Source organism: Colwellia sp. E2M01 (genome assembly GCF_018860585.1).
In the GTDB taxonomy this organism is placed as follows: Bacteria; Pseudomonadota; Gammaproteobacteria; order Enterobacterales; family Alteromonadaceae; genus Colwellia.
Window position 1 is genome coordinate 1 of the sequence record NZ_JAHKPR010000023.1, and the last position, 57,671, is coordinate 57,671.

A 57,671-nucleotide genomic window follows, 5' to 3' on the forward strand; every position below is an offset into this window, starting at 1 on the left:
TTAGGTATATAACTTCAAAGTAATAAATTTTAGTCAAAAAAAAGCGCTCAACTATTAGCTAGAGAGCGCATAACAAACAACATATTAAACATAAAACATTCAGGGAATAACTTTACTATTAAGTAAGAGTGCTGTTTTAGTGTTTAGTTCATTTTATTTTAAATTTTTATTTTATGTTTACTACCTATTACATTTACCTAGGCCTTGGCTATTTGATGTATGTTATCTTGTAGTCGCATAAATAGTCGTGATTAAAGATTGCCATTAAGGAAGGGGTTCTGGCATTATAAAAAACAAATATAATAATCGTCATGTTTATGCTTTCACGTAAAATTCTCTTAATATCATTAGCAAGTGTCTTTTTGCTTGCAAGTTGTGCGACCCCCCCACCTAAAAATCCTGAAAACTTATGTGAAATATTCCGTGAACACCCAAGCTGGTATTTTGATGCGAAAGATGCGCGTGAGCGATGGGGTGTTCCTATTCATGTGCCAATGAGTATGATGTATCAAGAAAGTTCATTTCGTCATAATGCTGCGCCGCCTAGAGATTATTTGTTAGGATTTATTCCTTGGGGGCGAATAAGTACAGCTTATGGTTACTCGCAAGCTAAAACCATGACTTGGCAAGACTATATTAAAGAAACAGGTAACTCTGGTGCTGATCGTGATGATTTTGCGGATGCAATTGATTTTATGGGGTGGTTTATTTATAAAACTCAAAAAGTGAACGGTGTTTCTAAGTGGGATGCTTATAACCAATACTTAAATTACCATGAAGGTTGGGGGGGATTTAAAAATAAGAGTTATAAAAAGAAAGCTTGGTTAGTTAAAGTATCGAGAAAAGTTGATAACCGTGCTCGTCGTTATAGTAGTCAATTAAAAAGCTGTGAAGAAGATTTGAACCATGGTTGGTTGTGGCGATTATTTTTTGCTTAAGGAGCTATGCTTTATTCTGCTCCCTAATATTTTCTATATAGCCTGTTCGATAACTAGTTGTACGATATTAGTTGTAGCATGTGGATTACTTAATTTAGATATTTCAATATTGTTGCAGTAAGTGAGGATTTACATTTTTACTGACTGCAATTTTTCCCCTATTTATATTTTATCACTATAACATCACTGCGGCGTCAATGTCGGATAAATGTGGTGCCAAAGCGCTTCACGTTTAAGCATTTAAACACCTCCTCGAGTTTGGACTTAAATAAGGGTAAAACTTATTACTAAAGCGAAATACAGTGCTTTAGTAATACCATTAAGTTGGTTTGTAAAGCGTAGTATAAGTGACCATTTGGCTAAATGGGTGATGATATTATTTAAGCTAACTAGTTAACTGATTAATAAAAAAACACTCGCATAAAGCCTGCCAATATTTAATTTTTATCGTAAAAAACTGTCCAAGCTAGCTAGAATAATAGCTTCAGAAGTAGCTAGTAAATTTATCAAAATGCGAAGAAAAAAAGTCATTTTTTTGTGAAATAAATGTTGAAATAGCAAAATGCAGTCCCCGATAGGGGTAGCTATTGTTATCCACAGAAATTGTGGAAAATAGATCGAGTTATAGGAAAACCCTAATCTGTGGATAACTTTGTGGTTAACTATACTGTTATGTTAATTACTCTTCTTCGGTGCTTTCGCCAACAAAATGTTCAGGCATAACTCGTACCGATTTAATCATATTGCCAGCTACATCGATGATTTCAACCGGATAACCTGCTATTCGTAAGCTAATGTTACTTTCAGGTATTTCTTCTAAATATTCTAAGATTAAACCGTTAAGTGTTTTCGGTCCGTCTGTTGGTAATTCCCAAGACATCTCTTTATTAATATCTCTAATATTGGCACTACCATCAACTAAGTAACTACCATCAGGTTGCAAGTTGACCTCATCACTTGTAGTTGGTGTCATTGTGGTAGTAAAGTCACCAACAATCTCTTCGAGAATATCCTCTAAGGTCACTAAGCCTTGAATGTCACCGTATTCGTCAACTACTAAGCCTAAACGTTCTTTAGCATGCTGAAACTTTAATAATTGAATATTTAGCGGGGTGCCTTCAGGAATAAAGTAAAGCTCACGTACAGATCTTAATAAGGTTGCTTTAGTAAATTGTTTTTTAGATAAAAGCTTTAAGGCGTCTCGTGCATGAATATAACCAACTACATCATCGATACTGTCACGATACAAAAGTACACGTGTGTGGTTTGCTTGGGTTAGTTGCTTCTGAATTTTTTTCCAATCGTTGTTAACATCAATCCCGACTAATTCACTACGAGGGATCATAATATCTTCAACAGAGACTTTTTCTAAATCTAAAATACTCACCAACATATCTTGATCACGTTGATGTAATAGCGCTCCAGACTCATTTACTACGGTTCTTAACTCTTCACTACTGAGGCTGTGTTGCTCTCGTTGCTCTGAGCTAATACCTAGCATCATTAATATACCATTTGTTATCCAATTAACTGCCATCACAAAAGGCATTAAGATTTTAAGTAACACCGTTAAAATTATAGAACTTGGGAAAGCTATTTTTTCAGGATATAAAGCAGCAAGTGTTTTTGGTGTGACTTCTGCGAAAATTAATACCAATAAAGTAAGTACAATAGTTGAGATTAATAAGGCTAAATCTTTAGATATTCCAACATCAACAGCTAATCTTATAGCGATAATAGTAGCAATAGATGAAGCGGCGATATTAACGAGGTTATTACCAATTAAAATTAGCCCGATAAGACGATCGGGGCGAGCTAGTAGTTTACTTACACGTTTTGCACCTTTGTGTTTTTCTTTTTCGAGGTGACGTAAGCGATATCTGTTTAAAGACATCATGCCTGTTTCAGAGCCTGAGAAATAGGCTGAGATAAGTATTAAGATGCCAAGAATGGTAAAAAGCATCTGGGTGGATATATTGTCCAAGAAGGAGGTTTCCTATATTAATAACCGCTTTTAATATATGTAAGGGCTATAAAAGTAAAAATCAATAAACACTTTTTACCCAAATTTAGGGTTTAATATAAATAGTGTTAATTAGCTAAGGAGTAAGCGAGATAAAGTCACTTATTTTAGATAAGCGACGCCTTTATAAAATAAATTCTTTAACAAAGCGACTACCAAAATAAGCCAGCGTTAGTAAACCACTAGCACTTAGCATAAGCACTAATACACGATGACCACGCCAACCTTTAACAAAATGCCCCCAAAGAATGACACTATAAATAGTTAATGCGAGTAAAGATAATACCGTTTTATGAGCATTTTCTTTTGCTAAAAAGCCTTCTAAAAAGATAAAGCCTATTATTTCACTGATCAATAAAATGACAGTACCAAGGGTTAAAATAATAAAAAGTTGTTTTTCAACTTGCATAAGAGGAGGTAAATGAGCAACAGCCGCTATATTTTTACTCTTAAGTTTTACGTTAATGTATGTAACTTGAAAGGCGAATAAGGTAGCAATAATCAAAATTGAATAAGCCACTAAAGCTAAGCTGATATGGCTGAGTAAAATAAACTTATCACTCACCAGTTGAATAGAATCTATTGGTGGTAGAAAAATAGTGACTAATTGCCACAACCCGGTAAAGCCATATACTACAGGAAGTAATAAATTGACTTTAGATTTAAGCGCAACAAGGGTTACAACAATAGTGATCGTTAAGCTCACTAAAGAAACTACATTAGGTAAATTAAAGTTTAAAGTTTGTTGAGAAAATAATAACGCCGTGTGTATTAAAATAGCCGAAAAAGCTAAACTTAAAACTAACCTATTGTTAGGACCTGTAGGATGAAACAAGCGCGAGACAACGGCTAATGTTGCAAGCATATATAGCAAACAACCTAAACTTGATCCTATAACCAAAAAATCCACTAAAAACCCCTAAACTACCTGAAAAAAACAGTAAAAATTGATTCTATCAGATAAAAAAAATAGCGCCACGTGAATAGCGTAAAGTATTGACTTAAATTAAACATATTCTGGCAAATTTATAGGTCTGCTTCAAAAGAAGTAATGTTTAACCTACCAAACGAAGATATACGAAATATTATTTTATTAGTAAACGTCGCAATGGTTTTATTGATAAAAAGGCAATAAGTCCAGCACACGCTAAACCAAACCATTGTGGTAACACTTCATGGCTATGCTGCATTTGATCGGTAATGTTTATGTCATAAAAATTAAGTACGAAATCTAACAGTAATGCAAAACTAATAGCACTTATTGAAACCCCAAGTAAATAACGGATTAATACCGCGCTACCCATTTCATTGCGAATAACACCTAAAGTTGAGATATTCGTTGCCGGACCTGCCATCATAAAAACTAAAGCGGTCCCAGGCGATAAACCTGCCATAATAAAGCCCGCAGCAATAGGTGTAGACGCCGTTGCACAAATGTACATAGGGATTGATATTACAATCATTAATAACATGGCAGGTAAGCCACTACCGTAACTTAATAAGAACTCTTGTGGTAAAAAGGTACGAATAAGCGAGGCAAAGATAAGACCCACCAATAACCAAATAATAATGTCGTCTATAAGTTTAGTTGATGCGTAATAAACCCCTTGTTTGGTTTTATTAATAAAAGCGTTGTCTTTTTTAGTAACTGCTGTTGTTTCACTAGCGCAACATGAGGTAGTCGTTTTTTGAGGCGCTGAATGTTCATGGTGTGAATGCTCATGGTTTGAATGTGGAGCACTTTCAACGTTATCTACTTTTTTGCTGCTACAACAAGATGATTTTTTACTATCTTCTGTCATAACTTTTTCAACGGATAAATTATCTTCTTTATCTGTTTCTTTACTACCACAACAAGACGTTGCTTTACTGTGAGCGTGAGGAAACTTTACATTTTCTTCTTTTACCGTTGCAACTAATAAACCTGTCATAATAGCCGACATAATTGCCGCAAAAGGTCGATAAATGGCAAATATAGGGCCGAGTAAAGCATAAGATACTGACACCGAGTCAATACCTGTTTCAGGTGTAGAAACTAAAAAGGATGAGGTTGCTGATGCCGAGGCGCCGCTTCGTCTTAACTCTGCAGCGACAGGAATTACACCACAAGAACATAAAGGAAGTGGAGCTCCGATAAGAGCTGCTTTTACAATAGCACCTTTACCACTACCTAAGTGTTTGGTTAACATTTGACTCGGTACCCAAGCTTTCATTAAACCCGCAATGAGTAAGCCTAATAATAACCACGGGCTAGCTTCAGCACTTAACGCTAAAAAATTTATCGCTAAAGTTGTTAACTGTTCCATTTATAATGTACCTGTACGTAAGTTAAAACTGTATTTTTCAGCTTTATTGTTTGTATCATTAATAACATATTCTTTAATCTATATATGGCATTAGCGTCATTAAAATCAACTCTACTATAGCATGGCAATGTTTTTCATCGCACGATTAGTTGGTTAATAATACGACTTTTCTTAATGCTAAATCACAACTGATAGTATCTGCTGTCGCATCTTAGAGATATTTGGGTATAATAGCAGCATTAATTTTTTCAATCTTAGCTGTTAGAGTATTTCATGTTTGACAATCTTTCCGAACGCTTAAGTAAAACGCTTAAAAATATTAGTGGCCGTGGCCGTTTAACCGAAGACAATATTAAAGACACTTTGCGTGAAGTACGCATGGCATTGCTTGAAGCTGATGTTGCTTTACCGGTTATTCGTGAATTTGTAGCCAAAGTTAAAGAGCAAGCTGTTGGTACTGATGTTTCTAAAAGCCTTACTCCAGGTCAAGTTTTTGTAAAAATAGTACAAAAAGAACTTGAATCAGCTATGGGGGAAATCAACGAAGGGCTTGATTTAAGAGCTGCTCCACCTGCTATTGTATTAATGGCGGGTTTACAAGGTGCAGGTAAAACCACCTCAGTTGCCAAGTTAGCCAAGTTTTTAACCGAACGTGAAAAGAAAAAAGTATTAGTAGTAAGTGCTGATGTTTATCGTCCAGCGGCTATTAAACAGCTTGAAACCTTAGCCACTGAAATTAATGTTGGTTTTTTCCCAAGTGATATCAAACAAAAGCCTATTGATATTGCCAATGCAGCAATTGATCACGCTAAGAAAAACCACTTTGATGTATTAATTGTTGATACTGCGGGTCGCTTACATATTGATGAAGATATGATGAGTGAGATTCAGCAACTTCATACAGCGATTAATCCAATAGAAACCTTATTTACTGTCGATGCGATGACAGGTCAAGATGCGGCAAATACTGCAAAAGCTTTTAATGACGCGCTACCATTAACCGGTGTTATTTTAACAAAAACAGATGGTGATGCCCGCGGTGGTGCAGCATTATCAATTCGTCACATTACCGGCAAGCCTATTAAATTTATGGGTGTTGGTGAAAAGATTGAAGCATTAGAGCCTTTCCACCCAGATCGTATTGCCTCACGTATTTTAGGCATGGGTGATGTACTTTCTCTTGTTGAAGAAATCGAGCAAAAAGTAGATAAAGAGCAAGCGGCAAAACTTGCGAAAAAAGTACAAAGTGGTAAAGGCTTTAGTTTAGAGGACTTTCGTGACCAACTAGTACAAATGAAAAACATGGGCGGCATGATGGGCATGATGGATAAATTACCGGGTATGGGTAATATGTCTGACAAAATTAAAGATGGCATGGATGATAAAATTACTACGCAAATGGAAGCCATTATTAATTCGATGACGCCAGGTGAACGTGAACGTCCTGACATTATCAAAGGTTCCCGCAAACGCCGTATTGCTATGGGCTCTGGCACGCAAATTCAAGACGTTAATAAACTGCTTAAACAATTTACCCAAATGCAAAAAATGATGAAGAAAATGTCAGCGAAAGGCGGTATGAAGAAAATGATGCGCGGCATGCAGGGCATGATGCCACCAGGAATGGGCGGCGGCGGTATGTTCGGTCGTTAAGCCAACCGCAATATAACAAAGCAAGTAATAGTAATGTGTGTTTTGTAAAAGTTAAGGCTGCGTATGCAGCCTTTTTTATACTCTCTATTTATACTAATAAAACTTAACTTAAAACAATAATAATTAATTTAGTCTTATTATTTTAACCTAATTTTCACAACTTTCTTTGAGCCTAGCTATACTTAAAACTTAACGGTAAATAATCGCAATTTTTGTCGTTAAGTATTTGATGTGAGAAGTTCACAGTGAGGACAATGAATAATGGCTACACATAAAGATCATACATCGCCTATTCGTACAGGCATGGCACAAACTAAAGAGGACAGTGTTTTTAAACGTTATGCAATAGTTTTGGAAAGCATTATTTTTTTAGTTGTTATAACAAGTTTGCTTTACGCGACACGTTTTATCGATACAGAAAGTATAATCACAGGACTACTTAATACTGAAGACTATGGACAACTAGCTAAACTTACAGCTTTTATTTGTATTACAATGCTCGGTACTATTGCATTGTTATTTCGCTTTAATTTCACCTTAAGTAAACAGTTAAAAAAACAAAATATAGCCTCAGGTGAAATCAGAGAGCTTGCTTTTTATGATCAATTAACCAACTTGCCTAACCAAGCGTTATGTCATGACCGCCTCGACCACGCCATCGCTCAAGCTTCAAGAAATAAAACTTCAGTTGGTGTACTTTATGTAACTATCGATGACTTTAAAGCGGTAAACACTCAACAAGGACATGATGCTGGCGATAAATTACTGCAAGAAGTGGCTAAACGTTTAACAAGAGAGCTACGTCCAGGTGACACCTTAGCTAGGATCAATGGAGTAGAATTCATTATTATTCTAGAGTCATTATCTCCGCAAGAAAATGTACATAATATTGTTAAAAACATACTAAATAAGCTAGTTAAGTTTTATAGCATTGAAATGCAAGAAATATACATCACTAGCAATATTGGTGTTGCAACCTACCCTTACGATGGTGAGCATGGTAAAGAATTAATTAAGAATGCAGATAAAGCGGTACGTTTTGCACAAGAGCAAGGCAAAAACAGTATTGCTTTTTTCTCTGCAGAAATACAAGAGCAAGTAAATACTAAGAAAAAGATAGCTGAGCAATTAAGTAATGCGTTAACAAAAAATGAGTTAGAACTACATTACCAACCCATTGTTAGCACGGAAACGCATAAAATAATTGGTGCTGAAGCGTTATTACGTTGGAATAATAAAGTACTTGGCGAAATGGCACCTGATGTATTTATTCCTATTGCAGAAGATATTGGTCTTATTAATGAAATAGGTGACTGGGTGCTTACTAAAGCTTGCCAACAAAATAAAGCATGGCAAGATCAAGGGCTAGCAAAAATCGTTATGTCTATTAACCTGTCGGTAATGCAATTAGGTTTACATGATTACGCTGAAACCGTAGCAACTTCGCTTGATGCCACACACCTTGAATCGCAATACTTAGAATTAGAAATAACAGAAGATATAATAATGAAAGATGTTAAGCAGTCTATGTTGCAATTACGATTATTAGGCGCATTAGATGTAACCGTTGCTCTTGATGATTTTGGCACAGGTTATTCTTCTATGAAATATTTACCTAAACTCGGGTTAAGTAAGTTAAAAATAGATCGTCGATTTACTAAAGGTTTAACTAACAATGAACTTGATGTTAAAGCGGTTCTTGCAATTACAGCGTTAGCTCAACAACTCGATTTAAAGGTTACTGCTGAAGGTGTTGAAACCGCTGAGCAATGTAAGTTTATTGAACGCTGTAATATTGATGCGATGCAGGGATATTACTTCAGTAAAGCCGTTACTGCTGAAGATTTCACTGAGTTACTCGCAACGCCTTCATGGCATGAATCTAAAACAGCCTAGTTAATTAGTTTATAATCTATTTTACTTGTTATTTACTGAGCGATTTCTGAGGCGAGATCGCTATCAACCCCGCCTTAAATAAGCTATAGGTCAACAAGGTTAATTGATAAGAGAATATTTTAACCTTACCAGGCGTATATATCAGCTTACTGTAAATAAATAAAGCTTGTAAAAATCTATCAGAAGCGTAGAATACGCGAGCTTTTCTGTCACTAGATGACGGGAAATGTCTGGAAAATCCGTTTAACACTTAACATAATAGAGGACGATATGGTTACCATTCGTTTAGCTCGTGGCGGCGCTAAAAAGCGTCCATTCTATCAGGTTGTTGTTGCAGATAGCCGTAACTCTCGCGATGGTCGTTTCATCGAGAAAGTTGGTTTCTTCAACCCAACAGCACAAGGTCAAGCAGAAAAATTACGCTTAGATCTAGACCGTATTACCCACTGGGTAAGTCAAGGTGCTGGTGTATCTGATCGTGTGGCTAAGTTAATTAAAGACGCATCTGCGGCTTAATAGCTTAGTAGGTAGTAGGAGAATTTCGTGAGTAAAGAAGATCAAATCATCTTAGGTAAAGTAGGCGCTGTTTACGGTATCAAAGGTTGGTTAAAAATTCATTCATTCACTGATGAGCCTGAGGCCATACTTGACTATTTCCCTTGGTCATTAAAATTAGGGAATAACACACAAACAGTTGAAATAACTGATTGGCGCAAGCATAACAAAGTTCTTATTGTGAAAGTGGCTGGTATTGATGACCGTGATGATGCGCAAGTATTTGTCGGCTCAGAAATATTAACCAATGCCGCATCGTTGCCACAATTGTCGCAAGATGATTTTTACTGGCGCGACTTAATAGGAATGTCTGTAGTGACTAACAAAGGTTACGACCTAGGTGTGGTTGCTGACATGATGGAAACTGGCGCTAATGATGTACTGGTTGTGAAAGCTAACTTGAATGACGGCTTTGGTAAAAAAGAACGATTAATTCCGTATCTTTTTGAACAAGTTGTTGAGTCCGTTAGCATTGAAAATAAACAAATTTGTGTTGACTGGGATCCAGGTTTTTAACTTGTGACTAGCATTGCCTCTGATAAAGAGACGAACAAAATGTGGATTGGGGTAATTAGCCTTTTTCCCGAAATGTTCAATGCTATCACGGAGTACGGGGTAACAGGTCGAGCGATTCGTAATGGGTTAATTGAGTTTCAGTCATGGAACCCAAGAGACTTTACCCATGATAAACATCGCACCGTTGATGATCGTCCTTATGGCGGTGGTCCGGGCATGTTAATGATGGTGCAACCATTACGTGATGCAATACATGCAGCCAAAAGTGCTGCGCGTAAAGCCGCGCTAGATGCTGGTGATGTTGATAGTAATATCAAGGTCATATACTTGTCTCCGCAAGGAAGAAAGCTTGATCAACAAGGCGTAAGTGAATTAGCACAACATAGCCGACTGATATTTATAGCAGGACGTTATGAAGGCATAGACGAGCGATTACTCGCGTCAGATATTGACGAAGAATGGTCGGTTGGCGATTACATTTTAAGTGGTGGTGAACTCCCTGCAATGAATGTAATAGATGCGGTAGCACGGTTAGTGCCAGGCGTATTAGGACACACAGAATCAGCAGAGCAGGACTCCTTCTCTAACGGTTTATTAGACTGTCCTCATTACACTCGGCCAGAAGTCATGACAACACCTTCGGGTGAAGAAATGGCAGTACCAAAAGTGTTACTTAGTGGTAATCATGAACATATACGCTTATGGCGACAAGAGCAATCTTTGCTTAGAACGTGGACTAGAAGACCTGAACTATTAAATAACCTAGCTCTGACAGCTGAGCAGGAAAAAGCGCTTGCGACTATAATTGCCTCAAATAAGAAGCAAAAGCAAGTTAAATAAACCACTTAGACTGTGAACACTAGGAAGAAGGTATTATGAGTAAAATTATTGAAATGCTCGAACAAGAGCAATTAAAAACTGATCTACCAGCATACGCTCCGGGCGACACTGTTGTAGTTCAAGTAAAAGTTACTGAAGGTGATAAATCACGTCTTCAAGCGTTTGAAGGTGTAGTTATCGCTGTTAAAAACCGCGGCTTACATTCAGCTTTCACGGTTCGTAAAATTTCGAACGGTGTAGGCGTTGAACGTGTATTCCAGACACATAGCCCAATTGTTGACTCAATTGAAGTGAAACGTCGTGGTGATGTTCGTCAATCTAAACTTTACTACTTGCGCGAGCTATCTGGCCGTAAAGCACGTATTAAAGAGAAATTATCTAAGAAATAAAAATATTTCTTATAGATTCTTCTATAAAGAACGATTGAGAAAAAGCCTGAATAAGCAATTATTCAGGCTTTTTTGTTTTTTTAAACCAACTAAAACTATTCTTTTCTTTTACACCTACCATAACTACAGCGTTATTTAATACCAAGTCCGTTAAATTACTGATCACCTGTACTGGTTAAAATACCTAAATCCTACGTTCCTTTCAATCGTAATAACAAGTTAAAATAAGTCACTTATAGCCTATTTATCATACTACTGTTGATAAAAAATCAACCATAATTGAATGTTTACAAATTGATTTTACAATCTATTAGAGTAATATCTCTAATTGAAGAGAGCAAAAAATCTAATTATATCTAAAAATAATACGTTAAAAAATAACTGGGGCATGAGCTAATTCGTTGAATATATTGATTTTATATTTTACTAACCTAGGTCATGTAACCAATAGTCCAAATATCTAAAGAAAGATAAGATTCTTATTTGTACAGCGTGACCTTTAATAAAAATATCATGCGGTATCGATCATGAATTTAAGGAGTTATGAGCTAGTTAATTGGTAATTTAAACATTGGGATGTGGTTATCTAAATTTCTTAACTGTATTAATATTAATAAGGATATATCTATTTATGCTAAGTAGTAATGGCTTTATAAAGAATAACATTAATAAATTTGCAACATTTTACCGATTAGTCGACGTTGCTATTATTCAACTATCGTTATTTATTGCGATTACTTTATGTCATAGCCACTTCAGTAAAGACTTATTTTTACTATCTCTTATTGCCATTATTGGCTTCTCTGTTTTTGCTGAAATGTTCGCTTTATATCGTTCATGGCGAGATGGTTTTTTCAAAGAAATAATATTTAACGCAACACTCTCTTGGACTGTAGCATTTAGTTTAATCCTTGTTTATGTTTTTTTTAGTCAGGCAACTGTCGAATACCCTCGCATGGTTATCGCTCTTTGGTATGTTATTACTGGTGCATTATTATTCACTTGGCGCTTAAGTTTCGGATTGTTTTTGAGGAATATTCGCCGAAAAGGTATCAATATTCGTTCTGTTGCCATAATTGGCATCACAAAAGAAGGGGAACGACTCGCTAAACAAATATTAGAGCACCCTGAAACAGGATTTAGATTACAAGCCGTATTTGATGATAGAGACGAGTCTCGTTTACCTGAAGGTTTTCATGGTAATTTTCAAGGTACACTAAATGAAGGCGTTGAACGTGCTAAACGGAATGAATTTGATGTCATCTATATTGCCGTACCGTTAACGGCTGAAGATCGTATCACGGAAATTCTACATTTGCTTGGAGATACCACAGTAAATGTACAACTTGTACCTAATTTGTTTATGTTTAGTATGATGAGCGCTTCCATGGCGCAAGTTGGCGATATACAAACGATCAGTGTTTATTGTAATCCTATGAGAGGAACTTATGCATTGATAAAGCGAATTGAAGATATCGTGCTATCTAGTATTATCCTCACGATCATTGCCATACCATTAATGATTATAGCTATTGCGGTTAAAACCACATCTAAAGGTCCTATTATCTTCAAGCAAGACAGGTATGGGCTTAACGGGAAACGGATTAAAGTATGGAAGTTTAGATCAATGACCGTAACAGAAAATACCGATGTTGTTACCCAAGCGACTAAAAATGACGTCCGTATTACTCCCTTAGGTGCGTTTTTACGCCGTACCTCACTTGATGAATTACCACAATTTATAAATGTCTTACAGGGCGGTATGTCTGTTGTTGGTCCAAGACCTCATGCTGTAGCGCACAATGAGCAGTATAGAAAGGCGGTTGACTACTATATGCTTCGACACAAAATTAAACCAGGTATTACCGGCTGGGCTCAAATTAATGGTTGGCGAGGTGAGACGGACACCATAGATAAAATGGAAATGAGGATAAAGTATGACCTTGATTATATTCGTCGTTGGTCGCTTTGGTTTGATGTGAAAATTGTTTTTTATACCATTTTTAGATCATTTACAGATAAAAATGCTTATTAAATGTATGAATTAAGTGAATGATTAGCAATAGGTAGGCTTTATAAACTTGGAAGCATAAAATGCAAAAAAAGACATTTTTCGGATTGAATTTTACTTCTCTAACGACAAATGAAATTGTCGAACAAGTAGTAAGTACTCAAAGTATAGATGACAGTAAGTTTAAGTTATTAGTAACGACGAATGTCGATCATCTAGTTACTATGCAAAAAAATAATCAATTTAAAAAATTGTGTGAAGATGCATGGATAGTCACGGCCGATGGTTTTCCTGTTTTTAAGTTTCTTCGTTTCATGAATCAAGATGTAAAAGGGCGTATTACAGGGGCTGATTTGTTTCCTAAGATCATGAACAAACTAGATCAAGAAAAACACAGTCCATATTTCATTGTAGCGCAGAAAAATACTGCTTATTTTCTTAAACGTTGGTTAATAGATAATAATTTTAAGGGTGCTAATGAAAGAGTTATTGTTCCTGATTTTGGCTTTGAAAAAGATCAACAGTTTACAGAAGAAATATTAACTAACATTGCTCAAAACAACGTGACTCATTTGTTTTTTGGTGTCGGAGCTCCTAAGTCTGAATTATGGATGGATACTAATAGAGATAAACTTCAAGGGGTTAAAGGTTTTGGCTTTGGTGCGGGTATTGATTTCTTTGCAGGAGAGATGAAAAGAGCACCACTATGGATGCAAAAGTTTGGGCTTGAATGGTTGTTTAGATTACTTAGTGAGCCTCGTAGATTAGCTAAACGATACCTCATTAGTTCGTGGTCTTTTTTGTTTCTTGCAATAGCGGAATACAAGCAACATAAGGACACCCAATAAATGGAATTTTGTAAAGGTTCAGAGAATACTAAAGTACTTATTGATTGCACCCATTTAGGGAGAAATACCACAGGTATAGAAAGGATTACCGAAGAGTTATTTTCAAGTAAAGCGCTAAATTCGCAAGATATATATCACCTGCAATCATCAAATACATTGCATTTAATTATACAACAATGGTTTGGACTTGTTTTTAAAGGGCTATTTAGTCCTAAAGTAAAGGTGGTGACACCGGGTTTTCCTCCTTCTATATTGGCATCATTAATCCTTAAAAAAAGGTTAATTCCATATATTCATGACTTATTTTTACTAACAAGGCAAGAAGAGTTAAACCAAAGAGCTAAATATTACATGCGACCCTCTTTGGCATATGCAGTTAAGCATCTAGGTTTTTTTATTGTTAACTCAAAAAAAACAGAAAAAGAACTACGTAATTTTTGTAAAGCGGATGCCGAAATTATTTTGTATCGTCCAGTGGTTAAAAATGTATTTAACTTACAAGCCGATGAAAATAAATACCAAGACATAACTTTAAAAAAATTAAAAATTGTTATGTTAGGAACGGTTGAACCAAGAAAAAACTATCTAGGTGCTCTTAAACTGTTTAAAGCATTACAAGATAAATTAGGATCTCAAATTGAACTACATATTGTTGGTAGAGTAGGGTGGGGAGATGATGCTCAAGCACTTAAGTCTGCTGAGGGGGTAACTTGTCATGGCTATCTTTCTGCTGCAGATATTAAAGAATTAGTTGAGTCATCAACCTTTTATTTATCATCATCTCATGATGAAGGTCTTGGCTTACCTTTACTTGAATTACAGTACAGTGGTATAGCTATTGTTGCGTCAAATATCTTAGTGTTTCAAGAAGTATTAGGCAAATCAGGTTTATTAATTGATGTAAATAATATACCTAGATCAGTAGACGCTATAACCGCATTTTTTTCAGATGAAAACAACTTGAAGTCTCAAGTACAACGTTCAGTAACCAATGTCGAAAAATGGAATGAAATAGCTGAATGTGATCGTTTAAACGTTATCTCATCTTTATTTAATACAAATGATAATAAAGAGTAATTTTGAATGAAAAAAAATATATTAATTAATCATTTATTAGAGCCTGGAAATAAAATCTCGGGTATATCTAATTATTTATTTTATGTATTAAATAGTTTATTAGATCTTGATGAGTTTAATTATATATTAGTCACATGTTGGGAAGAAGAAAACCTCCCTAAAATGTTGAGAAATAAAGGTTTAAAGATAATTACCTTACCTTATATTGAGTCAATGCCAAAAAACATTATTAAACAATTAATCATTATTCCTAAATTGATAAAAGAACATCAAATTTCACTAGAATTTAACCCTGATCCTGTTGGTTGCTTTTTAGGTAAAACACCTTTAGTAGCCGTTACACATGATCTTTATTTTGATGTATCACCTGCAAGTTATAAGTTTCATCATAGATTATGGTGGAAAATTTTTTACCCTCGCATGTTAAAGCGAGCTAAAAAGTTTATATGTGTATCAAATAATACTCAAAACGACTTAATTAAATTTTATCCGTGGGTAAAAAATAAGCTTGCTGTTGTACAAGAAGCTGCTTGCCTTAGTGGTACATATCAAGAACAAGAACGTAAAAAAACAGGTTTATTTGTTGCTAATGTTTCTCCTAATAAAGGAGCAAGAGTCTTAATTGAAGCGATGGGTATTTTACAGGCGAAAGGTAAAGACTATCCTGTTGAACATATTGGCCGAGACTCAGTTGGCTATTTTGAACAATTCGCACAAGAACTAAATGTTGCAGTAACGCCTATTAAATTAGGGTACCTCTCAGAAAGTGATCTTGCAACAAAGTACTCTCAAGCACGATTCTTAGCTTTTCCATCACTTTATGAAGGTTTTGGTTTACCAGTATTAGAAGCTCAAAAATTTGCTTTGCCAGTTATCGCGTCCAATATACCTGTTTTGCAAGAAGTAGGTGGGGAAGGGGCGGTATATATTGAACTAGAAGATGCCAATGCACTTGCCAACTACATGGAAAAACTAATAGAAGATGATGATTATTTCTCTAAAATATCTTCTCTGGCTATAACCAACGAAGCTAAATTTACTTGGCATAAAGCAGCAATAGAAACACAACAGATCTTTAATGATATATTGCAAAATGAGAGACAAGCGTAATCATGAGTAATTTTAATGATAATTCACAGAAGATACATAGAATCATTTCGTTACACCCATTTGATCCTCGAGGTTGTAAAGTAGGTGGCATCGAAACTCATGTACGCCACACCATTAAATTTATTCCAGATAATCTTGATTTAGTCATTGTTGGTGTTGATGAAAGTAATGAACTTGAATTAGGTAAGGTGATCGAACTTCAAAATGAACTGGGTAAAACTTATAAGTTTTTACCTATTTTAAATACCACTAAAGTTCATATAAATAAAGCGGCTAAAAGCCCATTAAAATCATTAACGTTTAATTTCTTTTTTGCATTGTTTAAATTTGGCTCAACTATTAAAAGTTTGAGTAAAGAAATGAAAAGTACAATAGAAATACAGCGTTATGAATTTTCATGGTTCTGTCGTTTTTATAACTTATGTCATGTTTTGTTAACACATGGTGATGCAGATCCTAATCAAAAGCTTGACTCTCTATTAAGTAAAATGTGGTTTGTTCACCGCTTTAATGAAGCACGGGCTTTGAAGGCAGCAGACTGTATTATTTCAGTTAGTTCAGAGCAAGCAAAACGGTTGCAGCAAGACTTTCCTCAAAGAAAAGAAGACATTCATTACATGACAGTAAGTGTTGATGATAGTTTATTTAAAGCAACGCCTTATTTAATTGAAGACGGCATTTTAAAAATAGCCTTTGCTGGCCGGCTAGATGAATTTAAACGGCCCCAAATGATGTTCATAATTATCAAAAAATTGTCAGAACAGCTTAATGGTAAAGTTGAGTTTCATTATATTGGTGTATCCGAGCCTAATCGCTTTGCAGAATACCAAGCAGTGAAAGAACATGTTATTTGTCATGGGTTTCAGCGCTCACCAAATATAGCAAAATTATGGCAAAATTTTCACATGGGTATTGTTACTTCTGTATTTGAAGGCTGGCCAGTATACGTAATGGAAGCTATTTGTAGTGGGCGTCCAGTAAGCTCGCTTAGACTTGAGCAAATGGCCAGCACTTTTGCTTCCGGTGAATGTGGACTCATGCTTGATATTAATAATGATCAAGCAGTAACTGTTGATTTAATGGTTGAAGGCATATTGTCAACATGGAAAAAAATACAAACAGCACAAATTAATCCTGTCAATGTGAACCAAGTAATTAATAGTTTTAAAGCCAGTAATCAAATCAATAAATTGTTTTTATTACACCAAAATATAAGTTAAATATTATGTACCTTCATTCACTTAATAACTTACGAGCTTTATCTATAATTTTAATAGTTTTTAACCATACATTCTGGGTTTCTAATTGGCACCCTGAATCTGTTTATTCTGGTTTGTATAAATTTCTATTAATGGGGGGGACATTTTATTTTCTATTTATTAGTGGTTTTTTATTTAATCACTTATCGGTTGAGAACTTTTCATATAGTAAATTTATTAAACAGAAAATAAGAACAGTAATTAGTCCGTATATATTTTTATCCATTTTTCCAATTATTGTCGCTGTTACAGTATATCCAGTGTATCCGGAATATTTTTTTACAATAAAGGGGCAGGGAATATGGCTTGAATATATTAAGCCTGCAATATTGTACTTTTTATCTGGTAGGGTGCTGACAGGTTACTGGTATATCCCTTTTATAGCACTAGTGTTTATTTTGAGCCCATTATTTGTAAAGTATTCTAAGTTCACACTTAAAAATCAATTATTGTTATTAGGTTGTTTAATAATCATATCTGGGTTTACGCACAGAGCTACCGATAACATGAACCCTTTTCAAGCGGTGGTATACCTTATACCTATGTTTATGTTTGGTATGCTATGTTCGGCTTATAATACGGAAATAAAAAAAATTTCAATGGGTTATGTAACCCTTTTAATCTTAGGCTCAACAATTTTATCCGTATATCAACTTGTAGTGTTAAATATTCCCGGTAATTTATCAAAAGAAATGTTTACTTACGCTGGGTTCGATCTTCGGTTGATTGAAAAGGGTATGCAAATTTTAGGTGTTTATTTGCTATTTGAAAGGTTCTGTTCAAAAGATATTAAGTTTATATCATTAATAGCTTCATCTAGTTTTGCTATCTATTTTCTTCACTCCATTGTGATCTTTGTAATTAAACGTGTAGTGCCTGCAAACTGGGAAGGTTTCTTATATTGGCATTTACTTACTATATGTGTTGTTGGTATTTGTATTCTTATTGCTTGGATTCTAAAAAAAATATTAGGCCATAAAAGTCGTTATATTATTGGTTGGTAAACTTAACTGATAAGGAAAAATGAAGGATTAATGTCACATGTGTTCTTTCTAGTATCATTAAATTTTTGAGAAAATAAAAAAGGATTGTAAATGAAATTGCTAGTTTTAAGTGTTGGTTTTTCAGGGGTAGAAAAACAAGTAATTAACCACTTAACAAAGTTAGGAGTTAACTTGAAGGTTATCGAAATGAAAAAGTTTCGTTCAGTGTGGCTTTATTCTATTTTATCTACTTTTCGCTTTTCCTTTTCTTTAAAAAGTTGGATTAAAAGGGCTGAGGCAAAATATAACGACTATCATGCATCCCCAGCTGCATTTACGATGAAAAGTCGTTGGATGAGTAATAAAGCTAAAAAAGAATTAACTAATTATAATAGCATTTTACAAATTTCAGGAACATTTTCTTTAGCAACATTAAAGAAGTCTGAAAAGTTTAATTATTACATTTTGACTGATTACACAAAGTCATTACGTAAGACAGAAAAGCTTACTGAAATGAAACGAAAATGGTTAGCCTTAGAGGAAAAATTATACCATTCTGCTGATGGCATATTCGTACCTAGCCAATATATTAAAGATTCATTAATTAATGATTACGCAGTACATAAAAGTAAATCACATGTTATTGGTTATGGTTCAAAATTCCCTGTTCAAAGCAACCTAACTACAAGAAAAAATATCTTATTCGTTGGTAATGATTTTGAGCGAAAAGGTGGAAAAAATATTTTAAATGTATTTATAAAGCTGAAGCAAAGAATCAAAGATCTTGAACTTACTATTGTTGGACCTAGATTTAATCCATGTCCAGGTGTTGATGGCGTGAATTATCAAGGGCAGGTTTCATGTGATAACGCGCTTTCTACAATATATTCTAAATCGATATTATTTGTTTTACATCCAGAGTCAGAGCCATTCGGTCTTGTTTTTTTAGAGGCTATGTCACATGGCCTTCCGTGTATAGGTACGGAACTTGACGCCATGCCTGAAATAATATCTTCAAGTGGTGCAGGTAGGGTTGTTCCTGTTCATGATGAAAAGGCATTGGAAAATGCTATATATGAAATTATTTGTGATGACTCTATAAGGGAGAAATACTCATTAGCAGGTAAAAAAGCAGTAGAAAATTTTTATAACTGGACTACTGTCGTGAGTAAAGTAAAAGCTACTATTTTTGACGTCAATGTCCTTAATGGTGAACATAGTGTTAATTAAAAGAACATTTCAATTTTTACCAGGCCAGCTATTTGCGCCTTTAGCACAATTTATATCCATAATTATTTGGACGCATATTGCTAGTGCTGAAACTATAGGTATGGTTACTTTAATTAGTACTCAACAGGAGTTAATTAGAACAGTTTTTATTGGGTGGTGGTCACATTATTTATTAAGGTTTATTACGGATAAAACTAAAAGTACAGATGGGTTACTCTCTACTAATAGAGCTATTTTATTAATTTCTTCATTATTTCAATTGATTGTAGTTTGTGCGTTTTTAACCATCTTTTTTAGTCAGCAGCTGAACCTAGCACTTATCGTTATTACAATTATTTTCGTTATATTTAGAAATATTAATCTACATAATTTATCAATAACATCAGTTAAAGGAAAGGTGTTCCAGTACAATTTACTCGCTTTATCCGGTCCCGTTTTAGGTTTGTTGATAGGCATATTTTTCTTATTAAATTTTGGTGATAATGTTATTTGGCCTCTTGCAGGTTATGCGATTGGGGAAGTTGTCGGCTTTTTAATATATACCGCTTTGAATGGCATTAAAAAAGATATGTTTAATGTTAATTGGCAGATTTTATCCGATGCAAAGCGTTATAGTTTACCTATTTTAATCGCTGGTTTTTTTGGCTGGTTATCTATTAATGCTGTTCGATTTATTATCGAGATTAAGTTAGGAATAGATGCTACAGGTGAATTTTCCGTAGGTTTTGGTTTAGGGCAAAGGGCTGCTAGTTTAGCGTCTATGTTGGTCACTGCTGCTTCACTTCCATTAGCTATTAGCGTTATGCAAGAAAAAGGATATTTACCAGCCATGAAGCAGTTAGCAGATAATTTTGTATTGTTAATTACTGTAATGTTTCCTGCTCTTGTTGGTATGTACGCTGTTAGTGATTTGTTAGTCGAATTACTTATTGCAAAGGAATTTTGGGAGGTAACAATGGATGTTCTTCCGTGGGCAATATTAAGCGGGGGGATTTTTGCTATTTTATATAACTATATAAATCATTATTTTATTATTGCAGATAAAACAGGCTTTTTAATTTATATAGATTCAATAACCGCCGTTGTTATATGTATTATTGCTTTCCCATTAATTGATATTTTTGGTCTCAAAGGGGGAGTAATAGCTATGTGTTTAGCGAGTGCTTCAGTCGCTATATCAATGCTTATTTATTTATTGAAATGCACAGAATTTATTTTTCCAGTAAAGCCTTTTTTAAAAATAAGCTTTTCAGTATTAATAATGTATATCTTGACTGTATATACTCAAAGCTTTTTTGCTAACACAATATATAAATTAACCACCTCAATTGTTGTGGGTATATTTGTATATATTGTATGTTCAGCTTTTATTTATCGAAAACAGATTGTCAGCTATATGAGTAAATCATTTGAAATTAAAAGGAAAGAGGTATGAACACTTTACCTAAAATACCTTTCCTTTTTATTTTATTATCAATGCTATCTGTATTTGTATTATCAGGTGATGTTTTAATTCTGTTTGGCTATAACTTTTTAGCTGAGGGGGGGAGTTTTCTATTTAAAATACATCCTTCATTTTATTTATTATTCTTAGCTTATATTTCTATTTTCCTGTATAAAAGTGGGTCGGGCTTTTTATATAAGATTTTATTTGAAAAACAAAACCTTAAGTTACTTATTGCGTGCTTGTTTTGTTTTTTCTATCAAGTATTGATTCTTAAGCAACCTATGGCCCCCTTTATTGTTACTTGGTTATTTCCTGTTCTTATTCTTTGTTTATACAAAAAATTTCATCCTTCCCAAATAAAATTTACTTATCAAGTAGTGATATTGATTATTTCATTTAATGCATTGATGGGAATTTTAGAGTATGCGCAAGGTGGTACTTTTATTTCTAAAAATTACTTTTCTATGGAGTCTGAGGAATTATTAGATATTTCAGAGTGGGGGTTTCAACGAGCTAATGCGCTTTATGGACACCCATTAATTGCTACATTAATCTCTGCTATAGTTGTTGCGGGGTTTTATGCTAAATCACTTGTCACCACCTTAACGAGAAATGAATCAATTTGTTTTTTTCTATCGTTATTATCATTACCTGCCTTTGGTGGTCGAACCTCTATCGCTGTAAGTTTATTAATACTAACTGTGATAGCAAGTATAAAATTTTATAGGGTACTTAAAGGCGTACATATTCCTCAAAAGAAGATGATTCTTATTGTTTCTTTGATTTTAACAATGCCCGTTATTTTATTACTCATGTTTGATTTAGGCTTGTTTGATTCTGTGTTGGACCGATTAGCAGATGATAATGGAAGCGCAGAAACTCGATTAACGGCTTTTTATATTCTATTTGATACTTCGGTCGTAGAGTTATTATTTGGAGATGTTTACCACCAGCTTTTTTATCGTCAGTTACTTTATGGCACAAAGTATGGTATCGAGATTTTTTGGTTAGCTATTATCTTACAATATGGAGTTTTTGTGTCTATAGCGCTAGTTTATATCTTGGTAGTCATTCATAAGTATATTTATAAACATATAGGGCATTTTACCTTATGGCCTAGTTTAGCTTTTTTGTTAGCACTTTCATCAGGCACCGGACTTGCGAGTAAAAGTTTGATGTTGTCACAGTTTATTATAATTTCTTTATTTTTATTTAATCAACATGTTACCGATAAAAGTTGAGATCGATCAGACTGAAAAGCAGTCATGAGGCTATATCGTAATTTTATTAAGTCATAGATTTAATAACCGTGAGGCAAGCTATGAATAGAAATATATCACTTGATTTATTAAAGCTTAGTATGGCTTTGATGGTTGTAGGGATCCATACAGGTTTTTATAGCGAATTTAGTCCATTGCTCAGTTACTTATTTATTGAAGGACTATTTAGAATTGCCGTACCCGTTTTTTTTATTATAAATGGTTTTTATTTTTACTCAGCTTTAGAGAGAGGAGCGCAGAGAACTTGGTTAAAAAGAGTGGTTGTGCTGTATATTATATGGATGTTTTTTTATTCTGTTTTTTGGTTTTTTATACCTGAGTTGACCGCTGTTGACTTGTTAAAGCTGCTTTACCGGTTCTTGGTTGGTTATTTTCATTTATGGTATATATCTGGTTTGATCGGTGCTGCTATTGTTTTGTTAATGTTGAAAGAATTAACAACGAAATTCTTATTGGTTACTATTGGTATTACATTTTTTATCGGTGTATTAATACAATATATTGGTAATTATCACCTATTAGAAGGAACACTTTTAGATAAGGTTTTTAATAAGCATGAAGCGCATAGAAACTTTATCTTTTTTGCATATCCTTTTTTTTGCATTGGCTTCTTATTTAATAAACATTCTGTCTACAAACAGGTACCTCTTCCTATTACTTATTTAATTACAGTATTAGGGGGAATGTTATTGTTGACCGAGTCTTACGTTAATTATATTCAACCTTTGCGTGAAGGTGCTTTTGATAATTACTTTAGCTTAATATTTATTTGCCCCGCGCTTTTCTTATTATGCCTAAAAAAGCAAGTGAATGGCTCGAGTAAAAACATCGCTTTGTATGCATCTGCTATTTATTTTATTCACGTTTTTATTTTAAGTGTTTTACATAAAATTTTTAATATAGAAGCGACATCATTAACCGTTTTAACCATTGTGTTTTCAATAATAACTTCATTTTTTATTGTGCACTTAAACAAGCGCTTTAAATTTATCTTGTAGCTTTAACCCTATAGAGGTTCACTCTATTCAAGGAATGTTCATGAACACTGAGAGAAGTTTTTCAGTAGACACCCTAAGAGGACTCGCCTGTATATTACTGGTTGCTTATCACGTGGTTGGCAGTAATTATACTAATGGTTTACGTATTTCTGATGGTGTGTATCGTGAACTAAATGATTTATTTGCTTTGGTCAGAATGCCGCTGTTTACTTTTTTATCGGGGTATATTTATGCCACCAGACCTTATCAATTAAATTTAGGTAAATATGTTAAGGGTAAAGTTAATCGATTAATAATACCTATGTTAACTGTGGGTACTGTCTTTGCTGTTATCCAACATTTAGTACCTGCAAGTAATCAAGGTATTGAACATTGGTATTTATTACACATATTACCTGTAGCTCACTTTTGGTTTATTGAAGCAATCTTCTTTATCTTTATATTAATGATTCCATTAGAAAAATATAAACTATTATCACGAGGTAAAAGCTTCTCTATTATTTTTGTTCTAAGTAGTTTGCTATATGTAGCGAATATTCAAATACATTATTTTGCTATCTCTGGGGTTATATACTTATTACCTTTTTTCTTGGTGGGTTTGGCGGTACAGCGGTTTGACTTATTACGCCTAATTAATAAAGAAATAAAATGGGGTATGTCGATAATTATTTGTGTACTGATGATTCTGTTATATAACGATAAAATCCCGGCCGAATTTAATCGTGGTTTATTATCATTATTTATTGGCTGTGTTAGTTGTTACCTTCTACTTGCTTATCAATGTAAGTCTACTTTTTTAGCTAAAATTGGCGTGTTTTCTTACTCAATATATTTATATCATGTGTTTTTTACTGCGGGAAGTCGCATTGTTTTTTCAAAATTCGGAATGTTGGATGTAAATATTCTGTTTATATTGTCATTAGTTTTAGGGATTTTAGGACCCATTATTGTTGAATTTATTTTCAGTAAAAATAAATATACGAGTTTTGCTCTACTTGGAAAAAATAAACATTAATTTGATTGGTGTGTATCTTGCAGGGAAGAGAATGTATTAATTACAGATAAAAGTTATTTTAAGGAAGGGAATGAAAGTTACAACATTATTAAAAACTATGCTCCTTATCGTAAGCTTTTCTGCTTTTGGAGCTGAGCCTGAAGCATACATAACTGAATCAGGCATTGCTATTATTCCCGCTATTAATACAGGGTATAAATACGATAACAATATTTTTAGTCAAGCTGATGGTACTTCTAGTAGCGGTATTTTCATTATTTCGCCAGTTGTAACCTTTTTACTTGATGACGGTATCAATAACTACCATCTGAACATAGGGGGGGAGTCAGGTACCTATATTTCAAGTGCTGACGATAACTATTTAACAGGCAATATTAGTTTTAAAAGCCATTTAGAGCCAAGTTATCGATCACGATTTGATCTTTCTCTTGAGACTAAAAAAGAGGAAGAACCTCGTGGTACAGGGTTAACTGAAGGCTTAGGGGAGTTGCTATTTAAGCCCATACAATTTATTGATCAAACCGCTCAATTGAAATACGAATATGGCAGTTTAAAATCCAATGGTCGTATAGCAATAATGGGGCGCTATTATAATAAAAACTACACAAACTTTTCTGAGTTAACCCAATTTAGCAGTTTTTATCAGTCTACTTTAGGAGCTACCTTTTTTTATAGTACTAATTCTAGTACAGATGCTTTTTTTGAACTTAGAGGGGCGGGAATTAATTACTTCGAAGCTATAAGTGTTTCACGAGATTCTGATGTATATGCAGCGTTAGTAGGTATTCGCTGGAAGGCAACAGCCTTAACATCGGGTAGTTTTAAAATAGGTCAAGAGCAAAAAAAGTTTGCTGAACCTTTACGTAACGATTTTAAAGGAATAAGTTGGAAAGGTTCAATTACATGGCAACCTTTAACATATAGCACATTTACTTTTGACACATCAAGACAAGCAAAAGACCCAGATGTTCAAGGTGATTATATTAGTGAAAGTGTTTATGGTTTGAATTGGCGACATAAGTGGAGCGCAAAGGTTACTTCTAATATTACATACAATTACACTAACGAAGATTATTCTGGTTTTGAGCGTCAAGATAAAACCAATGATCTTTTTTCTAGTATTAATTATCAATTTAAACGTTGGGCTGATATAGCTTTTTATATTGAACTGACGGATAAAGACTCAACAAACAATAATGTTATTTACGATAAAAATGTTATTGGTTTAGATATTACTTTTTCTCTTTAAGAAGGTTCATTTAGAGGTTCATATGATTAAATTTTTAATGAATATTACGTTGATTTTAATGTTTTTTGTGTCATTAACTTCAGCATCTGCGACAGATAAAGACTCTTATATTTTAGGACCCGGTGACAAAGTAGAGATAAAAGTGTTTGGCCAAGATGATTTAACTATTGAGACATTGTTGGGTAATAGTGGAACAATTAATTACCCTTTTTTAGGCGAAATTTCGGTCACAGGTTTAACCGTAAAACAAGTTGAACTATTTATCGAACAAGGTTTAAAAGGAGATTATTTAATTAATCCTAGCGTATATGTTCAAGTACTTGAATACCGCTCTTTTTATATTCATGGTGAAGTAAAAAAACCAGGTGGCTATCCATATCATCCAGGTATGACTATTAACCAAGCTGTCGCTTTAGCGGGCGGTTTAACAGAGCGAGCTGATAAAAGTAATATATCGTTATTCAAAGAAGGGGATAAAAATAAAAAACAAATTGCGTCACTTGATTCAAAAGTTAATGCCGGTGATACCATTACTATTGATCAACGGTTCTTCTAACCCTTTTACTAGTTTTTTACAGTAATTTTATAATGAGTTTTACTATGAATAACACAGAAAATTTGCCGCTAGATGGACAAAAGTTGAAACAAGTTTCGACAGAAGAAATTATTGATATACGTTACTATATTTCAGTGATCAATAAAAATAAATGGCGTATTGGCTTTTTAGCTTTTGCTGCTGCATTATTTGCGGCAATGATGGCTTTGAAAATAACACCCACATATAAAGCAACGTCGACATTGCTTATTGAAGCTGATCAAGCTAAAGCTGTTTCATTTGAAGAAATATATGGGCTTGACTCTAATCGTAAAGAATACTACTTAACACAATTTGAAATTTTAAAATCTCGAACTGTAGCCCAAGCAGTTGTTGAGCAATTAGATTTAAAAAATCATCCCGACTTTATTGGGAAACCGTCTTTTATTAGTAATCTTGTTAAAGATATCAAGAAAGGATTACCGTTTATTCCAGAAAAGAAAGTTGCTGTTATTGATGTTGAAGAGCAAGAAGAGCAGCAATTACAATCTTTAGTTAAAAGCTTTTTAGGGCGCTTATCTATTGATCCAGTACGTAAAACCCAGCTAGTTAATATTTCATTTCAAAGCAGTGATCCAAAACTTGCAGCTTTAGTTGCGAACACCGTAGGTGAAGTGTATATAGAACAAAACCTTGCCGCTAAAATGGGAATGACTCAAAAAGCTGCTGGTTGGTTGACTACACGTTTATCTGGTTTACGTCTTCGTCTTGATGAATCAGAATCAAAACTACAAAAATACCGAGAAAGTGAAAACCTTATTGATGTAACAGGTACCGCAGGTGTTACAGGGGTTTTAGGTTTAGTCTCTAATGAATTGTCACAAACGTCTCAACAATTAGTTGTTGAAAGGCAGGTAAGAAATAAATTATTAAATATAGTGCGCATTATTGATGAATATGGGCGTGATAATTTAGAAATGCTTAGCTCAATAAATGAAATAACATCCCATAATACAATTCAAAACGTTAAAAGTTCTTTGGTAAATGTAGAGCTTAAAGTATCTGAATTGAGTCAAGTCTATGGTCCTAAACACCCTAAAATGATAGCTGCGAAAGCAGAGTTAGTAACAGTACAAAATAACTTATCGGCGCAAATACGTAAATTAATTACTGGTGTTGAAAAAGAATTAACTACTAGTGAACGTAATATTAATGCCTTAGAGCGAGAGTTAGTGCGTATAAAAGCGCAATATCAAACGGTAACAGCAAAAGAGTATGAATATAAAAAGCTTTCTCGTGAAGTTGAAACGAACAGAACTATTTATGATACTTTCTTCTCTCGTTCTAAAGAAACAGAAGTAACCAGTGATTTTAATTCAGCGGTAGCCCGTTTTACTGACCGTGCTTATACACCAGTAAGACCAACCAAACCTAATAAACCATTAATAGTGATCCTTGCTTTTATGGCTACAGCAGGGTTTGGGATCGTTATTGCTTTTGTCTTTGATGCACTTAACGATACCTTTAAAAATGCTACTGAAATAGAGAGTAAACTATCGCAGCGCTTGTTAGGTATGTTACCGCTAGTTCGCTATAAGAAAAAAGCTGGTTTTATGTTGCACTACTTTTTTGATGAAAGTGGTAAAAAATTTGCTGAATCAGTGCGAACATTACGTACAAGCTTTGTTTTGACACAACTTGATAAAGAAGCAAAAACTATTGGTGTAACATCTTCTATTCCGGGAGAGGGTAAATCAACAACAGCAACCAACTTAGCTTTTTCTTTGGCGCAAGTTGAGCGTACTATATTAATTGATGCCGACATGCGTAAACCAAGCCTTTGTAAGCGATTTGACATTGCTTCTTATCACCCAGGGTTAGCTAACTTTATTGCAGGAACCGCAGAGCTTGATGAATGTATTTTTAAAGATGAAAAATCTGGACTTATGGTTATGCCTTGTGGTCAACGTCCACCAAACCCATTGGAATTATTATCTTCTCCACGCTTTGTTGAATTACTTGAAAAATTAAAAGAGTCTTACGATCGTATTCTTATTGATACGCCACCTGTGCAATCGGTCAGTGATGCACTCGTTATTGCCCAACAAACGGACACTATTGTGTATGTTGTTAAAAGTGATGACACTCGTATTGGTACAACCCAAGAAGGTATTGGCCGCTTAATTAGAGTAAATGCAAAAATAGCGGGTATAGTTTTAAATTATGTAGATACTAAAAAATTATCAGAATCGGATTCCCATCAAGGTTACTATAATGAGTATACATACGGAGATAATGATTTTTCGGATGAGTCATATGCTCACAGTAGTTTAAATGACCCTAAAAATAAAAGAAGCAGTGATATGGCAAATAGAAACATATGATAGATATTCATTGTCACCTTTTACCAAGTATTGATGATGGTGCTAAAGATATGGCAGAATCGTTAGCTTTAATTAGGCTAGCGGTAGATGAAGGTATATCTCGTATAGTACTGACTCCTCATTTACATTTCGGACGATTTAATAATACTCTACCTATTATTAAATCGGCCTTTGAGGTATTAATTGCTGAAGTAAAAAGTGCAAATATTAACGTTGAGTTAGCTTACGCTGCAGAAGTTAGACTTGATTCTGAAATACTTACCTTGCTCGCGAACAAAAATTTACCATTATATGGTCGTTATGATGGCCAACATTTTATGTTGTTGGAGTTTCCACATAGCCATATTCCTACCGGTAGTGAGGCATTGGTTAAGTATTTAAAAAAACAAAATATAACCCCTGTTATTGCCCATCCTGAACGGAATCGTGACTTATTAAGTAAGCCTCATAAAATTAAAGAATTTGTTAATTTAGGTTGTTGGTTTCAAGTAACTGCTGGCTCCATTACTGGAAACTTTGGGGATGAATGTCAAACACTTGCCCTACAATATATTGAGCAAGGGTTGATTCAAGTGGTGGCAAGTGACGCGCATAATCTAAAGCGAAGACCACCGCTGCTTAATGATGCAAGAAATAAAGTTGTTACATTATTTGGTGAAGATAAAGCACAAGCCTTATTTCATGACAACCCTTATAATATAACAGCGAGTTTATTTAAAAGTTAATTACATTAGGGTCTAATACTGATCGGTTTACAATTGTTGACGATCAGTATTAGACCCTAAATAGTAGTTGAGGTTAAAAGTTTTCTTTAAACCAATCCCAAACTCCGAATGAAAAATTAGGTAATATGTCTATACCTAAGGAAGACTTTACTAAATATATTATCAATGCACCTACTAACCCTATAATACATATAATAATACTTAGAAAGATAGACTGCCTTAACAGAGATAAGCTCTTTTCCTTTCTTGTTAAGTTTCTAGAGTTTTTGCCGATTAAAAATACATAATAAAATCGCCATTTATAAAAAGGGACTTTAAAAGTACCTCGAAAATCAATGGAATGTTTCCCCCAATTACGAGATCCTAAAATAGTTAATAAATGACTTAATTGCTCTTCATTAAAGCTGTCTGCAACATTTGAAGGCATTTTCTCAAGTAAACTTGTGATGGTTGGCTCGTCACGAATGTTTTTTTTAAGCGGTGGCAATACAGCATCCTAATTTATGAATGGTATATAAAGTATCTGATGATTAAGGACCTAAGTAAACCAATTTTAACTCTATATTTATTAACTATTGAGAGCTTGCTTATAAAACTTATACTCGTTAATTAATTTCACTCATCAATTGGTATACAATAGTTAAAAAATACTGAACAGATGTTATAATCTGAAACAGTATAATATTACTCATTACCCTTATTTTTCATCACTTAATAAACGGACTTCACTATGATTTTACCTGTAATAATGGCTGGTGGCTCTGGTTCACGTTTGTGGCCTTTATCGCGTCAACTATTTCCAAAACAGTTTTTAACGTTAACTGGTGAACATTCAATGTTACAAGCAACCGCATTGCGCTTGTCGGGTATTGAACATCAAGCACCTGTGGTCATTTGTAATGAGGAGCATCGCTTTTCGGTTGCAGAGCAGTTCAGAGCTAACAATATTAAAAATAGTGGCATTATTTTAGAGCCCGTTGGTAGGAATACAGCTCCTGCTATTGCATTAGCAGCATTAAATGCAGTTAAAAATGGGGATGACCCTTTATTACTGGTGCTTGCCGCTGATCACGTTATTCAAGATGAAGCAGCATTTTGCGCTTCAGTAGAGCAAGCGGCAGCACATGCAGCAAGTGGTAAGCTAGTAACCTTTGGTATTGTACCAACGGCACCTGAAACAGGCTACGGTTATATTAAACGTGGCGATACTGTTACTGCTGACGGTGCTACTACTGAAACTGGCTATGTTGTTAGTGAGTTTGTTGAAAAACCAGATTTAGAAACAGCTGAAAAATACTTATCTAGTGGTGAGTTTTATTGGAATAGCGGTATGTTTTTATTTAAAGCATCTAGCTATTTAGCTGAATTAAAAAATCATAGTGCTGATATTTATGCTGCTTGTGAAAAAGCTATGGCTGAAACTCAACCTGATCTAGATTTTATTCGTGTTGATGCCGAAGCTTTTAAAGGTTGTCCTGATGATTCTATCGATTACGCTGTAATGGAAAAAACTTCACAGGCTGTCGTTGTTCCTATGGATTGTGGTTGGAGCGATGTTGGTAGTTGGTCTGCACTTTGGGATATTGAGAACAAAGATGCTGATGGTAACGTTTTTAAAGGCGATGTATTAAGTACAAATAGCACTAATACTTATGTTAATGCACAAGAAAAGCTCGTGGCGATTGTTGGCCTTGACGATATTGTGGTCGTAGAAACTAAAGATGCAATTTTAGTCGCTAAAAAATCAGAAGTGCAAGATGTTAAAACCATTGTTAATCAGCTTAAAGCGGAAGAACGTCCAGAGTTTAAAATTCATCGTGAAGTATATCGCCCTTGGGGTAAATACGACTCGGTTGATAATGGCGCTCGTTTTCAAGTTAAACGTATTACAGTTAAACCAGGCGCTAAATTATCAGTGCAAATGCATCACCACCGTGCAGAGCATTGGATTGTGGTTTCAGGTACTGCTTTGGTGCAAAATGGTGATAAAGAAATATTGCTTACTGAAAATCAATCAACCTATATTCCAATAGGTGTTGTTCATGCCCTTGAAAACCCAGGTAAACTTGACCTTGAACTGATTGAAGTACAGTCAGGTACTTATTTAGGTGAAGATGATATTGTTCGTTTTGAAGATCGCTACGGTCGTGTTAAATAAGTAAACAGCGCGATTTAAATCCCGCCTACGGTATTTAAGTACATTTAGGCGGGAACTTGTTCGCTTGGTTACTGCCAACTTAAGAAGTATGTATGAAAAACTTAATAACAAAAGAAGCTCTTGCCCAAAGTGGTGTTGCCTTTGGTACCAGTGGTGCAAGAGGTTTAGTTGAACAATTTACAGCGGATGTTTGTGCTGCTTTTGCTGTTGCTTTTGTTGATGCAATTAAAGATGAGTTTAGTTTCTCTACACTCGCTATCGCTATTGATAATCGCCCAAGTAGTTATGCTATGGCGCAAGCCTGTAGTGCAGCCCTTGAAGAGTTAGGTATTACTACTTTTTATTATGGCGTTATTCCAACACCTGCATTAGCTTATGCTGCCATGCAGCGAAATATACCTTGTATCATGGTTACTGGCAGTCATATCCCATTTGATCGTAATGGCTTGAAGTTTTATCGACCAGATGGCGAAATCACTAAACTTGATGAACAAGCTATCTTAAATAGTACAGCAACATTTGACTCACTTATTGTTAATGACGAATCTACTTCTTTAGCTGAATTAGTCATTGATAAAGCTGCTGGAGAAGAATATTTAGCACGTTACTTATCGCTTTTCGAGCAACCTTTTTTAGCTGGAAAGCATATTGGTATTTATGAACACTCAAGTGCGGGACGTGATTTATACCAACCGCTTTTTGAAAAACTTGGTGCTACAGTTACCTCGCTTGAACGCAGTGATGTGTTTGTGCCTATTGATACCGAAGCTGTGTCTGATGAAGACAAAGCTAAAGCCAAAGCGTGGTCTGAGCAATATAAGTTTGACGCGATATTTTCTACCGATGGTGACGGTGATAGGCCATTAATTGCCGATGAAAAAGGCAATTGGTTACGTGGTGATATTTTAGGTTTGTTATGTGCCAAAGCGCTAGGGGTAGATGCTTTAGCAGTACCGGTTAGCTCAAATACTTCAATTGAATTGTCAAGAGCTTTTAAACAAGTCGATCGTACGCGTATTGGCTCACCTTATGTTATTGCTGAATTTGCACGTTTAGCTAAAAGTTTTGAATCCGTTGCTGGTTTTGAAGCCAATGGTGGTTTTTTACTAGGCTCAGATACAATCATTAATGGCAAAACCCTAAAAGCCTTACCAACACGTGATGCAGTATTGCCGGCAATTATGTTATTGGCAGCAAGTATTGAATCAGGCAATATTTCAAGCTTAGTTGAGGCGTGTTCATTACGTTTTTCAGCTAGTGATAGAATTCAAAATTTTGCCACCGAAAAAAGCCAATCGTATATCGCGGCATACAGTAAAGCGCCTTATGCTTTAATAAAGCTTCTAGGTTTTGATGAAATTAGCGTGCTGAAAACAGATGTGACTGATGGCTTAAGAATTACCATGTCAAATAACGATATTATTCATTTACGTCCTTCAGGTAATGCGCCTGAATTACGCTGTTATGCGGAATCAGATAATGAGGTAACAGCACAAACATTAGTGGTACAAGTGCTGGCTAAAATGAGTACGTTATAAATATTTATTTGAAGAGATAATAAAAAGCCTGAATAAGAGATTATTCAGGCTTTTTGCTAACTACTGTAGGCAAGCGTTATATTGTTTTTAGTTATTTCAGGGTACGATTAAATAATTCAACGGCCATACCATACACACGCAGCGCTAATTGCGGGTCATAACGTTCGCCTTCATCACGCATAAAGGCATGTGAAGCGTTAAACTCGTGCCACGCAAACACATTACCCGAAGCTAATAAATTATTATGTATTAACATACGGCCTGCATCAGGAATATGCGGGTCTTGTTTACCCCAAATCATCAACAATTCAGCTTTAATATCTTTGGTTCTTGTTAGTGAGTCGTTACCGTTACCACTCGGTAAATCACCGGAATGAATATCTGTTGCATATAAACAAGTTGCGGCTAACACACTGTTATTTAATGCGGCTCTATAAGCAAGGTGACCACCAATACAAACGCCCATAGTGCCTATGCTGTTAGTGCAATAATCTTGTTTTTGAATAAAATCAACTAACGCTTGAGTATCGCTGTCGTGATCTTCTAATGGTTTCGTCCACTTATCTTGATTACCTTTATCTTTACCTGCGTCGTCATAACCTAGCACTGTGCCAATAGGGTTGAGTTCATGAAATACTTCAGGTACTAATACCACAAAACCATGTCCTGCCATTATTGCTGCAGTTCTAGCTATTGGTGCGGTTTGTTGAAATATTTCAGAATAGAATATGATGGTTGGGTATGTACCAGCGGCTTGTGGACGATAAATATAAGTCCGCATTAACCCTGTTGGTGTTTCGATATCTTGGCTGTGCTGTTGAATGATCATAGTAAACGTATGTCCTGGTGAAGAGCAGAAAAGAATGATTCGTTTAAAAACAGTTTACCCTTAGGAATAAAATAAAAAAAGTATTGTTATAAAAAGTTAGAGGTAATGTTTTTTATACATTGTTGATTTTACGATATTTGTTTTTATTTACGTTTAGTTGATTAAGCGTATAATCCTCAGCTAACAGTTTACTGTTGTTTAATAAATAAACTATTTTAGTTAAGGAAAGTAATGGGTAAAAATAATAAATTGCCAGTAGATAAAAGCTCATCTACTCGTAATCAAGTAGCAAAAACAGAGTTAGGACGAGGCCAAATTAAAGGCAATTTTTTAGCAGCATTAGTGACCTCAAAGGTTTACAAAATGCAGGTAGTGAAAGCGAAAAAAGGTAAAGGCTCATACCAACGTAGAGCAAAAAATGGCAGGGGAGAGTCTTATTTAATAGCTGCTTAGTGCCGCACTGAGTGTTTATTAAATAAGGTTTTCTTTAAGTTGTGTTGGTGTAGTCGCATACTTGAAAAACTGGATTCCCGCCAAGACAACGCGGGAATGACGGAACTAGTTTGATAGTGCCAAAAAACTATTCTGCTAATTATTGATTCACAAAGGGCTATGTAGGCTCATAATTTTTACTAAGCCAAGCCAGGTCATTCCCGAAGTAACTTGTCGGGAATCCAGCCTTTAATTTTTAAGTATAGTAATAAACCAAAGCCAATGGATTCCCGCCAAGACAACGCGGGAATGATGGAACTAGTTTGGTATTTTCAAAAGGCTATCCTGCTAATTATTGATTCACAAAGGGCTATGTAGGCTCATAATTTTCACTAAGCTAAGCCACGTCATTCCCGAAGTAACTTGTCGGGAATCCAGTTTTTTAATAGATTCCTAGCACCTAATACCTAACGCCTAGCACCTAATACTTGTACCTAACACCAAAATTTACTTTAAAACCCCTAACCAATCTTTGGGACTTAAATAATCAGCTAATTTAGCTTCTGCACTATCTTCGTCAGCTTGGAAATTATACTCCCAACGCGCCAATGGTGGCATCGACATTAAAATTGACTCAGTCCTACCGCCTGATTGTAAGCCGAATAAAGTTCCGCGATCAAAAACTAAGTTAAATTCAACATAACGTCCACGGCGGTATAGTTGAAATTGACGTTCTGCTTCACCATATTTTTTATCTTTATTAGCCAACATAATAGGTACATAAGCATCAATAAAGCCTTGGCCAACAGATTTTACATAATCAAAACAAGTGTCAAAATCCCACTGGTTTAAATCATCAAAGAATAAACCGCCAACCCCACGGGTTTCATCACGATGTTTTAAATAAAAATAATCATCACACCACTTTTTGTGATCATTATATACGTTATCACCAAACGGCTGACATAAATCATGAGCTGTTTGATGCCAGTGCTTTATATCATTATCGTTCGGGTAAAAAGGGGTTAAATCAAAGCCACCACCAAACCACCAAACGGGCGCTTCACCTGCTTTTTCGGCGATAAAAAAGCGTACATTGGCGTGTGATGTTGGAATATGTGGATTTTTAGGGTGAATAACCAACGACACGCCACAAGCTTGCCAAGTTCTTCCTGCTAATTCAGGGCGATGCGCAGTAGCCGAAGGTGGTAACTTATCACCCGAAACAACGGAAAAATTTACTCCGCCTTGTTCAACAATTGTGCCGTTAGTCATAACACGGGTTCTACCTCCGCCGCCTTCAGCACGTTTCCAGTTATCTTCAATAAACTCACCTGTGCCGTCAGCTGTTGTTAACGCTCGGCATATTTTATCTTGCAGGCTTTTGAAAAAACTTATTATAGGAGCTATGTCAATATTTTCTGTTGAAGCAGGGCTTGCTGGAGAGTTCATATTTTACCAATTCTTTATCAGGAATAAACGGTGTCAATTAGGCTGTTATTGTAGGTAATGCAGATCACCGAGGCAAGTATCTTCTATACTTGTTGATTTAAGTTGGCAGCCCCAGCATTAATATTTATTATCTTTATTTTACCTTCACTTTACCTATTGTACTTATTTTGTGCTTAAATTCTTGATGTGCACTATAATTGTGCTAAATATCCTGATATCTGTTTGTTGTTGGTGCAATATAGCACTAAGTTAATGCTTTTGTTTTTTATCTTATTGATAATTAAGTGTTTATATTTTGGCTTGATTTGTGCTTTGTGTAGCGGAATTATTGAATGAATTACGATGGAAATGATTATGAATAGAGCAGTGTTTTTATGTTTAATGTTATTAAGTATCCTGAGCCCAAGTGCAGCTTGGGCAGCAGAGACGCAACTTAATGGAGCAAATACCGCATGGATTTTAACATCAACAGCTTTGGTGTTATTAATGACCTTACCGGGGTTAGCGTTATTCTACGGTGGTTTAGTTCGTAAAAAGAATGTGCTTTCGGTATTAATGCAGTGTTTTGCTATCGGCTCTATTTCGTCGGTTTTATGGTTAGTAGTAGGTTACAGCCTAGCCTTTAGTGAAGGTAATGCTTTTATTGGCGACTTTAGCAAAATGATGATGCATGGCATTACTAAGGACGGGTTGTCGGGCGATATTCCTGAAAGCTTATTTATGTTGTTTCAAATGACATTTGCGGTAATTACTCCCGCACTTATTATTGGTGGTTTTGCTGAGCGCATGAAGTTTTCAGCAGTATTATTATTTTGTGCTTTTTGGCTATTAGCTGTTTATGTACCTGTTACTCATTGGGTATGGGGCGGCGGTTGGTTAGCACAAATGGGGGTGTATGACTTTGCTGGTGGTATTGTTGTACATATTACCGCGGGCACGGCAGCGTTAGTTGCTGCCTTGGTTGTTGGCCCTCGTCGTGGCTTCCCAAAAACACCTATGGTGCCGCATAACTTAACAATGACAGTTACTGGCGCTGGTATGTTATGGGTAGGTTGGTTTGGCTTTAATGGTGGTAGTGCATTAACTGCAAGCGGTGATGCGTCTATGGCTATGCTTGTTACGCATATTTCTGCTGCGGCAGGAACACTTACTTGGGCTGCAATTGAATGGAAAAAATTTGGTAAAGCCAGTGTACTTGGTGCTGTAACCGGTATGGTTGCAGGTCTAGGTACTATTACACCTGCTTCAGGTTTTGTAGGACCTGGTGGCGCATTAGTTATTGGTATTAGTGCGGGTTTTGTTTGTTTTTACGCAACACTTTATATTAAACATAAGTTACATATTGATGATTCATTAGACGTATTCCCTGTGCATGGCGTTGGTGGTATTTTAGGGACTTTATTAGCAGGTATTTTATCGGCAACTACTCTAGGCGTATTTAGTGGTTATGGTTTTGCTGAAGGTATTACTACTATGGGTGAGCAAGTAGGTGTGCAATTAATAGGTATTATTTCTACTTTTATTTATACAGCTATTGTGACTTATGTTTTACTTAAAATAGTTGGCTTAATGACCAATGGCTTACGTGTAAGTGAAGAAGCTGAAGTGAATGGTTTAGATCAAACTGATCATGAAGAAACAGGTTACAACTTATAAAATCAGTAAATTAATTTTTTAGTGATTAGTACATATTACTAATATTCTAAATAGAAATTATTATGCTATAACCCTTTTAAAAAGCGCTTCGGCGCTTTTTTTGTATGCGGTCTTTAATGTGCCCTGTCATCTTTCTGTAATATTACGTACATCAAATAGTAATATTTCTAAAACATTTCTGTCATTTATTCGCCTTAGTATGTAGTCAAATTTATTTTATGTGATTAATTGTATTAAATAAGACCCAACCAATGGCGTTGTGCTTATTTAATAAAATTATCATTCATTAATTGCTGCGGAGCAAATGAAATGCAAACTAAAAGAACATTTAAGTACAGTGTAATAGCAACAGCGTTAACGTTAGGCCTAACAGCTTGTGGTGGTGATATTAACTTATCATCTGAAGTAGATAATTCTGTAGGTGATACTTACATTGATAACGGTACAGGCTCTTCAGGTCCTGATACGTCTGATTTACCAGGTAACACTAGCACAACATTAAGTAACGATATTTCAGCTGCTCTTGGTTATGATGTTGTTGTTCAAGTAGTTGACGGTTCTATTTCAGAAAGCACAACTTTTGCAGCAAGCACAGGCGGCACACCAGTAATGTACGCAGTTAGTGGTGCACTTGAAGTTGGTGGAAATGACACAGCAGCGGCAGCATCTCGTAGCCTTGACAGTCAAACAACTCGTGCTCGTGATGAAGCGAATGACGTTGTAATTACAATTGAACCAGGTGCAGTATTATTTGGTCAATCAGGTAACGATTACCTTGTAATTCACCGTGATGCAAAAATTATGGCTGAAGGTACAAAAGATAAGCCAATTATCATGACATCACTTCAAGATGTTAAAGGTGAAGAAGTTTCAGCGGGTCAATGGGGTGGTTTAGTTATTTTAGGTAACGCTCCATCTAACAAATGTCCTAGTGATGGCAGTACTTGTTCTATTCAAGTTGAAGGTGTAACAGAAGGTGCTGTATTTGGTGGTGAAGACTGGGAAGATAACTCAGGTGTACTTAAATACGTTGTTGTTAAATATGCAGGTTATGAAATTGCTACTGATAACGAGTTAAACGGTATCACATTCGGTGGCGTTGGCTCTGGTACTACAGTTGATTACATCCAAGTTCATGCTAATGCTGATGATGGTGTTGAGTTCTTCGGTGGTGCAGTAAATGTTAAACACTTAGTGTTAACGTCAAACCAAGATGACAGTGTTGATTGGGATAACGGCTTTAAAGGTATGTTACAGCATGTATACATTGAACATGCTGCTAATGCTGGTGAAGCTAACCGTGCTATCGAAGCAGATAATGACGGTACTGACCATTACTTAGAACCTCAATCAAACCCAACTATTGCTAATATGACAATTATTGGTAATAACTTTGCAGGTGAAGATCCATCAGAAGGTATTTACCTTCGTGAAGGTACTTCTGCTGGTATTTATAACACTGTTGTAACGGGTCCAAGTGAGATGGGCGAGTGTTTAGAGTTTGATGCAGGCGGTACTATCGCTAATGCAACAAGTGGTACGCTAGTTATGCAAAATACAGTTATGGCTTGTACTAATGGTGAAAACTTTAAAAATGACGGTGACGATACTACTGGTTTTGACTTAGAAGCTTGGTTTAGTGCAGAAGCATCTAACAGCATTAGTGAATCAATCTTACTTGGTGGTGATGGTGTTCCATCAAGTCAGTCACCTTTAATCGCAGCGAATGCAGGACAAGATGTTGCTACAACAGTAAACGGATTTTTTGATAGTGTAAGTCATGTTGGTGCGTTAGACGGTACTACAGACTGGCGTGAAGGTTGGGCATTTGGTTATGGTGGTGGTGAAGTTACCAACTCTGCAACTGGTGAAACTGAAGCGTGTCCTGAAGGGACAGCAGCAATTTCTTCTGTTGATGGTGTGACAACAACATGTCGTCTTAGTGGCACAATTACTGCGGACTTAACGTTAACAGCTGGTAATTTATATGCCTTAGAAGGTGCAGTATTTATTGGTGGTGACAAAGAAAATAGTGCAACTTTAACTATTGAGCCGGGCACAACAATTTTTGGTCGTACAGGTGACGATTACTTAGTAATCAGCCGTGACTCAGAAATTCAAGCAAACGGTACAGCATCTGCGCCAATTACTTTTACTTCAAGTCAAGATGTTAGCGGCGGTGAAACAAGCTCTGGTCAATGGGGTGGTCTTGTATTGCTAGGTAACGCACAATCAAACAAATGTCCTACTGATAGCGATTGTGCTATTCAAGTTGAAGGTGTGGAAGAAGGTGCTGTATTCGGTGGTACTGATGACGAAGATAGCTCAGGTACATTGCGCTATGTTGTTGTTAAACACGGCGGTTACGAAATAGCTACCGATAACGAATTAAACGGTATTACCTTTGGTGGTGTTGGCTCAGGTACAACTGTTGAATATATTCAAGTACATGAAAACGCTGATGATGGTATTGAATTCTTTGGTGGTACAGTTAACGCTAAATATGTTGTTTTAACTGATGTCGAAGATGACAGTGTTGACTGGGATAATGGCTACCGCGGTAATATTCAGTACGTACTTGTTAGACAAGATAGTGAAAATACTGATGCAAACCGTGCTATTGAAGCCGATAACGATGGTACTAACCCAAGTTTAACACCACAATCTAACCCAACTATTGCAAACATGACCATTATTGGTAATGACTTTGACGGTGCTGAAGATGACGCTGAAGGTATTTACTTACGTGAAGGTACTAAAGCTCAGTTACATAACTTTGTTGTAACAGGTTCTTCAGGTATGGGTGAGTGTTTTGAGCTTGAAGCCGGTGTTACAGCTGACCAAGCGGTTGCTGGTACTACCGTAATCTCTAACTCAGTATTTGCTTGTACTAACGGTGAAAACTTTAAAGATAGTGCAACAAGTGATGAAGCTACGTTTGCTCTAGAAGGTTGGGTATTAAACGATAATGAAGCAAACTCTACTGCAGCAGATATGGCAGCAGTATTGAACGGTATCTTCACTATTGATGCTACTACACCGAAAGACTTCACTGGTGACGCTTTCTTTGAGAACGCTGACCACATTGGTGCGGTATCAGAAGATAACGATTGGACGGAAAACTGGACTGTAGGGTTAGAAGACTAACGACTACTTAACCGCTACTACTGATTAACTTAATGTTAATTGTTAGTAGCGGTCTTTTTTTAACTTTTTCTCAATCCCCCAGTAAAAATCTCCGTTAATGAGGTTAACAATGAATACAACGTTGAAACGTTTAAGTCTTGCCATTGCTGCAAGTTTATCTATCAACTCAGCTTATGCCGCTGAGTCGCCAGCATCTGAAGCTGCTGATGAACAAGCCATGGAAGAAGTTATTGTCAAAGCAAGTCGCTTAAAAGGCACTGCAAGTGCAGTAATGCAAGAGCGTAAAAATCAAGCCTTTATTGCCGACATCTTAGGTGCTGAGCAAATATCACGTACCGGTGACTCCGATGCAGCTGCGGCATTACGTCGTGTTACAGGTATCACTTTAGTTGATGGAAAGTATATATACGTGCGTGGTTTAGGTGAACGTTTTTCAAGCACACAACTTAATGGTGCTGCGGTACCTAGTCCAGATCCAACACGTACGGTAATACCACTAGATTTATTTCCATCATCGATTATAGAATCGTTATCAGTACAAAAATCTTACTCAGCAACAATGCCTGCCCATTTTGGTGGTGGTAATGTAGATATCCGTTTAAAAACAATACCAACGGACTTTACTTTTACTATGCAAGGTAAATTAGGTGGTAATACTAATAACTTTGACGATGGCTTAAGCTATAACGGCGGTAGTAATGACTGGTATGGTATGGACGATGGTACACGTGCCGCTCCAGACGCATTAAAAACTATGTGGGAAAACCACGAGTCTCTTAATGACTTATCACAAGAAGATAACCGTCTTATTGCTGCGCAACTAAATCGTGATTACGATCCTAGCTATAGTAAAGTTAACCCTAATACGGGCTTTGATATAACACTAGGTGACCGTTATGACTTTGATGATTTTCGTGTCGGTTTCTTAACAGCTGTTTCTTACGATAATAAATGGCGAGTTTCTGAAGAGTACGAAGGTGAAGATTATACTTTTATTGCAGGGCAAAATGGCGCTGATGATCGTTGGTCTTTGGTACGTGGCTTTGATGATATTCAATCAACAGAGCATTCAGTACGTTTTTCTGGCATGTTAAATGTTGGTGTAGAGTTCCTTCGAGATCACCGTATCGATATGAGTACGCTTATTTTACATGATACCAGTGATGAAATTCGCGACAAATTAGGTAATAACAATAACCTAGTTCTAAGTGATGGTCTTCGTATTCGTGACAGTGAAGTTAACTACGAAGAACGTGAGATGATTGCTAACCAAATTCGCGGTACTCATAACTTAACTGATTTCTGGAATTTAGGCATCGATTGGTTTTATTCTGATGCGCGCTCAAACCGCTACGCTCCTGGTAATATTTCTACGCGTTATATTTTAACAGATGGCTCAAATGGCCAGCTTGAAGATGGCTTTTTTGATATTCAAAATGAAAGTGCATTAACACGTGCAAATACTGCGACACGTTATGAGTTTCAGAACTTAAATGACGGTGTAGAAAACTATGGTTATAATGTTTCATTACCACTTTACTACACCGATGTTGAAGTTGTATTAAAAGCAGGTGGTAACTTCATTAGTAAAAACCGTGATGCACAAGCAAGACGTGTTGACGTTAATACATTAGTGTTTGATAGCTTAGATTTAACAGGTTATCAAATGAATAACATCTTAACAGATGAAGCTATGTTAAATGCTCCGCTTACAGGTACTAACACCTTAATTCGTGACACTTCAGTTGCTGGTGATGATTATTTTTCAGCACAAAAAACTGATGCATACTTTTTTGAAACAGATTTCTTATTTGACCAGAAATGGCGTGCTTCATTCGGTGTTAGATACGAAGATTTCCGTCAAGTTGTTGCGCCTCTTGATCCTGCAACGGGTGAGTTTGATATTGCAGCTAACCCGACAACAGAAGATTTAGAATCGTTAGCATTTAAAGAAGATGATGTGTTTGGTGCTGTTGCATTAACTTATATAGTGGATGACAGTATGCAGTTTAGGGCATCATTTGCTCAAACAACTATTCGTCCTGATATTCGTGAAGTAGCTCCTGCAACCTACCTTGATCCACTAACAGGTTACCCTATTGGTGGTACACCAAGCGTAGTAAGCACTTCAATTAATAACTACGATTTACGTTGGGAATGGTACCTAGAGACTGGTGAAAATTTATCAGCAGGTTTATTCTACAAAGATATGGATAAGCCTATTGAATCTGTGCAATCACCATCACAAGATGGTCCTCCATTAATTCGTATCGCTAATGCTGAAGATGGTTATGTATATGGTTTAGAAGTAGAATTCTTAAAAGACTTTGCTTTCTTATCTGATTCGTTAGGACGTTTTACCGAAGATTTCTTCTTATCAGGTAACGTAACGTTAAGTGAATCAGAAATTAATATTGATACTCAAAGTGTTGTAGAACAAACAGGTGTATCTACCAGTGTTACTAACCCAACAAGAGCGATGACTGGTCACTCTCCTTGGGTAGTTAATATGAATTTAGGTTGGGATGCGCCAAATGGTAACCATAGTGCAACACTAGCTTATAACGTATTTGCTGAACGTATCATTATTCCTGGTATTGATAGCAAAGATGATTCTTATGAACAACCATTTCACTCGTTAGATGCTGTTTATACTTATTATCCTAGTTATTCTTCTACCCTGAAATTTAAGGTGCAAAACATCTTAAATCAAGATAAAACGATTGAGTTTGAAGATACCTTAGTACGTAGTGAAACTAGAGGCGTTAACTTTGAAGTAGCATACAAGTGGGACTTCTAATAACTAATACTAAGCTAACTTTTACTTAAGTTAATATTTAAAGTTAATATTTACGATAAGTTAGCTTGATAGTTAACAATGCAAAGAGAGAGTTATTAATTTAACAAGTCTCAGCGCATTATTTAAACACGCAGTATAGTGATCCCAACCACTATGCTGCGTTTTTTTTATATGTTTTTGACTCGTTCCTACGCATTGCGGGGTAATGCATAATTATCCAATCATAGAGCGCGATTGAAAATCTCACCTATGCTGCTTCCTCACATAAGCTTATTTCACCGCTGGAATAGTGACTATTGCATCAACGCCCGTAGCATTTTCATTGTTAATAATCTTAACTTTTCCTTGATGAAATTGTGCGATCAGTTGCGCAATATAAAGGCCTAACCCTAAATGTGGTTGTTGGTGCTGATTTATCTCGTTATTGTCGTTAGCAGAAAATATTTTCTTGGCTTTGCGAACTGACACCATAGAATCAAACAAACGCTCTTGCATGGCTTCTGGTAATAACTCACCTAAGTTACTGATGGTTAGAATATACTGATCATTTTTACGCGTTAACCTTATATCTATCGTGGTATTTGCGGCGGCAAATTCCACGGCATTGGCAAGTAACTTATCAAGCAGTTGTGCAAACAACTCAGGACCGCCGTTAACAATATGTTGTTTGTTTTTTTCTTCGTTTGTTAAAGCAATTGACTGTGTTGAACTGATTAACGTATCAGCATTCACTGACTTAGTCTGCTCCTTAGTAGCAAACAAATCGACAGATAAGTTAAATGCTTGTTGTGGTTGTGTCAGTTGATAACCTTGCACACAGCCATAGACAACTTCGTCAATTGAGTAATCAACGCGCTCACTATTTTGTAAACTTTGTTCTAAACGTGTCGCTTCACTCATCAAGGTTAAAATGGTGGATAAACGATTAACGCCTTCTTTAGCACGGTGCATATACACATTGTCTTGGCTAGCGGGTAAATCAAGCTCTAACGATTCAAGTGATGATTTTACTACGGCGACAGGAGTTCTTAATTCGTGCGATAAACTGGCCGACATACCCTGCAAATATTGAGTATATTGTCCTAAACGTTGCACCATTAACGCAAAACTTCGCTGTAAATCGCCTATTTCATCAGAGGCTTTATTCATTGGGATTTCTTGAATTATTTTACCTTGCTCATCAATAGCTTGCTCTGTTTGGTTACGTAAATTACGAATACGATTTGAGGTACGCGAGGCAAATATAAACAAGCCTAAAGTGCCTAAACCCATAACCGCGATAATAATATTAAACCAACTTTGTAATGCTTGATTTCGTAAGGTACGAATACCGTTAGTGGTTTCTTCGGCAATTACCGCGCCTTGTACTTCACCATCACTGTATATAGGGTAAGCAGCCGATAAAATCACCGCTTTATTGTCTGAAGTTAAGCGCCAAGAGGCGCCACTTTCGCCCGTTAAAGCTTTAGTTAAATGGCTGCCTTCAAGTTGCGCAACGTCATATAGTTTATCGTTAAAATCTTTAGGTGGTGTGGTTAAAATCTTGTTATATATTGCTAATAGCTGCTCTTGTAACGGTTTATACCAAGTATCAGCGAGGGCAGGTTGAGTCATTTTCCCCCATAATCCATCAGAGTTTTTAATATCACCGGCTTTAGCAAGTACGCGACCATGTTTATCGACCACCCAAATACGTGATTCGCTATGATCTAAGCCTTTAAGAATGCGCTCTATTTCAGGTGATGGTAATAATACAGTGCCTAATTTATCGGCTTGCGCAAACGGTGAAGTACCTATGGTAATACGTTGTACGTCGCGACTTTCATTAGCGTCGTTATCTATATCACTGATAGCAAAACTTAACTGACTACCAAGCATTGATAGAGGCAGGCGTAACTCAATTGTGTAACCTTGCTCAGTTTCAGTCCACATACCTTGAATGCGAGGCTCAGGTGCTAATGGCTTGTTTGTTGTTAAATTGCTTGTAGTTGAAACATCTTTTGTTGAAAGTGAAGTTGTTGAAAGTCCTGCTGCTGATGATGGGGAGCGAGTATCAACTTCAAAAGCCGTTACCCAACCAGGGGCTTTGGTGGCAATGATATAACGGCGAAAGTCACCTGCAGGAGTAATAAAAGCAATTTGTAATAGATCATTATTTTCAATGCTTAAACTGTTTTTAGGTCGGTAAACAATATCGTTGTCAGTTACTGCAAAATAAGCATATAGGTGATTACGATATTTGCCTACCATGTGCTTAAATGACAGACTTTCTGGTTGATAAAAATCATGTCCTTCAAGTAAGTAATCTTGTTGGTAATTTAATGCACGTTGTTGGTTGCGCCAGTCACTTAACTCGCCATCAAGTTGAATAGGATCAACAATCGGGTAGGCGTATAAATCTTTACCCTTTTGCACTTGTGGTAAAAAACTCGCTTGTTTATCAAATAATGTTGGTCGCTCGTGCAATGCGGTTGCTACGGCGCGAACCGTACCCATTAAGCTTTTCTCTTGACCAATACGTAAATATTTTTCCATTTCCCACACATATTGATAACCCAATAGCGGGATAGCGAATAGAAATAACGACAACAGAAAGAGCTTGCTTCGTAAGCCAAACTTAATGTTAATTGGAAAGGAAAAATACGAACGGCTAGTCTTCATCATTAATTAACTTTAGTTTCAGACTTCCAGCGATAACCCATACCGTAAACGGCATCAATGCAGTCAAAGCTTTCATCAAGTTGCATGAACTTTTTTCTAATACGTTTGATATGTGAAGTAATGGTGCTGTCATCAACAAACACTTTGGCATCTTCCATTAACTGCTGACGGCTTTTTACATGTCCAGGTACTTTCACTAAAGAATGCACTAACCAAAACTCGGTTACGGTTAGCTCAATTAATTGTTGTTGCCAATGTACTAACATACGCTCTAAACACAAGCTTACAGAGCCTGAGGTTATATTACCTTCAACGCTTGTTGGTTTATGGTTAGCCTCAATTCGTCTAAATAGCGCAGCAATGCGCGCCAACATGTGTGGCAAGCTAATATCTTTTGTTAAGTAATCGTCAGCGCCCATGCGTAAACCACTTACCGTGTCAAAATCGTTATCACGGGCGGTTAAAAAAATGATAGGTAATGAACTCGATAATTGGCGTAATGCTTGGCATAAAGTAAAACCACCATCAATTTCATCTTCTAAACCAATATCAATAATAGCCAAGTCTGGCAGCTTTTCGGTTAACGCTTGCTGAGCCACTTTGCGATTACTATAAGCTTGCACTTGGTAACCTTGCTTTTGTAAAAGCTCAGTGTAATTTTGTCTGATGGAGATATCGTCTTCTACGATAGCAATAGTTCGGCTCATTGAGTGTCCTGTTTATGAATTACTGTTTACAACTTTTTATAGTAGTAAATAACTTAAAATCATTATCTACCATAAAATCTCACATAAAAAGGGCAAAACAGTAATTGCCTTTTTTCCGCCACAATTGCTCATCACATTGCCATTTTTCAACCCCTGTTTTGCCATTTCATTGATGTTTAATAGATCCCGTAAACAAGACTTAACCATTTGTCTTGAACTTAAACAGAACTTAAACAGAACTTAAACAGAACTTAAACAGAACTTAAACACTAGAAAAGGGCATTACCATGAAAAAGCAATTAATCGTATCAAGCATTATTTTAGCATTAGCCACGGCACCTGTTATGGCTTCATCAGCTATAGAAGACACAGATAATACCAGTGAAACCATTGGTTTTGGTACAGGAGCTATTATTGGCGGCTTAATTGCGGGACCAATTGGCGCTGTGGTTGCGGGCACTGTTGGCGTACTTATTGGCCAATCACATGACAGACAGGAATTGATTGAGCAAGCTGATGTTCGCTTAAAGCAAAATAACATAGCGATGCAATCTATAAATGATGAAAAGCACAATTTAGCGAGTTTATTAATGCAAAGTGAGCAAGAAAAACTGCAATTAAGTGAAGAGTTAGCATCAACAGAAAACAACTCAAATAATTTATTAAGCCAAGTTGAGCAATTAGAACAACTTAAATTAAACCTTAGGTTTGATGTCGACTCATCAAAAGTTGAATCTTTCTATGAGCCGCAAATTAAACACTTAGCTATGTTGATGTTAGAAAACCCAGAGTTATCGGTGAACCTGTCAGGTTATAGCGACTCAAGTGGTAATTCGGCAAGTAATTTAGCACTGTCTGAGGCAAGAGTTGACTCAGTTAAATCTATGCTCGTTAAGTTAGGTGTTGATGAACAAACCATTTTTACCGAAGCATTTGGCGAGACTAACTCGTTGCAAGCTAACCGCACTAAAAGCAGTGACTTTAATGATCGCCGAGTTGATGTACAGATATTTGCCGCTGAGCAAGTTATTGAAGCAGAGCAAATGAATGAAACGGCACAGGTAAACGACTTAACCCCGTTAACTGATGTAGAGCAACTTACTGAGGTAGAGCAATTCGCTGAAGTTGATCAAAACTTCGCCCACACACCTCATAACGAGAAAATTGAAGCGTTGGAGTAAGGTAGATTTTACCCTCTTGTCGAGCTATCGCCACCTGATAGCTCGGCCTTTTTTATTTTATTACTTTTATTCCACTACCTTTTATTTTACGCAATGGAGAAAGGCATGAAACTTAGCCCGACTTTTATCAATACCCTTATTATTTCTGGTGTGCTTATCATCAATGTCGCAGGTGCTTTTCTCAGTATGGAAAGTAACGCTGATGAAATGACTAACAACACGAATTTAGATCCTAGAGAAGTTAACCGCGACAGCGTGCAGGAAGTGATTTTAGATGAAGTTAGCTTAAACGATGTAAATAGCGGAACATTATTGTTTAAACAAAACGGCAAAGCCCAATTCTTACAAGCGCCACAACTTAAAACCGAGGTTGATATAACCATTAATGGCATTGTCGCTAACGTAAAAGTGAAACAAAAATTCACCAATACCAGTAATGAGTGGCAGCATGGCGTTTATGCTTTTCCTTTACCTGATGATTCGGCTATTAATCAACTGACAATGCGTGTTGGTGAGCGGGTGATTATTGGTGAAATACAGGAAAAATCACAAGCGCGAAACACCTTTAATAACGCTAAAAAGAGCGGTAAAAAAGCAGCATTGGTTGAACAACATCGACCTAATTTATTTACTACCAATATTGCTAACATCCCGCCTAATGAAACGGTGGAAGTTGAATTGGTTTACTTTCAGCAGGTAAGTTTTCAACAGGTGAGCTTTCAACAAGCAAGTGCTAATCAACAAGAGACTAACTTAGGCAATAACCTAGGTCGTAACCTAGACAATAAAGTAGGCGAATTTAGTTTACATTTTCCCATGGCGATAACACCGCGATACCAACCTAATCGTGCTGAGAACTTTACAAACTCGTCAAACACAACAAACACATCAAGAACTAGCTCAATACAAAAATCAGTAATTGATGATTCGTTACCGCAATTAAGTTTTCAAACCACGAAACAACAAGGGAATAACCAAACTATTGATCTGTCGGTTAATCTTTTTTCAGGAGCAGAGCTTAGTCAACTGAATAGTATTAATCACTCGCTCATTTCCACAAATAAAGCCACAGGACACTATGCCCTTAAATTAACCAATCAACCAATGAATAAAGACTTTAAATTAGTTTGGCAATATCAACAGCAAGATCTACCGCAAGTGCTAAATTTTCAACAAAGTTATCACGATAAAAACTATGGCTTATTAATGCTGTTACCGGGTAGCCTAGCCGGAACCCTGTCTGGGGCGGGCGCTTTGCCACAGGCGTCAGATGTAACAAAGAACAAAGAAAAAGCATCGCGAGAATTAACCTTTATTTTAGATACATCGGGCTCTATGGCGGGCAATTCGTTAGCACAAGCTAAGCAAGCCTTTAAGTATGCGTTAAGTAGTTTACAAGCCCATGATAGCTTTCAGTTAATTGCTTTTAATTCATATCCTACGCAGCTTTTTTCTGCACCTGTTGCGGCGAGTAATCAAAATAAAGAGCAGGCGTGGCGTTTTGTCGCTGAGTTAAAAGCAACGGGGGGCACCGAGATTAAATCAGCGTTGGATTTAGCCTTAAAGCAAAAGGTAAGTGCTTACTATAAAACGCAAATACAAACAGGAATACAAACAGAGGAGCAGGCCAGTGATTTTTTAGCAAAAGAAACGCAAGAAAAAGATGTTGAGGATAATAACAAGTTACAACAAATAGTTTTTTTAACAGATGGAGCCGTGGGGAATGAAGCAGAAATATTTATCGAGTTAGCTAAAAATATCGGCAATAAACGTTTATTCACTGTAGGGTTAGGCAGCGCCCCTAATCGCTTCTTTATGAAAAAGGCAGCGGAAATTGGTCGTGGCAGCTATCAATTTATTAGTAATCAAAGTGAGCTAGTAAAAGAAATGAACAGCCTTTTTACAAAATTGAGCCAACCCGTGCTGACAAATTTAGCCTTGAATATTGCGCAGGGTAATAACATTGCTAATCAAGGAGGTGTTAAACAGGGAAACATTAAGATTAATACCACGCCGAATCCTATTCCAGATGTTTATGCGGGGGAGCCGTTATTTTTAAGTTATCAGATGACTGGTACTCAAAAGCTAGCAGATAATATAAACACAGAGGTGAGCGGTATATATCAGGGGAAACCTTGGTCTTTTTCTATTAATGACGCAATTGCTGATAATACTATTCAGAATGAAGAATTTAAAAGTTCAGCAAAACCTAAAGCAATCCCCCAAAAAGTACCTGCGCCAGATTTAGGTATAAGTTTGCAAGCAAACGCAACTATTCCGCCATTAGCAACCTTATGGGCAAGACGTAAAATTGCCGATCACTTTCGTCAATTGATGTTATATAAAGAGCCTGAAGCGAAAGCCAATATCATTGCATTGGCGCTTGAATATCATTTGATCACACCATTTACTAGCTTAGTAGCGGTTGAGCAAAAAATCTCACGTCCAGCTAACCAAACAGCAAAGGCTAAACAGTTAACGAATACTTTACCGGCAGGGCAAAAATTGCCGTCAACAGCGCTTAACTGGCAATTGCAATTTAACGCGGCGATATGTTTATTACTCATGTCTGTCATCTCACTGATGTTACTTCCGGTAAGAGAAAAATCAGCGAAAAAAAGCTAAGTCGAACACAGGGCGATAGTTGATATGAAACAAGTAAATCAGCCAACAAAAGCGAGAATACTGTTAATAGGCTTAGTTATTCTCGCTTGTTTATTGTTGATCAAACCAAGTTACCTTTATGCTAAATCAGTACTTGCGCAACTGTTACTTAATCATGCTTGGCAAAAGTCGTTAGTACAAAACGGTGATAATGATCATAAATACTTACCTTGGCAATGGGCGGATAGCTACCCCGTAGCCAAGTTAAGTTATATAAAAGGTAACGATCATTCAGTTAAGAATTGGATCATATTAGCGGGTATGACAGGGCGGTCTATGGCTTTTGCCCCTGCTTGGCTTGAAGACTCCGCAAAGCCTAATCAATATGGCAATACTGTTATCTCGGCACATAACGACAGCCACTTTGACGTATTAGAAAGTGCTGAGTTAGGTGATGAGTTGGTATTAGAAGATAGGCAAGGGAAGCAAATCACCTATCGCGTCGCAACAATTGAAATAGTGGCCGAACAAAATAGTGAACCTTATCTTTTTCAAGACGAAACTATGCTCACCCTCATTACTTGTTATCCTTTTACCACAACGAATACAGCGAAGAGTCAACGACTTGTTATTCAAGCCGTGGCGATAGAAACGGTTTTTTAATAATAGCCTTAACAGGAACTTTAGGGTGGTAAACTTGCTAGTTATTATGAAAGTAATCAACAAATTCCAGAGCCTTTAGCGGTAATAAATATTAGTACAGAGCTAACTGATGGTTCATTGATGTTTATTGATACAAATAATATGGCGCTTTCAGTGAAAACTAAAAAAGGTGAGCTTATTTTTATTCTGGCAGAAGATGATACAGATAAAATTATTTGGAGTTGTGTTAATGGTGAAGATCTTACTCTGAGCAATTACCTCTATCACGCGTAGATATGTAAACCCAATAAAGCATTTTACACAGAGGGATTCTAAAACGAACACCTTCAAGTGGAGTAAATATAAGTAGAGAAGAAGTCTCTACTTATTTAAGTCAACTACAGCTAGGGAGACTACTTACTCTTAGCTGTAGTTTAATAACTTTAAAACTTAAAAGCGACCTGTTAAACCAACAGAAATAGTGTCATCATTCTCGTATGAAACATATTCTATATTTGCAGCGATTGCAGGTGTGAAAAAATGTTCAGCGTTAATGCCTACATTATAATCATCTTCTGTTTTAAGGCTTAAGCCAACACTTGATTGCGCTGTCCAGAAGTAGTCGGCAGCAGCAGTGAAATCACTATCTGCATTAAGGTATGACGCTTCTACATTAACAAATGCACCGTTACTTAATACAGCAATGTATTTAGTGTTAAGTGCTAAAGAGTCAGAAAATTCTTCATCAGAACCCGAAACTGATACTAACCAGTTTTGCGCGAAAAAGTAACCTACCTCACCTGTGAAGCCTGTATCGCTATCACCACCGTCAACGTCAGTATAAGTAACATCTAAGCCTAAAAAGATATTTTCATGGTAGTAATCACCACCTAATGTTAGTGAGTAAGCGTCACCGTCATTGTTCGTGTAACCAAGAGATACATTATCGTTTCTGCCCATAAAAGCAGCTTCAGACCAAGCAGTGTTAGCTGTAGACACGTTGTTAAAATAATAAGTACCTACAAGGTTAGCTTCGTTGTAATTGTCAGCCGTTAGGTAGTCAAAATCAATTTGAGTATTGTAGTTGTTTGCTAATGCCGCAGAAGAAAGTAAAGATAAACCTAAGAATAATGCCGTTTTTTTCATTATATAAATCCTTTATATATTGTTAAATGTAAATATCGAGAAGAAATAAATTGAGATGGTATTAACGAAAGTCTAAAGCTAAATATTGCTTAATAATTTATACGTAAAATCCATTTCGAGCGCATTGTAAATGTTAATTTATTGTAGATCAAGTGGTAATACCTGTTAACTATATGTTTGATTTTTGTGTTTTATTTTTGTGTTTGTTTAATGCTCAATTTAAAGCTATCAATAGCCGTTCACGCATTGAATTGGGTGTCATTCCCGTCCAGCGTTTAAACGCCTTTCTAAAATTACTAACGTCAGTAAAATATAAAGCGTCTGCTATTTTTTCATTACTATCATGACAAATAATTAATTGGAAAATAGCCTGTTGGCTACGAATATTATCAATAACGCCTTGGTAGTTTAAGGCGTGGCTAGCTAACTTTCGCTTTAACGTTGCACTACTGTAGCCGAAGTGTTGGGCACAGGACTCTTGTGATACATCGACTTTGGTTGCTATACATTGATTAATATAACGAATAAGTTGCTGGGTAAAGCTAATAGGGTATTGCTGGTTATTTAGTTGGGCGTCTTGCCGTAGTTGTTGTAGTGCTAAAAGTTTTAAACTTTTGGCACTGTCGTTAAATGGTAAGTAGAGCTTTTGGGAGTCAATGGTTACCATGCATATTTGTTGTTCAAATTTAATCGTTTTATGATTACTCATATTTAAGTGGGTATGATATTGCTCTATGTGTTCTACTTGAGGATAGTCAAGGTAAATATATAGTTCAGGTAGTTCACCACAACGATATTTAATAGCACCAAGTAGAGCGCTTAACATAAATTCAGTAATAAAGATTTGTTGATTATGTGATAATTTCCCCACCGCACTTTGAAAAAGCAGGTAACTTTTGCCGTTAAAGTTTTTTATCGTTAAGTTCATTAATGGAAAGCAGTCAAGTTGAAAGCATTGGCATAAACGTAACATGTCAGCCAAATGTCGGCAGTTCATGAATGCTTGACCGAGTAAACCTAACTGAGAAGGAAAGTAGCGGCGTCCTAATAAAAAACTAATTTCATTACCTTTGATTAACTTTGAACAGTTTTCTATTACCGTTAATAGCGTATTTGCAGAGCAGCTTAACGGCTTTTTGTTGACATTAACCTTAGTCAAATCATTGTAAAAAATCTTTGTACCTTTAAGTAACTTGTCCGGATGTGCGCCACGTTGGTTCGCTAAATCTATAATACTCAATAGAAGTTGTTGAGTATTAAGGACTTCATCATGGCGATCATAACCTTTCATTAGGCAACCTGTTTACTAAGAGAACTATTGTTTTGCTGTTTAGTGACTTCCATCTTTAGGTTTAATTGCTCAATAATTTGGTAATTACTTTGTGTTCCGTCGAATTCTTTACTGCATAAAGTTATTTTTTGATAGTGAGTTTGTTGTTCGCTACCCACCTTAAAAGCTACGTTTGCTAAGCTATTTTCAATATGCTCAGCAAACTTTCTGGCAACATCACTTGTAGCGTCGGGTAATAGAACAATAAAGCGATCACTGGCATAACGACAAGCCACGTCTTTGTCTCTAATGTTCATGGTAATCACTTGCCCTATTTCGCGTAATAAATTATCTCCTTGTTGATGACCGTGTTGTCTGTTGAATTGATCAAACTGACAAATATCTATCATCATTAAAGTAAAAGGCTTATGACTATTTTTACTGTATAACAATTGGTGTTTTATTTGTTGCTTCATGTATTTGGCACTATATAAACCAGTAATAAAATCAGTAAGGTTATGATCTCTATAAACTCTTTCAGTACGCCTTAATTGAGCATTTAGTGTCATTTGCTCTTGGTACCAGTGATATAAAGCAATGCTCATTATTATCATACCAAATGGGGCTGGCATAGATTCAATTGCTGTTATCCAAGTGCCACTTTCAGGATAGATAATAAACTCGTCCATAAAATCTAAAAGCATAGAGATATTCATCAATAATAACCCTGAAAAAAGCCATCTTGTTACTTTGCCTCTGGGTCTGCTAATTAAAATAAAGGCGATCCAAACGAGAGTCATTAAAGTCATCCCCCCTTCGCCAAGTACATCAGCATAATCAAATTCAGCGCTTGGCTTTAAATCACCTAAAGTAAAAGTAGTTGTTATTACCGCAGCGAGTGTAAAGCATAAAATTATAAGTAAAGGAGAGTGATATTTTATAAAAGAGGTGTTCATGGTAAGTCCTATTTTCTTGATAAAGTATGCTTGCTAAAACCCGGCTGTTAAGAGCACCTTGCTTGTTTATATTGAGTCATGTGCTTTATTTGGATGCAGTATGATAAAGCTAAAATTTACAGCAAGGTGATATTAGCTCACCTATATGACAGTTTTTTTATCTCAAGCATATAATTCCTCATTATTCTTAACTAGAAATGAGTTGGTCTTATGAAAAACCTTAATCCTTGTTAAAAATAAGGGGGTCAAATTAGCTCACCATTTATGACAAACTACAAAAAAATGCTTGTTAACTGTTTATTATCAGCCTTGTTAGTCTTGTTGAGTTATCTATTAAAAATTCTTGTCATTGTGTTGTCATATTAGCTCTTTACTTTAGCATCCAACTTAATTTGCACAGACGTCCTGTGTGCAACATATAAACCTAAAAAATAATGAGAGCACTTAACAACATGAATCTTTCTTTACCGGGATATAACAAGCATAACTTTCGCCTAAATAAAACAACACGCGCTTTAGTGGGCAGTTTAGCCTTATTTGCTGCACCTTTAGCTTTCGCTGATAGTGTTGTAGAGGGTCGCGTAACCGATGCAAACCATAAAGTGTTTTTTCAAGGGGCTGATATTGAAATCAAAGAGTTAAACGTAAAAGCTGTTAGTCAACGTGACGGCTCATTTCGTTTTGCTAAGCTACCTGAAGGTGAATACACCTTAGTGATTAGATATCTTGGTAGTGAAAATGTAGAACAAAAAATATCAGTGGTTGATGGCGAAGTGCTATCAAAAGACTTTGTTATTGGCGCACATAAAGCGTCTAAAAAAGAAATGGACAATGTTATTGTTTACGGCCAACGTGCGGGGAAAGCAAGCGCACTAAACCGCCAAAAAAATTCAAATAAAGTTGTTTCAGTTATTAGTAGCGACGGTATTGGTCAATTGCCCGATCAAAATGCTGCAGAAGCATTACAACGTATGCCAGGTATCTTTATCGAGCGCGACCAAGGCGAAGGACGTTTCGTGGGTATTCGTGGTATCGATCCTAACTTAAACAACATCACCATTAACGGTTTAAACGTACCATCACCTGAAGCAGGTGTACGTAGTGTTGCGATGGATGTTTTACCAAGTGAGTTAATCTCTTCTTTAGAAGTTAGCAAAACGGTTACGCCAGATATGGACGCGAGTGCTATTGGTGGTTCAATCGAAGTAAAGAGTTTATCAGCGTTTGATCGCAGCGGCAGAAGTTACTCACTTACAGCACAAGGCTCTTATAACGAACTAAAATCTGAAACGAGTCCTAAATTGTCAGGTAGCTTTACTGATATTTATTCATTAGATGACGGTGTTCAGTTAGGTGTTGCCACAGCACTTTCTTGGTTCAAACGTGACTTTGGCTCAGACAACCTGGAATCAGGTAGCGGTTGGGCAGACTTTGAATACGAAGATGCAGCAACAGGTGATGATGTTGAAGTGTTTGGTACTGAAGAATTAGAACAACGTGCATACAATATTGAACGTGAACGTATGGGGGCTGCGTTAAACTTTGATCTATATACCTCAGCCACAGATAAGTACTACTTACGTACCTTGTACAGCCAGTTTTCTGATGATGAATACCGCTTGTTAAATCAGTATAAATATGATTCAGGCGCTATGGATTTAAGCACTAACACAGCAACTAGCGCACAATTTACTGATGGTGAAGTAGTACGTGAAACGAAAGATCGTTATGAAGAACAAAAAATAATATCAGTGATTGCTGGCGGTGAGAATCAACTTAAAGACTGGTTAGTTGAGTACAGCCTTGGTTACTCAAAAGCCAATGAAGAAGAGCCAAACAGTATTGAAACTGTATTTGAAGCAGAAGGTTTAGATTACGGTTACTTAACGTCAGGTCCGGTTCCGCAATTAACGGCAGATGCTGCAACACATGATTTAAATAACTACGTACTTAGTGAAGCGGTTAATGCTAAAACCTTAGCAGAAGATGAAGAAGTCACGTTAGCGTTAGACTTAACCAAAGACTTTGTATGGCAAAATTATAACGGTCAATTTAAGTTTGGTGGTAAATACCGTACGCGTGAAAAATTTAATAGAGTGAACGAGTCAATTTATGACGGTGGTTTTACTGATGCTAATGGTGAAGATATTACCGCACAAGCGTTTGCTGTAGGTGATGTTGAATATGCTTTAGGTGACTTTGGTCCGGGTATGTCTCGTTCACAATCAACAGGATACATTCTAAATAACCTAAACGATTTTGACTATAATCAGGATGAATCAGATTTAGAGAGCCAAGCTAACTCATACACAAGTAATGAAGATGTATTAGCTTTATACGGTATGGTTAGTTTTGATATCAACGACTGGAATATTGTTGCAGGTGTTCGTTATGAAGATACAAGCTTTAGCACCTCAGGTAATAAAGTAAACTTAACAGTAGATGAAACAACGGATACTGAACAAGTTGAGATTACACCATGGGAAAGTTCAAAAGATTACAGTAACTTTTTCCCAAGTGTAAACGTACGTTACAACATTAGTGAGCAGTTAATCACACGTTTTGCATACACACAAACGATTGCTAGACCAACGTTTGAGAACAGTGCGGCGTTCCAAATTATTGAAACTGAAGTAACAGAAGATGACGGTCAAGTTGAAACTGAGCGTAAAGCTGAAGTAGGTAACCCAGAGTTAGACCCATACGAAGCAAACAACTTAGACTTCAGCATAGAATACTACCCAGGTAACATTGGTGTTTTATCAGCAGGTTTATTCTACAAAGATATTGCTAACTATGTTGTTGTTCAAGAAGTACAAGATAATGGTCAATGGGATGGTTTTGAAGAAGTTTTACAACCACAAAACGGTGGTGATGCTTCATTAACTGGTCTTGAATTAGCGTGGAATAAAACCTTTGATTCAGGCCTTTTATTAGGTGCTAACGGTACTTTTGTTGACGCCGATGAAAAACTACCAAACCAAGCGGACACCGTTGGTAATATTATGATTGGTTTTGAAAATGACGATATCAGCATTCGTTTAAGCTCAACGTACAAGAGTGAAAACTATCAGTTTACTGATAACGATTCTGACGTTTATCAAGATGATCATATGCAAATTGACTTTAGCGCTAAGTACTACATCAACAATACAACACAAGTTTACTTTAACGCGACTAACCTTAACGACGAACCATACTATGCATACCACGGCGACAGCCAAT

44 protein-coding genes (1 of these 44 running past the window's edge) are annotated in these 57,671 nt (G+C 36.2%); 33 read left to right on the forward strand and 11 right to left on the reverse strand.

Annotated features, from left to right (window positions below; genetic code table 11):
• The first annotated feature begins 317 nt into the window (after positions 1-317).
• Entirely contained in the window at positions 318-938 is a 621-nt protein-coding gene (locus tag KO502_RS04870; protein ID WP_216021495.1) for a hypothetical protein, read from the forward strand.
• A 679-nt stretch (positions 939-1,617) separates the two neighbouring features.
• Here the strand turns inward: KO502_RS04870 and KO502_RS04875 are convergent.
• The 3 genes from KO502_RS04875 to KO502_RS04885 form a co-directional block, all read right to left on the reverse strand.
• Positions 1,618-2,922 carry a CNNM domain-containing protein gene (locus KO502_RS04875; protein WP_216021448.1) on the reverse strand — a complete coding sequence of 435 codons (1,305 nt, stop codon included), beginning with the start codon at positions 2,920-2,922 and terminating at the stop codon, positions 1,618-1,620.
• A gap of 163 nt (positions 2,923-3,085) precedes the next feature.
• Positions 3,086-3,871 carry a cytochrome c biogenesis protein CcsA gene (gene ccsA / locus KO502_RS04880; protein ID WP_216021449.1) on the reverse strand — a complete coding sequence of 262 codons (786 nt, stop codon included), beginning with the start codon at positions 3,869-3,871 and terminating at the stop codon, positions 3,086-3,088.
• Positions 3,872-4,046: 175 nt separating this feature from the next.
• The gene (locus KO502_RS04885; protein WP_216021450.1) at positions 4,047-5,267 is read right to left on the reverse strand and encodes an SO_0444 family Cu/Zn efflux transporter; all 1,221 of its coding nucleotides are present in this window, start codon (positions 5,265-5,267) and stop codon (positions 4,047-4,049) included.
• A gap of 273 nt (positions 5,268-5,540) precedes the next feature.
• Here KO502_RS04885 and ffh point away from each other — a divergent pair, with 273 nt between their 5' ends.
• The 21 genes from ffh (at position 5,541) to KO502_RS04990 (ending at position 29,267) form a co-directional block, all read left to right on the forward strand.
• Positions 5,541-6,920 carry a signal recognition particle protein gene (gene ffh, locus KO502_RS04890; protein WP_216021451.1) on the forward strand — a complete coding sequence of 460 codons (1,380 nt, stop codon included), beginning with the start codon at positions 5,541-5,543 and terminating at the stop codon, positions 6,918-6,920.
• A gap of 261 nt (positions 6,921-7,181) precedes the next feature.
• Complete coding sequence (locus KO502_RS04895; protein WP_216021452.1) at positions 7,182-8,816, forward strand: bifunctional diguanylate cyclase/phosphodiesterase; 1,635 nt, start codon at positions 7,182-7,184, stop codon at positions 8,814-8,816.
• 270 nt (positions 8,817-9,086) lie between these two features.
• Entirely contained in the window at positions 9,087-9,332 is a 246-nt protein-coding gene (gene rpsP / locus KO502_RS04900) for a 30S ribosomal protein S16 (protein WP_216021453.1), read from the forward strand.
• Between the two features lie 27 nt (positions 9,333-9,359).
• Positions 9,360-9,887 (forward strand): ribosome maturation factor RimM, encoded by a 528-nt coding sequence (rimM, locus tag KO502_RS04905; protein ID WP_216021454.1) that lies wholly within the window; start codon positions 9,360-9,362, stop codon positions 9,885-9,887.
• Between the two features lie 39 nt (positions 9,888-9,926).
• Positions 9,927-10,727 carry a tRNA (guanosine(37)-N1)-methyltransferase TrmD gene (gene trmD / locus KO502_RS04910; protein WP_216021496.1) on the forward strand — a complete coding sequence of 267 codons (801 nt, stop codon included), beginning with the start codon at positions 9,927-9,929 and terminating at the stop codon, positions 10,725-10,727.
• Between the two features lie 35 nt (positions 10,728-10,762).
• A complete protein-coding gene (rplS, locus tag KO502_RS04915; protein WP_216021455.1) occupies positions 10,763-11,116 on the forward strand; it encodes a 50S ribosomal protein L19 in 354 nt (117 codons plus the stop codon).
• A 631-nt stretch (positions 11,117-11,747) separates the two neighbouring features.
• Complete coding sequence (locus KO502_RS04920) at positions 11,748-13,151, forward strand: undecaprenyl-phosphate glucose phosphotransferase (RefSeq protein ID WP_216021456.1); 1,404 nt, start codon at positions 11,748-11,750, stop codon at positions 13,149-13,151.
• Between the two features lie 59 nt (positions 13,152-13,210).
• Entirely contained in the window at positions 13,211-13,975 is a 765-nt protein-coding gene (locus KO502_RS04925; protein ID WP_216021457.1) for a WecB/TagA/CpsF family glycosyltransferase, read from the forward strand.
• Positions 13,976-15,052 carry a glycosyltransferase gene (locus KO502_RS04930; RefSeq protein ID WP_216021458.1) on the forward strand — a complete coding sequence of 359 codons (1,077 nt, stop codon included), beginning with the start codon at positions 13,976-13,978 and terminating at the stop codon, positions 15,050-15,052.
• Between the two features lie 6 nt (positions 15,053-15,058).
• Positions 15,059-16,162 (forward strand): glycosyltransferase family 1 protein, encoded by a 1,104-nt coding sequence (locus KO502_RS04935; protein WP_216021459.1) that lies wholly within the window; start codon positions 15,059-15,061, stop codon positions 16,160-16,162.
• Between the two features lie 2 nt (positions 16,163-16,164).
• Positions 16,165-17,382 carry a glycosyltransferase gene (locus KO502_RS04940; protein ID WP_216021460.1) on the forward strand — a complete coding sequence of 406 codons (1,218 nt, stop codon included), beginning with the start codon at positions 16,165-16,167 and terminating at the stop codon, positions 17,380-17,382.
• Positions 17,383-17,387: 5 nt separating this feature from the next.
• A complete protein-coding gene (locus KO502_RS04945; RefSeq protein WP_216021461.1) occupies positions 17,388-18,425 on the forward strand; it encodes an acyltransferase in 1,038 nt (345 codons plus the stop codon).
• 90 nt (positions 18,426-18,515) lie between these two features.
• On the forward strand, positions 18,516-19,634 hold the full coding sequence (locus KO502_RS04950; protein WP_216021462.1) for a glycosyltransferase family 4 protein: 1,119 nt from the start codon (positions 18,516-18,518) through the stop codon (positions 19,632-19,634).
• The gene (locus tag KO502_RS17305; protein ID WP_216021463.1) at positions 19,624-21,069 is read left to right on the forward strand and encodes a polysaccharide biosynthesis C-terminal domain-containing protein; all 1,446 of its coding nucleotides are present in this window, start codon (positions 19,624-19,626) and stop codon (positions 21,067-21,069) included. Before KO502_RS04950 ends, KO502_RS17305 begins: the two co-directional genes overlap by 11 nt.
• Positions 21,066-22,322 carry a VpsF family polysaccharide biosynthesis protein gene (locus KO502_RS04960; RefSeq protein ID WP_216021464.1) on the forward strand — a complete coding sequence of 419 codons (1,257 nt, stop codon included), beginning with the start codon at positions 21,066-21,068 and terminating at the stop codon, positions 22,320-22,322. The genes KO502_RS17305 and KO502_RS04960 overlap by 4 nt, the downstream gene beginning before the upstream one ends.
• 80 nt (positions 22,323-22,402) lie before the next feature.
• On the forward strand, positions 22,403-23,359 hold the full coding sequence (locus KO502_RS04965; protein ID WP_216021465.1) for an acyltransferase: 957 nt from the start codon (positions 22,403-22,405) through the stop codon (positions 23,357-23,359).
• 40 nt (positions 23,360-23,399) lie between these two features.
• Positions 23,400-24,374, forward strand: a complete 975-nt coding sequence (locus KO502_RS04970) for an acyltransferase (protein WP_216021466.1) — start codon at positions 23,400-23,402, stop codon at positions 24,372-24,374.
• A 70-nt stretch (positions 24,375-24,444) separates the two neighbouring features.
• Positions 24,445-25,623, forward strand: coding sequence for an outer membrane beta-barrel protein (locus KO502_RS04975; protein WP_216021467.1), 1,179 nt, complete (start codon positions 24,445-24,447; stop codon positions 25,621-25,623).
• 58 nt (positions 25,624-25,681) lie between these two features.
• Positions 25,682-26,179, forward strand: coding sequence for a polysaccharide biosynthesis/export family protein (locus tag KO502_RS04980; protein ID WP_252730521.1), 498 nt, complete (start codon positions 25,682-25,684; stop codon positions 26,177-26,179).
• A gap of 44 nt (positions 26,180-26,223) precedes the next feature.
• Positions 26,224-28,542 carry a polysaccharide biosynthesis tyrosine autokinase gene (locus tag KO502_RS04985; protein WP_216021468.1) on the forward strand — a complete coding sequence of 773 codons (2,319 nt, stop codon included), beginning with the start codon at positions 26,224-26,226 and terminating at the stop codon, positions 28,540-28,542.
• Entirely contained in the window at positions 28,539-29,267 is a 729-nt protein-coding gene (locus KO502_RS04990) for a CpsB/CapC family capsule biosynthesis tyrosine phosphatase (protein WP_216021469.1), read from the forward strand. Before KO502_RS04985 ends, KO502_RS04990 begins: the two co-directional genes overlap by 4 nt.
• Before the next feature lie 73 nt (positions 29,268-29,340).
• Here KO502_RS04990 and KO502_RS04995 read toward each other — a convergent pair whose 3' ends face one another.
• Entirely contained in the window at positions 29,341-29,754 is a 414-nt protein-coding gene (locus KO502_RS04995) for a hypothetical protein (RefSeq protein WP_216021470.1), read from the reverse strand.
• 243 nt (positions 29,755-29,997) lie between these two features.
• Between KO502_RS04995 and KO502_RS05000 the strand changes: the two genes are divergently transcribed.
• Both KO502_RS05000 and KO502_RS05005 read left to right on the forward strand, forming a co-directional pair.
• A complete protein-coding gene (locus KO502_RS05000; protein WP_216021471.1) occupies positions 29,998-31,425 on the forward strand; it encodes a mannose-1-phosphate guanylyltransferase/mannose-6-phosphate isomerase in 1,428 nt (475 codons plus the stop codon).
• Between the two features lie 92 nt (positions 31,426-31,517).
• Positions 31,518-32,963: a phosphomannomutase gene (locus KO502_RS05005; protein WP_216021472.1), complete on the forward strand. Its 1,446-nt coding sequence runs from the start codon at positions 31,518-31,520 to the stop codon at positions 32,961-32,963.
• Between the two features lie 91 nt (positions 32,964-33,054).
• Here KO502_RS05005 and KO502_RS05010 read toward each other — a convergent pair whose 3' ends face one another.
• On the reverse strand, positions 33,055-33,792 hold the full coding sequence (locus KO502_RS05010) for a dienelactone hydrolase family protein (RefSeq protein ID WP_216021473.1): 738 nt from the start codon (positions 33,790-33,792) through the stop codon (positions 33,055-33,057).
• Positions 33,793-34,023: 231 nt separating this feature from the next.
• On the opposite strand from KO502_RS05010, the gene arfA reads away from it, so the two are divergent.
• Positions 34,024-34,245, forward strand: a complete 222-nt coding sequence (arfA, locus tag KO502_RS05015; RefSeq protein WP_216021474.1) for an alternative ribosome rescue factor ArfA — start codon at positions 34,024-34,026, stop codon at positions 34,243-34,245.
• Between the two features lie 486 nt (positions 34,246-34,731).
• Here arfA and hemF read toward each other — a convergent pair whose 3' ends face one another.
• A complete protein-coding gene (hemF, locus tag KO502_RS05020) occupies positions 34,732-35,676 on the reverse strand; it encodes an oxygen-dependent coproporphyrinogen oxidase (protein ID WP_216021475.1) in 945 nt (314 codons plus the stop codon).
• Positions 35,677-36,024: 348 nt separating this feature from the next.
• Between hemF and KO502_RS05025 the strand changes: the two genes are divergently transcribed.
• The 3 genes from KO502_RS05025 (at position 36,025) to KO502_RS05035 (ending at position 43,279) form a co-directional block, all read left to right on the forward strand.
• Entirely contained in the window at positions 36,025-37,332 is a 1,308-nt protein-coding gene (locus KO502_RS05025) for an ammonium transporter (protein WP_216021498.1), read from the forward strand.
• Positions 37,333-37,641: 309 nt separating this feature from the next.
• Positions 37,642-40,479 carry a hypothetical protein gene (locus tag KO502_RS05030; RefSeq protein WP_216021476.1) on the forward strand — a complete coding sequence of 946 codons (2,838 nt, stop codon included), beginning with the start codon at positions 37,642-37,644 and terminating at the stop codon, positions 40,477-40,479.
• Positions 40,480-40,588: 109 nt separating this feature from the next.
• On the forward strand, positions 40,589-43,279 hold the full coding sequence (locus KO502_RS05035; protein WP_252730518.1) for a TonB-dependent receptor: 2,691 nt from the start codon (positions 40,589-40,591) through the stop codon (positions 43,277-43,279).
• 270 nt (positions 43,280-43,549) lie between these two features.
• Here the strand turns inward: KO502_RS05035 and pdsS are convergent, their stop codons facing one another.
• Together pdsS and pdsR are read right to left on the reverse strand one after the other, a co-directional pair.
• Positions 43,550-45,943, reverse strand: coding sequence for a proteobacterial dedicated sortase system histidine kinase (pdsS, locus tag KO502_RS05040; RefSeq protein WP_354668301.1), 2,394 nt, complete (start codon positions 45,941-45,943; stop codon positions 43,550-43,552).
• A complete protein-coding gene (gene pdsR, locus KO502_RS05045) occupies positions 45,943-46,647 on the reverse strand; it encodes a proteobacterial dedicated sortase system response regulator (RefSeq protein WP_216021478.1) in 705 nt (234 codons plus the stop codon). The genes pdsS and pdsR overlap by 1 nt, the downstream gene beginning before the upstream one ends.
• A gap of 287 nt (positions 46,648-46,934) precedes the next feature.
• On the opposite strand from pdsR, the gene pdsO reads away from it, so the two are divergent.
• The 4 genes from pdsO (at position 46,935) to KO502_RS05065 (ending at position 51,368) form a co-directional block, all read left to right on the forward strand.
• Positions 46,935-47,828 carry a sortase-associated OmpA-like protein PdsO gene (pdsO, locus tag KO502_RS05050; protein WP_216021479.1) on the forward strand — a complete coding sequence of 298 codons (894 nt, stop codon included), beginning with the start codon at positions 46,935-46,937 and terminating at the stop codon, positions 47,826-47,828.
• A 105-nt stretch (positions 47,829-47,933) separates the two neighbouring features.
• Positions 47,934-50,453, forward strand: a complete 2,520-nt coding sequence (locus KO502_RS05055) for a VIT domain-containing protein (RefSeq protein WP_216021480.1) — start codon at positions 47,934-47,936, stop codon at positions 50,451-50,453.
• A 24-nt stretch (positions 50,454-50,477) separates the two neighbouring features.
• Entirely contained in the window at positions 50,478-51,095 is a 618-nt protein-coding gene (locus tag KO502_RS05060) for a class GN sortase (protein ID WP_216021481.1), read from the forward strand.
• Between the two features lie 120 nt (positions 51,096-51,215).
• A complete protein-coding gene (locus tag KO502_RS05065) occupies positions 51,216-51,368 on the forward strand; it encodes a hypothetical protein (protein ID WP_216021482.1) in 153 nt (50 codons plus the stop codon).
• A gap of 156 nt (positions 51,369-51,524) precedes the next feature.
• Here KO502_RS05065 and KO502_RS05070 read toward each other — a convergent pair whose 3' ends face one another.
• The 3 genes from KO502_RS05070 to KO502_RS05080 form a co-directional block, all read right to left on the reverse strand.
• On the reverse strand, positions 51,525-52,220 hold the full coding sequence (locus KO502_RS05070) for a putative porin (RefSeq protein WP_216021483.1): 696 nt from the start codon (positions 52,218-52,220) through the stop codon (positions 51,525-51,527).
• A 214-nt stretch (positions 52,221-52,434) separates the two neighbouring features.
• Positions 52,435-53,511, reverse strand: a complete 1,077-nt coding sequence (locus KO502_RS05075) for an AraC family transcriptional regulator (protein ID WP_216021484.1) — start codon at positions 53,509-53,511, stop codon at positions 52,435-52,437.
• Entirely contained in the window at positions 53,511-54,446 is a 936-nt protein-coding gene (locus KO502_RS05080) for a GGDEF domain-containing protein (RefSeq protein ID WP_216021485.1), read from the reverse strand. Before KO502_RS05080 ends, KO502_RS05075 begins: the two co-directional genes overlap by 1 nt.
• 452 nt (positions 54,447-54,898) lie before the next feature.
• Between KO502_RS05080 and KO502_RS05085 the strand changes: the two genes are divergently transcribed.
• Positions 54,899-57,671, forward strand: partial view of a TonB-dependent receptor gene (locus tag KO502_RS05085; RefSeq protein ID WP_216021486.1) — the 5' portion only. Its footprint extends 65 nt past the window's final position; 2,773 of the gene's 2,838 nt are visible here — the first part of the coding sequence; it begins with the start codon at positions 54,899-54,901; the stop codon falls past the right edge of the window.

Excerpts from the sequence above, each read along its gene's own strand:
- KO502_RS04920 (WP_216021456.1), top strand. The coding sequence starts at position 11,748 with ATGCTAAGTAGTAATGGCTTTATAAAGAATAACATTAATAAATTTGCA.
- KO502_RS05030 (WP_216021476.1), top strand. The coding sequence starts at position 37,642 with ATGCAAACTAAAAGAACATTTAAGTACAGTGTAATAGCAACAGCGTTA.
- KO502_RS05065 (WP_216021482.1), top strand. The coding sequence starts at position 51,216 with ATGTTTATTGATACAAATAATATGGCGCTTTCAGTGAAAACTAAAAAA.
- KO502_RS05035 (WP_252730518.1), top strand. The coding sequence starts at position 40,589 with ATGAATACAACGTTGAAACGTTTAAGTCTTGCCATTGCTGCAAGTTTA.
- rpsP (WP_216021453.1), top strand. The coding sequence starts at position 9,087 with ATGGTTACCATTCGTTTAGCTCGTGGCGGCGCTAAAAAGCGTCCATTC.
- KO502_RS05080 (WP_216021485.1), bottom strand. The coding sequence starts at position 54,446 with ATGAACACCTCTTTTATAAAATATCACTCTCCTTTACTTATAATTTTA.
- KO502_RS04930 (WP_216021458.1), top strand. The coding sequence starts at position 13,976 with ATGGAATTTTGTAAAGGTTCAGAGAATACTAAAGTACTTATTGATTGC.
- KO502_RS04960 (WP_216021464.1), top strand. The coding sequence starts at position 21,066 with ATGAACACTTTACCTAAAATACCTTTCCTTTTTATTTTATTATCAATG.
- trmD (WP_216021496.1), top strand. The coding sequence starts at position 9,927 with ATGTGGATTGGGGTAATTAGCCTTTTTCCCGAAATGTTCAATGCTATC.
- KO502_RS05075 (WP_216021484.1), bottom strand. The coding sequence starts at position 53,511 with ATGAAAGGTTATGATCGCCATGATGAAGTCCTTAATACTCAACAACTT.
- KO502_RS04945 (WP_216021461.1), top strand. The coding sequence starts at position 17,388 with ATGTACCTTCATTCACTTAATAACTTACGAGCTTTATCTATAATTTTA.
- KO502_RS04940 (WP_216021460.1), top strand. The coding sequence starts at position 16,165 with ATGAGTAATTTTAATGATAATTCACAGAAGATACATAGAATCATTTCG.
- KO502_RS05025 (WP_216021498.1), top strand. The coding sequence starts at position 36,025 with ATGATTATGAATAGAGCAGTGTTTTTATGTTTAATGTTATTAAGTATC.
- KO502_RS05060 (WP_216021481.1), top strand. The coding sequence starts at position 50,478 with ATGAAACAAGTAAATCAGCCAACAAAAGCGAGAATACTGTTAATAGGC.
- KO502_RS04985 (WP_216021468.1), top strand. The coding sequence starts at position 26,224 with ATGAATAACACAGAAAATTTGCCGCTAGATGGACAAAAGTTGAAACAA.
- KO502_RS04980 (WP_252730521.1), top strand. The coding sequence starts at position 25,682 with ATGTTTTTTGTGTCATTAACTTCAGCATCTGCGACAGATAAAGACTCT.
- KO502_RS04870 (WP_216021495.1), top strand. The coding sequence starts at position 318 with ATGCTTTCACGTAAAATTCTCTTAATATCATTAGCAAGTGTCTTTTTG.
- KO502_RS05070 (WP_216021483.1), bottom strand. The coding sequence starts at position 52,220 with ATGAAAAAAACGGCATTATTCTTAGGTTTATCTTTACTTTCTTCTGCG.
- hemF (WP_216021475.1), bottom strand. The coding sequence starts at position 35,676 with ATGAACTCTCCAGCAAGCCCTGCTTCAACAGAAAATATTGACATAGCT.
- KO502_RS04975 (WP_216021467.1), top strand. The coding sequence starts at position 24,445 with ATGAAAGTTACAACATTATTAAAAACTATGCTCCTTATCGTAAGCTTT.
- KO502_RS04965 (WP_216021465.1), top strand. The coding sequence starts at position 22,403 with ATGAATAGAAATATATCACTTGATTTATTAAAGCTTAGTATGGCTTTG.
- KO502_RS04990 (WP_216021469.1), top strand. The coding sequence starts at position 28,539 with ATGATAGATATTCATTGTCACCTTTTACCAAGTATTGATGATGGTGCT.
- KO502_RS05005 (WP_216021472.1), top strand. The coding sequence starts at position 31,518 with ATGAAAAACTTAATAACAAAAGAAGCTCTTGCCCAAAGTGGTGTTGCC.
- KO502_RS04925 (WP_216021457.1), top strand. The coding sequence starts at position 13,211 with ATGCAAAAAAAGACATTTTTCGGATTGAATTTTACTTCTCTAACGACA.
- rplS (WP_216021455.1), top strand. The coding sequence starts at position 10,763 with ATGAGTAAAATTATTGAAATGCTCGAACAAGAGCAATTAAAAACTGAT.
- pdsR (WP_216021478.1), bottom strand. The coding sequence starts at position 46,647 with ATGAGCCGAACTATTGCTATCGTAGAAGACGATATCTCCATCAGACAA.
- KO502_RS04895 (WP_216021452.1), top strand. The coding sequence starts at position 7,182 with ATGGCTACACATAAAGATCATACATCGCCTATTCGTACAGGCATGGCA.
- arfA (WP_216021474.1), top strand. The coding sequence starts at position 34,024 with ATGGGTAAAAATAATAAATTGCCAGTAGATAAAAGCTCATCTACTCGT.
- KO502_RS05000 (WP_216021471.1), top strand. The coding sequence starts at position 29,998 with ATGATTTTACCTGTAATAATGGCTGGTGGCTCTGGTTCACGTTTGTGG.
- KO502_RS05010 (WP_216021473.1), bottom strand. The coding sequence starts at position 33,792 with ATGATCATTCAACAGCACAGCCAAGATATCGAAACACCAACAGGGTTA.
- pdsS (WP_354668301.1), bottom strand. The coding sequence starts at position 45,943 with ATGATGAAGACTAGCCGTTCGTATTTTTCCTTTCCAATTAACATTAAG.
- ffh (WP_216021451.1), top strand. The coding sequence starts at position 5,541 with ATGTTTGACAATCTTTCCGAACGCTTAAGTAAAACGCTTAAAAATATT.
- KO502_RS04970 (WP_216021466.1), top strand. The coding sequence starts at position 23,400 with ATGAACACTGAGAGAAGTTTTTCAGTAGACACCCTAAGAGGACTCGCC.
- KO502_RS04950 (WP_216021462.1), top strand. The coding sequence starts at position 18,516 with ATGAAATTGCTAGTTTTAAGTGTTGGTTTTTCAGGGGTAGAAAAACAA.
- KO502_RS04935 (WP_216021459.1), top strand. The coding sequence starts at position 15,059 with ATGAAAAAAAATATATTAATTAATCATTTATTAGAGCCTGGAAATAAA.
- KO502_RS05055 (WP_216021480.1), top strand. The coding sequence starts at position 47,934 with ATGAAACTTAGCCCGACTTTTATCAATACCCTTATTATTTCTGGTGTG.
- KO502_RS04885 (WP_216021450.1), bottom strand. The coding sequence starts at position 5,267 with ATGGAACAGTTAACAACTTTAGCGATAAATTTTTTAGCGTTAAGTGCT.
- pdsO (WP_216021479.1), top strand. The coding sequence starts at position 46,935 with ATGAAAAAGCAATTAATCGTATCAAGCATTATTTTAGCATTAGCCACG.